Origin of the sequence: Synechococcus sp. RS9907, from assembly GCF_014279615.1 — a bacterium.
Taxonomy (GTDB): Bacteria; Cyanobacteriota; Cyanobacteriia; order PCC-6307; family Cyanobiaceae; genus Parasynechococcus.
This window is the reverse complement of the sequence record NZ_CP047944.1, coordinates 334,252-387,139: the sequence shown is the minus strand read 5'-3', so window position 1 is coordinate 387,139 and position 52,888 is coordinate 334,252. Positions and strand designations below refer to the sequence as shown.

Below are 52,888 nucleotides of genomic sequence, written 5' to 3'. Positions count from 1 at the left end.
CCTCGCCGGCTTTTGTGTGGCCGTCGTCGAAGAAGACGAGCTCATTGACGGCCAGCGCATCCAACCTGGCGACAGCGTGATCGGTGTGGCCAGCAGCGGCGTGCACAGCAACGGCTTCAGCCTGGTGCGCAAGGTGCTGGAGAAGGCCAACGCCAATGCGAACACCTTGTATGGCGACGACCAGCGCCCTCTCATCGACGACCTGCTGGCGCCGACAACCCTGTATGCCGACCTGGTGCAGCACCTGCTGCAGAGCGGATGCGAGCTCCACGGCATGGCCCATATCACCGGCGGAGGACTCCCGGAAAACCTGCCGCGCTGCCTGCCGGATGGCTGCTCTGCGCGCATCGATGCCTCCAGCATGACAAGACCACCCCTGTTCCGATGGCTGCAGGAGGCCGGAGACATTCCCGAAAGAGACCTTTGGCACACGTTCAACCTCGGCATCGGTTTCTGCCTGGTGGTGCCGGCTGGGAGCGAAACCGCTGTGATCGAGCATTGCCGCGGCAAGAACCATCGGGCTTGGGTGATTGGCAACGTGACGTCCAACACCCCAGGCAGCGCCGCTGTTCTGGAGGGTGTTCCCTCCTGATTGCGTCAGTTTCAGACAGGTTTAAAGCAGTCGACCACGCCCCAGAAGGGATCGAATAGGCTGCCCTGGAGCACATCGGAACCTTTTCCGATAGCGGCGTCAATACATCTTTTTTCAATGCCTTTTGATAAGCCCCAGCGCATTACGCGCCGTCGATCGTCTGCAGGCCCTGTTCCTCCGAGGCGTCCTTTGCCTTCAGGCCAGGACAGGCAAAAGGGCTACAGGCAGGGTCCACGACCCACTTTTCTCACGCTCCGGGATCACGGCAAGGTGTTCGTGGCCGACATGCCCCACCTTTCGGATGGGCAACTGGCTCACATCGGCAAGGAAGCCCAGGAGGTTTTGGAAAGCCTCGAACGGCGGATTCAAGACATGGAGCAGGAGCTCAGTCATGGTCCTCAGGAGCGCGACACCCTGATCAAGGCGTCCACCAAGCGCGATGTCACACGCAGGTTCATCCGAGCCATTCAGGACGAGCAGGAACATCGCCAGAACAACCCCGCTCTAAGGAGCGCTGCTGGCGAATCGCTTCCGCGCACCTTTCTGGAGGTCGCCCGGCATCGACTGCCTGGGGCAACCTTTGATTCCTTGCTGCAGGAAGCCCTCGCCGCCTGTGCCCAGCAACAGGACACTGCCCCAGCCCCCACTCGCCTGGAACCCTCGCAGGACAAAGTCGTTCCGATTCGCAATGACGGCGACAGCCTCCCGGTGGTGGTGAGTCCAGCCCCTGAATCCGCCTCGGAGGCCTGAGCACAACACTCAGCGGCTCTGAAAAGGATTGGCGGGCATCCGCTCGCTGCAATGGAGCCGGGCCGCATCCAACCGCTGAAACTCCTGCGGTGACAATGACCACTGCAGCGCAGCGGCGACATCCCTGGCCTGCTCTGGAGTTCGCAGCCCCGGGATCGGCGTTGTGCCAAGAGCTCTGCACCAGTTCAAAGCGACTTGAACCATCGATGCCCCGCGATCGATCGCGATGGCCTGCATCGCACTGCGCAACTCAAGACTTGCCGGAAGCAGACGCTGGAACAGGCGTTGTCTCAACCAGGTGACAGGACGCCTCTCCTCAGACCCGGGAGCACAACCCAGCACGCCGAAAGCCAGAGGGCTGTAGGCCAACACCTCCACGCCAAGCTCCCTGCTGACGGCAATCAACTCGCGCAGCTGATCATCCGCAGGTGCCAAGAGCGAGCACTGCACCTGAACGCTGCGCAGGGAAACGCCCCGCTCCAACAGACGGCGATGGATCAACAGCAGGCGCTGGGGGCCCAGGTTGGACAGGCCCAACTCCTCAACCCGGCCGGACAGAACAAGATCAGCCAAGCCATCAAGAAGGCCTGTCTCTTGCCAGGGCGCGTAGCGCGCTGTGCTCCAGTGCAGCTGCACCCGCCGAAGCTGCCCCTTAAGCCTCGTTCGACTGGCCTCAAAGGCGGCATCAAAGCCCCGACGCCCCCATCGCCAGGGGAATGGGGCCAACTTCGTGGCCACCGTCAACTGGGATCGACGCAGGGCTGGCAACTCGGCCATGAAGTCGCCAAGCAACGCTTCACTGCGTCCACTCAGGCTCCCCGTTCCATAGGAATCCGCCGTGTCGATCAAGTTGAGCCCAGAGCTGAGGGCCTGACGAAACGTGGCACGAAGTCGAGCGTCGTCCCGCCGGGCGTCGTATCCCCAAACCGCCTTGTTGCCCCAGGCCCAGGTGCCGAAACCGATGCCGTTCAACGGGGCGATGCTGCTGCCAGCCATGATCGCCACAGCCCGTCCCGTTGCGTCATGACCGCATCCCCCGCGCAGGAACCTGCGCGATCGACCAATCAAGCCGTGGAGGGATCGACTGCGGACGCGGAACGCATCCTCTGCAACCACTGCCGCAGAACCGCCCGCAATGGCATTCGCTGCCTGGGCATGTGCGTTGCCGACAGCGATTACTGATGATTCATCTCTGGATGGCGCCACTGCTGCTTGCCGTGCCAGCAACGGCCAATCCAACCTGGGCCTTTGGCCGTTTGGAGCACAGGCCTGAGCATTGCCGCATCTTTGTCGGTGGGCGTTCTTTGGCCTGCAAGCGCCTGCAGATCAGCTCGAACGGAAGCCGTGGCCTGCGACTTCGATTCATCGGAGATGATCAAGAAACGGGCGGCACTTATCAGCTGAGCTTCGTCAGCCTTGATGGAGACCAAGGCAGTCCGCTCAGCTGTGACAACTCAGGTTGCCGCGTGGATTCACGCCGCTGGAGCGCAACCCTGCTCAGCACATCATGGGTTCGCTTTGATGCCGGAGGCCTCCCCAAAGGCCTACCTGCAACCCGCATGACCAAGGGGCGTTGCTGGATTGATGCGGACACCGTGAGCTGCGAGAGCCACTCACGCAACGTTGCCAAAATGAGCGCGCAGGCTCAACTGTGATGAGGAGCCAAAGGCGGCACCCAGATTCGAACCAAGAGCGAATTCCTTTAAAGCAAGCTACTTAGGATTATTTTACTGATCGAGCACAATGAGCTTTATCTATTAAAAAACTTTCGATGCGGCCTCAACTACCCCAAAATTCGCGATTTAACGGAGCCTGTATAGCATAAAAACCCAAAGCCGGCTTGCAACTTGCATTAAAAAGGCCTCGTACAAAGGATGCAGTCCACAAAAAATGTAACCCTTACCTCGAACAAGGACACATTAAATACGAACAATTAACTCACTTCACGAATGCGAAAAGAATTCAAAACCTTGCCTTGGCGCTGCCCCCCTACTCGAGCTGCTTACGCTTAAAAGACCTCTAGGTCCACACATGATGGAAACGCAACAAGAATGTTTTTCAAAATCACAGGAGATCCTGACAAGACGAGCATTTTGCAAAGCTACAGATCAAAATTTTTCAGCACCCATTGACAATACTGTAAAATGGAGCAGCTCTGACTCTAGAGAGAACCGTGGAAACGCCAAAAATACCTAACATTACTCGTAAAACAGGCTTTATCGGCGCTGGCTCAATCTCATTAATCCTTTTACTTGCGTATGGCTCAGTACATTTTAAAATCACTAGTCGTCTAAGTAAATGTAATTTACATATTGAAGAGCTAATAAGTCTTTACGCTTCTCCGGACGTTGACTCCATTTTGGCCAAGGACGCATCTCGAGCTAAGGAGCTTTTTGATAGCTTAAACAAAAATAACTGCAAAGCAAATGAATTCGTGAAGCCCAAATATACAGAATTATACAATCTGTTATCGCTCTAGGCTTGATTAACTTTAACCGTCTAAACCATATCTTCGCTTTTCCAGGCCTCACCAAATCCTGCCAACAGGACTTGCAAAGGCTTGCAACAGTTTTCAATAGATATCTAGCTTTATTTACGTATGTTTCTGCTACAACTTTCACGAATCACACACCAGCCTTAGGCGCCTCAATATCCAGAGAACGCCTAATGCAATCTGCGAATGACTTACCTTTTTTTACACGCAAGCTCTTCACTGAAGCAACAGCCAGCGAATTTAACTCTGACCATGGCTATCTGCGCAATTATTATAATCACTTAAAAGATTATGCTCAAGCGCATAGCAGAAACGACGAGCTAAATCAACTATTAAAAGCGTTTCACTCACTTCACCACCCAGCGCACGACAAAGACCTTACAATAGCCCTCGAAGAGATCTACAAATACGACAAATTTCTTCGAGATTTTGACGAATACTTTGCTCAATTAAATCTCAGAAACAGCAAAATATTTAATATAAAAGCAAAGCCAATTCCTGAGCTTCCGGAAATACCAAAAACAGTATCAATAGATATTCCAGCAATCGTTGCAATCCAAAATCATCCCAAGCGGCTTTCACAGATTGAGGGGATTTCAAGCAACAATAATGCTGAAAAATCAATTAACCAGGCCCTGCAGCAGGAGCAGCAACGCCTCCTCGCCCTCAGCAACGAGCAGCGCCAAAACCAGGCCCTGCAGCAGGAGCAGCAACGCCTCCTCGCCCTCAGCAACGAGCAGCGCCAAAACCAGGCCCTGCAGCAGGAGCAGCAACGCCTCCTTGCCCTCAGCAACGAGCAGCGCCAAAACCAGGCCCTGCAGCAGGAGCAGCAACGCCTACCAGGCCCTGCAGCAGGAGCAGCAACGCCTCCTCGCCCTCAGCAACGAGCAGCGCCAGCACCAGGCCCTGCAGCAGGAGCAGCAACGCCTCCTCGCCCTCAGCAACGAGCAGCGCCAAAACCAGGCCCTGCAGCAGGAGCAGCAACGCCTCCTTGCCCTCAGCAACGAGCAGCGCCAAAACCAGGCCCTGCAGCAGGAGCAGCAACGCCTCCTCGCCCTCAGCAACGAGCAGCGCCAAAACCAGGCCCTGCAGCAGGAGCAGCAACGCCTCCTCGCCCTCAGCAACGAGCAGCGCCAAAACCAGGCCCTGCAGCAGGAGCAGCAACGCCTCCTTGCCCTCAGCAACGAGCAGCGTCAAAACCAGGCCCTGCAGCAGGAGCAGCAACGCCTCCTCGCCCTCAGCAACGAGCAGCGCCAAAACCAGGCCCTGCAGCAGGAGCAGCAACGCCTACCAGGCCCTGCAGCAGGAGCAGCAACGCCTCCTCGCCCTCAGCAACGAGCAGCGCCAGCACCAGGCCCTGCAGCAGGAGCAGCAACGCCTCCTCGCCCTCAGCAACGAGCAGCGCCAAAACCAGGCCCTGCAGCAGGAGCAGCAACGCCTCCTTGCCCTCAGCAACGAGCAGCGCCAAAACCAGGCCCTGCAGCAGGAGCAGCAACGCCTCCTCGCCCTCAGCAACGAGCAGCGCCAAAACCAGGCCCTGCAGCAGGAGCAGCAACGCCTCCTCGCCCTCAGCAACGAGCAGCGCCAAAACCAGGCCCTGCAGCAGGAGCAGCAACGCCTCCTTGCCCTCAGCAACGAGCAGCGTCAAAACCAGGCCCTGCAGCAGGAGCAGCAACGCCTCCTCGCCCTCAGCAACGAGCAGCGCCAAAACCAGGCCCTGCAGCAGGAGCAGCAACGCCTACCAGGCCCTGCAGCAGGAGCAGCAACGCCTCCTCGCCCTCAGCAACGAGCAGCGCCAGCACCAGGCCCTGCAGCAGGAGCAGCAACGCCTCCTCGCCCTCAGCAACGAGCAGCGCCAAAACCAGGCCCTGCAGCAGGAGCAGCAACGCCTCCTTGCCCTCAGCAACGAGCAGCGCCAAAACCAGGCCCTGCAGCAGGAGCAGCAACGCCTCCTCGCCCTCAGCAACGAGCAGCGCCAAAACCAGGCCCTGCAGCAGGAGCAGCAACGCCTCCTCGCCCTCAGCAACGAGCAGCGCCAAAACCAGGCCCTGCAGCAGGAGCAGCAACGCCTCCTTGCCCTCAGCAACGAGCAGCGTCAAAACCAGGCCCTGCAGCAGGAGCAGCAACGCCTCCTCGCCCTCAGCAACGAGCAGCGCCAAAACCAGGCCCTGCAGCAGGAGCAGCAACGCCTCCTTGCCCTCAGCAACGAGCAGCGCCAAAACCAGGCCCTGCAGCAGGAGCAGCAACGCCTCCTCGCCCTCAGCAACGAGCAGCGCCAGCACCAGGCCCTGCAGCAGGAGCAGCAACGCCTCCTTGCCCTCAGCAACGAGCAGCGTCACAACCAGGCCCTGCAGCAGGAGCAGCAACGCCTCCTCGCCCTCAGCAAGCAAAAGCAACAAAATGCTGCTCTGCGGAGAGAACAAGCCCAGCTACGCCAACTTACGACTGAAATGAATTTTCAAGAGTTACTCGACAACCCCACATATTTAATTTCAGGAAACAAAATCAACTCCAAGGAAAGAGAAAAGAATTACATGCTTGGCGACGACTTCCCTTCCTTATCACCAGGCGCCTCAATTGAAAGCAAAAGAGATCTTTTAAGGCAACTTGACCAGCTCAAAGAGAAGCAACAAAAACTGATTTCAGATAGGATCAAACTTCTAGAACAACGGATGCAAATAGAGGGCTACGAATTACCAAATGACACCATGAACACCGAAAAAGATTTACCAAACGAGCAGACCACCAGACAAATCCAGGGCATTAACAAGACAGCCTCGAAGAAACAAGTGATATCAACAAAGACAAGTGATACATCTCACAAGGCAGATCTAGATGACGCAAAATCCCTCATCAAACAAGGAAAAGCCTCATTAGCCCTATCAAGGCTCAAAAGCCTAGACGAAAGTGCCAAAAAAATATCTGAATACCACTTCTTAACTGGACGTGCATACCAAGAACTGAAATTAAATACAGAGTCACTTGAAAGCTACTCACTTGCAATTCATATCAACCCAGACAATGACAAATACTGGATCAACAGAGGACTAATCAAGGGAGCACTCAAGGATCCCCAGGGCTCCTTAAAAGACCTGACAAAGGCTTTAAGCATCAGAGAAAGCTCACAAGCCTATTTGAATCGAGGCGTAACCAACGCCTCACTCAATAATCTGTCCACGGCAATCGAAGATTTAAACAATGCAATCCAACTAGACCCTAATTACTCACAGGCCTACAGAAATAGAGGAATCATCCATAAGCACAGAGGAGACAAATATACAGCCTGTACGGACTGGAAGAAAGCACACCAACTGGGGGACTCAGAAGTTAAAACATGGATTGATGCATACTGCACGAAACAATCATCTTGATTTATAGTAAACAGTACCCTTATTTGTCTCTACACGAATACCCTTTGTCTTATCGCCGACGGAAACAGAACTGTAGAACTCATTTTGATCGAGTTTTTTATCATTAAAAGGAGTGCCAAAACCAGGCCTCAGAGGATCTACCGGCGGGCCATAGTGAGCATTTATACCAGAACCAACATCAACATTCTTTTTTTTAAAAAGAGATGAATGATGCTTAATACATAGCGTATCCTCATTTACACCAGAAGGATTATTCGGAGAACATTCTTCAGAACGAGAGGGGAAAGCAAAAGAAATTAGACCACATAACAATAGAAGAGGAAGAAAAAAATTTATCAACCTACAAAGCCCTATCTGTAACTGGCTTCAGGGCAGGCAGTGGAAGCGACTTCTTCTTGGACTGTGATGGCCGCTCTTTTGGAGATACCTGTGCAACCTTTTCCATCATTGCTCGATAGTCTTCACAAGGGGCAAGCAGAGGAAATTGCATAGGATCGACACGTATATTCTTCTTCAAAAGGTCATCGCAAGCTTTAATCATCGAAAGCTCGGAGGCAATTTTTCTATCTTTTGTTATCTCACCGGCAATTTCTTTACAGTATCTATTCAGCTTGGACATAAAGGGAATAACCACCCCAGCCGTAAACTGATAATTATTATTTTGGTTATGAACATCTTGAAGAGGGTCAATTTGGTATGCATCTACTTTTCCAACATTTCCAGTCATAAAAAGCTTTGGGGTCCTGCATGTAATGCCACCTCCAAAGCCCAAATCATTGGCATACGCATTATTAACTTGTGTATTAACATTAGTACCTCCAGTAGTCACCGACGAGGCAGAAGGCGCTGCACTATTCGAAACAGTGGATTGGTTGGTCGTTGATTGAGAAAATGCGTTTTGCGCTTCCAACACAAAACAGCTCAACAACAAAACAAGATGCTTTCTTAGATTTTTCTTAAACATCGTTGCTTCTAAAATGCATCGTCAAAAGATTCAGAAAACGTGAGTGCATTTTGCTGAGCTCGCAACTCCGTCTCCATAATTATAGTAGCACTGCTAGATGCCTTACTTATTGTGCCGTCAGGAACAGCATTTTCTTTAGTTTTTACCAAAGTTTTCAAGGAGCTGCCTTCTCCATACTCAACAAGCGAAAAATGGTTTATTCCTCCCAACTCCACTAATGACGAATTTGGCGAAACCTCAAAATCAGCAATTTTTCCCGACGCTAAGGGCGGAGCACTTGGACTTACAATATTAACATCGACTGAATTACCTGCCTCTAATTGATTACCTTGAACAGTATTTGAAGTCACTGCTCTAACTACTGTGGAAACCGAATAACCTCTTTCGACAGTAGTGGAAGGCCTACTATCATCTGTAAGCTGCTGAGCAGAAACAGCTGAATTCCTAAAGAATAAAAGAGCCAAAAAAGAAAGAATATAAACTAAACTCTTCATCACAAAAATTAAGAATGCGGAGTGCTAGAAGGCCTGCTGAAAAACAGACGTGAATGAAGTAGATTTAATATCAGCATTGGTTGATGTATCAATCGTTGAAGAGGCAGCCGCAGAAGAAACTCTGGTGTTTTCTTCAGAGTCAAGCGCGTCAAGTGTCTCCGTTTCAGCCACAAATTGACTTGAGGGATCAAGTACTAAATTGTTTGAACCTGAAATGCCGGTGAAGTCAACATCACCAGCCCCTAAGGTATTTGACGTACTCGAGATCTCGTTAGAATTATATTGAGTAGCATCAGAAGCCTTCAAATTCACAATATTACCGGTAAGAGTTGAATTTTCTCCGCCAACTGATGTCCGAAGACAACCACCAGTAGGACAAGATTCCTGCAAACCTTGAGTTCCATCGGCATCGGCTCCCAAAGCGTTAAGTTTCAAACTTGAAGAGGAACTCGATTTCGTACCTGGGGAAGCATTGAGATTAGCGCTGGCACCGAACGTCGTACTTGACCCGACAGTCAAGGACGAGCTTCCTCCGGTAGTGTTACTTCGATTGACAGTTGAACCCTTGATGGATTCAAGTTCTTGACCTGAGACAAGTGCAGGCAATTCAACAGTCTGTGCACAAGTACTCGAAGACGAGAAGAGTCCACAGATAGCCAATGAGACCAAAAACAAAATTCTGTGTTTCATGACATTTGTGCCTCAGAAAAAATAAGGCCTTTGCCTGCCGACAAAGGCCTTCAAGTAATAGGCCCAGCTCAATAAGCTTGAGCGAAGGAACTCACAAACTGACTGCTGCTTGCGTTAGCAGTAGCAGTAGTACCAACATTACCTGATGCGCCACCACTAGCCGTTCCTGCTGCTCCAGTATTTACACCTGAGCCTTTCTCAATAGTAGAGTCAAAGCTAGATGCATCAGATGCAGTTAGGTTTGCATTGGTGCCAATACCATTGACGGTAACATTGTTCGTATTACCGGCTGTATCAAACTCTTTAGAGAATGAACCGGAAATTGTGCCTGAATTCGAGCTTGAACTCGTTAGAGTTTCAGTGATATCAGACTTTAACTGCTTCGAATACTCAGCCTTAACGGATTCATATTCAGAAGAAGAGATTTTGGTCCTCGTCCTGTTACGACGATTCCACCACCAATAACCACCTGAGGTAGTATCTTGAGTGAAATCTTTTTGAACCTCAGTCTCTGTCAAGCCTGAGGCCACCTCATCAACATTAGAGATGAGGTTTGTCGTAGGAGCACTAGTTACACTCGATGTACCAATCACCTGATTGATAGTCGAAGCAGCAACACCAAATTTGGCGTTGGAGGTGACGTTGTAATCAGGCGTGGATGATGCATTGACACTTGCTCCAACAATAGTGCTGGCGCCAACGCTGAATGCATCATTGGTTCCGACAGAGTTGCTGTACTGAACGGTACCTTTCGATACTTCCCCTGTACCAACATCAATTGTTGGTGCTTTCATGCCCGGAGTTAGATCCGGAACTGCTGCTGTTGTTGATTGAGAGAGGGCCACAGAAGGCCCTCCCAGAATCAAACCGGCTGTAAAAGCAGCAGAAAATGAAAACTTAGATAAGCTTTTCATGTTTCCATAGAGTAAACAGCCAAGACAAATCGGCTAATCAGTAAGCCTGAGCGAAAGAGCTCACGAATTGAGAGCTATTGGCATTAGCCGTTGCAGTTGTGCCAACAGAACCTGATGCACCACCACTGGCTGTACCAGCCCCTGCGTTATCGACATCAGTGGCCTTGGTGATTCCGGAACTGAATGCGGAATCTCCAGCTGCAACCACATTGGCATCTGTTCCGATACCTTTCACTGTCACATCGTTAGTGTTACCAGTGTCAGAGAATGTTTTGGCGAAAGAACCAGTAATGGTTCCATCCATTCCGTTGGTGGATGTCAGAGTCTCCGTAATATCAGACTTGATCTGCTTTGAGTACTCTTCTTTAACGGTTTCGTAATCCGATTCGGAAACGTGTGTACGAGTGTTGTTGCGGCGGTTCCACCACCACCATCCACCACGATCAGTAGTTGTATTTCTAGTAAAGTCTTTCTCGACTTCAGTCTGTGTCAAGCTGTTAGATACCTCATCGATATCCGAAATCGTATTGGTGCTAGAGGAATTGGTAGCTGCAGAAGTACCAATTACCTGATTGATGGTTGAAGCAGAGACTCCAAAAGTAGCGTTGGACGTAACGCTGTAATCAGGGGTGGATGAAGCGTTAACACTCGCTCCGATATTGGTGTTCGCGCCAACACTGAAGGCGTCGTTAGAGCCAACAGAATTACTGTACTGAACCGTGCCTTTTGATACAGTGCTGGTACCAACATCGAGTGTTGGCGCAGTCATGCCAGGCGTAAGCGCAGGCACTGAAGCAGTAGTGGAGCCAGATGTCTCGGCAAATGCTGAAGGAACAGCGCCCAACGAAAGGGCACTGCCAGCAGCCAAAGCGAGAAGCTTGAACTGATTTTTCATTGTAGGAAAACCATAGAATGGTGAGAGCAATGGATATACCATCACTCCTCTACATCATTAAGAGTAGCCCTTAATCAAGCGAAAGGATGTGCGTCAAGGCACAAAAGGCAAAAACTCATGGAATCGCAACATTCAGCAACATTGGCCGCTTTTGCTTCTGCCTTGATCTTCAGAAGGCTTGCTGGAAAGTCGACAAGGTCTCAGCGTCCTGATACGTCACGTCCAAGGTTGACTCCTGAACCAAATCCGAAGACGCGTTTGCACTGCCTCCTTCGCTAGAGGATTCATCAAGTGTTTCTATCTCAGACGTCATGGATGTTGATTCGTCAAAAACAAAGTTCGTCTGCGATGCGATTCCTGTAGCAGACAACTGCCCAGAGTTTTCGTCACTCGTAAAATCTATTGTTGAAACACCATCACCTGATCCAATCTGTGAGCTTATGGTGCTACCCGGCGCAAGGTTCACATTGGCCTCAGTATTTAGTTTTGTATTGCCTGAACTGGTTGCGGAGGACTGAGCGCTGAGGGAATGACGTATTTTGAGAACGAGACTTTTGTTATTGTTGATAGACGCATTCCTCCTAACAGACTGAGCAGAAACTAACTCTCCTGAGAACACCAGCAGGAAATATGCACAGACCCAAAAACCGACCTTGAATTTCATGGCAATTCAATAGCCAATTTCCACTATAGCCTGAAACAGCACAATGTCAAGCATATATTGCGATTGCGTTATTTCTTGGATGCCGAAAAGACAATTAAACTATCCGCTGAACATCAAAACCTTAAAGCGTTTAAGCGATAGCCAATACTACTACTCCAAGCTTCATGCGCCTCTCATTTCCAAAAAGGAATTTGACCCACATTCCAAAAATTCCAAGCGCTACAACACATTAAACACCAAGACTGCCCTTAGGCATTGCAAAGATTGACGTCAAAATCTCGCTTCTGCAGCACGAAAGACAATAACAGCCTTTCTCGTCCCCAAGCCGACAAGCCAAAAAGAACGAAGACAAGATAAAAAGAAATTGTCCAAATAATGAATTTTGAGCAATGCCAAGAATGTGAACTGTGTCCGCCTGCCGACCATCGTTCGACCGCAGAAGGGTTGCAATTACTGATATTTGCAGCAATTCTGATGATGACTTAAGCAACGGATAGAACTTATTTGGGCAATTTAAAGGATCATGCGTGATCTTTTAATGCTTTGCATGACACCATTCATAGGCCTTTTTCGCACAAGTTGCAGCCGAACCATAGCTAGTACTACATGCCCATTAACAATTTTCAATACCTCACGAGCTTTAACCCAGAGACCCAGAGGGTCACAAATAAGAGGCGATGGGAAAGCAATTGCAAGCTTCTAAATTTAAATTCCAGCGCTTGCGTCGAATATCTTTAAAGGTTAATCGCAACAGCCATCAATATTCATCCACGACGTCCAAAAGGCATAGAGGGATTGTAGGTTAAATTGTCACGGAAAATAAAACGCAGTCGATTACGTAAGTGGAAGTACAAAATGTACCTACAATAAGACCACAAATTAATACAACTAAGGCGGCACCCAGATTCGAACTGGGGATAAAGGATTTGCAATCCTCTGCCTTACCACTTGGCCATGCCGCCGACCGGGAGAAACCACTCCCATCAGATGATCGTATCAGCCATACCCCTGCCCCTCTGCTATTTCTCTGCAACGGCCACGGCGAAGACCTGATCACCCTGCGGATCATGCAGGCCGTCCGTCGGCGCGCACCGCGATGCCCCCTGTCCGTGCTTCCTCTGGTGGGCGCCGGCCGGATGTTTGATGCTGCCCTTCAGCAGGGATGGCTAACACGTTTGGGGCCTGAAGCGGCCCTGCCCAGCGGTGGCTTCAGCAACCAAAGTCTGAGAGGTCTTCTGGCAGACGTCAGGGCTGGACTCCCCGGCCTGAGTTGGAGTCAATGGCGGCTGGTGCGCCGCCTTGGCCATGAGCACCAAGCCATCGTTGCCGTGGGTGATTTGCTGCCACTGCTGATGGCCTGGAGCAGTGGCGCCCCCTTCGGCTTCATCGGCACTCCCAAAAGCGACTACACCTGGCTGAGCGGTCCCGGACGGGCCAAAAGCGACTACTACCACCGGCTCAAAGGCAGTGAGTGGGATCCCTGGGAATGGCGCCTGATGCGCTCGCGCCGTTGTCAACTGGTGGCCATGCGTGATCGGCTCACGGCACGAGGCTTGCAACGCAAGGGCGTGAGCGCCCTTGCGCCGGGCAATCCGATGATGGATGGCCTGCAAGTCCAACCGCTGCCATCGGCCCTGGAACGCTGCCGCCGAGTGCTCCTGCTCTGCGGAAGTCGCATGCCGGAGGCCCAGCGCAACCTGCAGCGGTTGGTTCGCAGTGCCATGGCGCTGCCCGGCCGTGTGCCGATGGCACTGCTCGTGGCCGTGGGCGCCCAACCCGATGCAGAGGCACTGAGCGACAGCCTGGAAAAACTGGGGTTTCGACGCAGCCTTCCGCCTTCAGACCAACTGGGTGCCGAAGCCTGCTGGGTGAAGGGAGCCTGCCTGGTGCTGATCGGGCGAGGTTGCTTTGACCAATGGGCCGGCTGGGCAGAAGCCGGCATCGCCACCGCCGGAACGGCGACGGAACAATTGGTGGGGCTGGGCATTCCGGCCCTGTCCCTACCGGGACCAGGACCGCAGTTCAAGCTGGGCTTCGCCCGCCGTCAGAGCCGCCTGCTAGGGGGAGCGGTTCGTCCCTGCTCTGATGAATCCGAGCTCACCAGACGGCTCGAATTCCTCCTGGCCGACCCGGCACTCCGCTCCCACCTGGGACGAATCGGCACGCAGCGGATGGGGCCGGCAGGGGGAAGCGATCAGCTGGCACGCCTGATCCTGGATCGCTTCAACGGATACTGAAGATCTTCGGTTGGTTGCGATGGCCGCGATTCAAGACCCCACCCTCGTCAAACTTTGCGCCCAGTTGGCGAGTCGACTGAGCATCAGCCTCGCCAGTGCCCGGCGCCAGGTGGAACAAGCCGCGGCCCGAGAAGGACATCGCGATTTGGAGGGACGGCGAGCCATGGCTGAATCCATGCTGGCCGCCCTCGACAAGGACAACGGTGACCGCGCCCGTCAGCTGGACGCGTTGCTCGAGAACAGCGAAGGCGACGGCAATTTCATGCTGGAAGACTGAGCACCAACCTCAGTGCTCAAAGATCTGGTGAAAGCGCAGCCGATCCAGCTCGGCTACCACCGGAACGCACTGGAAGCAGCGTTGCGCCAGATCCCAGCGCCCTTCCCGCCGCAACATCTGCTCCAAGCGCTCACGGGCTGGCAGCAGGTAGCGCACATCGTTGGCGGCGTAGGCCAGCTGGGCATCCGTGAGTTCGTCCACCCGGCCCCAGTCACTGCTCTGGGCGCCCTTGTCCAGCTCAACGCCCACCAATTCCATCACCAGATCCTTGAGGCCATGGCGGGGGGTGTACGTGCGGCCGAGCCGACTGCCGACCTTGGTGCAGAACACGGGATTCACGTCGATCCCCAAACCGGCGGCAAGCGCAGCCACATCAAAACGGGCGAAGTGAAACACCTTCTCCACCGTGGGCGCCTCAAACAGGCGCTTGAGATTCGGCGCCTCGGTCTGGCCCAGGCCAATGCGGACGCAGGCCACACGGTCTTCGGCGTCGGCGATCTGAACCAGGCAAAGCCGATCACGCCCATGGATCAGCCCCATCGCTTCGGTATCAACCGCAAGGCGCGGGGACTGCAGATAGCGCTCCGTCCAAGCTGCATCGAGGTCACGATCAAAGACGGCGAATTCCGCTGGGGATGACGACTTCTCAGCCATGACTTCAGGAAGGGATAGGGCCAGTGTGGCCAATCACCTCCACAACAAGTCTCAAGACTCTCCTCTTGAATCTCGAAATGAGATCGCTTTTGATTGGTGAAGTCGTCCCGCGCCTGTGTTCTCTCGCAGAAAGCCTTCGCGCACCTGTCTGGCAGACATCGAGCAGTACTTCCATCAGCCGCCGCCGCAGTTCCTCGATCTCGAGCTGGCTGTCTGCTGGATCCTCGAGTGCTTGCTCAAAGACGACAACTACCCCTCCGGACTCCTGCAAAAACTGATCCGAGAGGAGCCCCAACTGCGGCTTTCTGAAACCGTGCTGCAACAGGCCCTCGAGTTCCTTGAACAACAGGGCTCGATCAGCAGTTACACCCAACGCTGCCCGAGCCGCGGACGGCCGCGGCGCATGCTGCACCTTGAATCCGATGCACGCGGCGAAGCCGAGCGACTGATGCAGCCCTGGCGCAGCTGGCTGGACTCCCACCGGTTCGCCTTGAACTAAGCGATTCAGCCGGCGCAAGGCTTAAAAAGGTTGAACACCACCGGGATGCCATGCCTGCAGGATTTCAATCCACCCTCCTGCTGACTGTTCTGCTGGCGATTGGTCTGGTCTTCTTTCTGCGTGCAGCCAGCAAAGACCGAACCACAGTGGTGGACGTGATGTCCCCCCAACCCCCCATCACCGTGCTTAACGGGCTCAGCACTTGGCTGGAAGAGCGCGGCTGGAGCCGGGATGGCGGCGATGCTGAGCGGCAGGTGCTCCGCTTCAAGGGGAAAGTGGCCTCCAGCCAACCCCTTGCGGTGTTGCTGTCAGTGCTGGCGGCCATTGGCTCCGCTTGCTTCGGCCTGGTCCTGCGTCAGCTGGCACCCCAACTGCACTGGTGGCCTCTGCTGCTGATCGGCCTCGGCCCTCTGGCGGGAGCTGTTTACACACGGCGGGCCGCTCGCACAGAAGCCCTTGAACTGCAACTCCTTCCTGCTCCCGAGGGAGACGGCAGCGCCATTCGTCTGCGGGCTCATCGGGACGAATTGATCGCCATCGAACTGGAACTGGCTGAGACCCTGCAACTCGCCAGTGACGGATCCCTGCTCTCCTCCCCCATCTGAACCATGGGTCTGCCGGCCTGGATGCGACGGCGTCGCTTTGCCTCAGGGCTTGCCATCGCAGGCCTGTCACTGGCAACCCTGGCGATGACCAAGGCTGCGGAACAGCACAACTGGCTTGGCACAGCCGAGCCCAGCAAAAAAACAGCACCGAAACAGCCAGCCCCCTGTCCTGAGCCCGCCACGCCAGATCCCCTGCTCGGCCCACGCACAAAGAAACCCGGGAGCTGGGTTGGCAGAAGCCCTGTGCAGAGCAACCTGCCAATCGTCGTCATGGCAGGACACGCCGACTCCCAGGGCACTGCCAGTCCAGGGACCCCTGGATATGCCGTGGATCAGCAGAAGCGAGCGCCGATGCAACCGGGCATTCGCGATGAGCTGTTCTGGAACCGCGAAGTTCAGGCCGCTGTGGTGAGCCAAGGCCAGGCCCGTGGCTTAAACATCCGCGCCTACACCCCACCGTCCATCAGCATCGCGAACGATGACGACCCCAGCACCAATTGGTCGAAGGCCAAGGTCTTTTCGGAGCGTGGTGAATACGTTCTGGAGATCCATTTCGATGCCTACCGGCCCCATGGCTTCGGCTCCGGCCTGATTCCGGTGCTCCCAAATGTGCGCGAACTGAATGTCGTCGATGAAAGCCTGGCCCAGGCATTTGGGCGCTACCCACGCCTGTTCCGCGGAGGCCTTGGCGGTCCGCGGCGCGGGATCGGAATTCTTGAAATCGCCATGCTGGAGCCCCCTCTCGAGACGAAACTGAGGGATCCACGCTCCAGAAAGCACACGGTGAATTGCCTGGCCGAGCGCGTGGTGAACGCGCTCGTTCAAGGCGTCAGTTAGTTGATCGCTCCGTGGGGGCGGCAGCGCTCATCCAGCGAGGCATCACCGAGCCAGTCCTGCGGCTTGGTGAACAGTTCGGTCAGCAGGGCTTCCCTTGACCCGGCCTCGGCGGTGTAGCCGTACTCCCAACGCACCAAGGGGGGCAGAGACATCAGGATCGACTCCGTGCGTCCATTGGTCTGCAGGCCGAAGATCGTGCCGCGATCCCACACCAGGTTGAACTCCACATAACGTCCCCGGCGATAGAGCTGAAAGTCCCTTTCGCGATCGCCATAGGCCATCGGGTGGCGCTTCTCCACGATGGGGGCATAGGCGGGAAGAAAGGCTCTGCCATTGGCTTGACCCAAGGAGAACAGCTGCTCCCAGCTCAACGGCCGAGCCCCCAAACGGGCTGACACCTGAGCCGCAGGTCCGGAGGGATCCTGGCCCTTGTAGAGGGTGCCGTTGGCGTCTTGGTAGTCGTAAAAGATGCCGCCAACGCCGCGGGTTTCACCACGGTGCTTCAAATAAAAGTATTCATCGCACCAGGGCTTGAACACCTTGTGCAGATCCGGGTGAACTGAATCACAGGCCGCCTGGTGGGTGCGATGGAAATGACGGGCGTCGTCGAGGAACGGGTAGTAGGGCGTGAGGTCGGCACCGCCGCCGAACCACCACACCGGGCCAGCCTCGAAGTAGCGGTAATTGAGGTGAACGGTCGGGATGTAGGGGTTGCGCGGATGCAGAACCATCGAGGTTCCGGTGGCGAACCAGGGATGCCCCTTGGCCTCAGGACGCTGCTTGAGGATCGACGGGGGCAGTTCTTCGCCTTGAACCTCGGAGAAATTCACGCCGCCCTGTTCAAAGACGCGCCCCTCACGCATCACCCGGGAGCGCCCACCACCCCCTTCAGGCCTGACCCAACTCTCCTCAACGAAGCGACCTTCACCGTCGAGGGCTTCCAGGCCCGCACAGATTTCGTCCTGCAGCCCCATCACCATCGCCCGGGCCCGCTCTCTGGAATCGCTGGGGGGCAGCTCAAGGGGAGCCTTGCTGACACCCACGTCCTGGCGTCCAAGGACGCGGCGAATCAGGGAGCGGACCATGTGTCAGAGACTGAAGACATCGAAACCTAACCAGGTCACCCCAGGCCTGGACAAGCATCCGTCAGGGACTGTCACGGGCGGCGCCCCTAGGATCCGGCTTGCCTTGATGAAATGGATGACCCCGGTCGAGCAGGCCAACCAAGCCCTCCAGCAAGTCAAAGATGCCGGCAGTGGCAAAACGGCCCTGGAGCTCGGCTGGATCGAACAGATCCGCATCACCCCGCCGCGGGCTGTGTTTCGCCTCAGCCTTCCAGGCTTCGCCCAAAGCCAGCGAGACCGCATCGTGGCCGAAGCACGGGGCGCTCTGATGGCACTCGATGGCATTGACAACGTGCAGATCGAGATCGGCCAACCGCCAAGCCAAGGGGGCATTGGCCAGGCCGGCCATGGTCAGCCGGCGGAACGCCAGTCGATCCCCGGCGTCCGCCAGGTGATTGCTGTGAGCAGCGGCAAGGGCGGCGTCGGCAAGAGCACCGTCGCGGTCAATCTGGCCTGCGCCCTCGCCCAGAACGGCCTGCGGGTCGGACTTCTGGACGCCGATATCTACGGGCCGAACGCACCCACCATGCTGGGCGTCGCTGATCAAACACCTGAGGTGCAAGGCAGCGGCGATCAGCAGCGGATTGTCCCGATCGAGACCTGCGGCATCGCCATGGTGTCGATGGGTCTGTTGATCGACGATCACCAGCCTGTGATCTGGCGCGGCCCAATGCTCAACGGCATCATTCGGCAGTTCCTGTATCAGGCCGAATGGGGTGAGCGGGACGTTCTCATCGTTGATCTGCCGCCGGGCACCGGTGATGCACAGCTCTCCCTGGCCCAGGCAGTGCCGATGGCGGGCGTAGTGATCGTGACCACCCCGCAGCAGGTGTCGCTGCAGGATGCGCGACGGGGGCTCGCCATGTTCCGGCAGATGGGCATTCCCGTTCTGGGCGTGGTGGAGAACATGAGCGCCTTCATTCCTCCGGACCGTCCCGACTGCCGCTACGCCCTCTTTGGCAGCGGCGGCGGCGCCCAACTCGCTGCGGATTACGACGTACCCCTGCTGGCTCAGATCCCCATGGAAATGCCCGTGCAGGAAGGCGGTGACACAGGACGACCGATCGTGATCAACCGCAGCGACTCCGCCAGCGCCGCTGAGTTCAAAGGCCTTGCTGAAGCGGTGCTCAAGGCCGTCACCCAGCCCGTCTGACGATGTTCAGCCGACGTGACCGCCGCAGATCGCACCGGGAGTGGGTGCTCTGGGGTGTTCCGCTCGGAATGATCACCATCGCCGGGGTGCTGATCGCCAGCACCCAACGCCAGGCGGACTATGCCGACTGGTATCACCACTGGATCACCGCGGCCTTCGGAGTGCTGCTGGCGCTGGGACTGGAACGGCTGCCGTTGCAGCGTCTCCGGCCTCTTTTGGTTCCCGTCTACGCCCTCACCGTGATCAGCCTGGTGGCGGTGCGCGTGATTGGGACCACAGCGCTAGGTGCCCAACGCTGGATCAGCATTGGCGGGGTTCATGTTCAGCCATCGGAGTTCGCCAAGATCGCGGCGATCCTGCTCGTGGCAGCAGTCCTGTCGCGACACCCGGTGGAACGACCGGTTGATCTGATGCGCCCGCTCGGGGTGATTGCAGTGCCGTGGCTGTTGGTGTTCATCCAGCCTGATCTCGGCACATCGCTTGTGTTCGGCGCCCTGATGCTCACGATGCTCTATTGGTCGGGGATGCCGATCGAGTGGGTGATTCTGTTGTTGTCACCGCTGGTGACAGCCCTGCTCTCAGGCCTTCTCCCCTGGGCCATGGCCCTCTGGATCCCGCTGATGGGAGTTCTGGCGTACCGCTCCCTGCCCTGGAAACGTCTGGCAGCCACAGCAACCCTGGCCATCCACGGCGCCATGGCTGCTGTGACGCCATGGCTCTGGATGCATGGTTTGAAGGACTATCAACGGGACCGTTTGGTGCTGTTCCTCGACCCAAGTCAGGATCCATTGGGCGGGGGCTATCACCTGCTCCAGAGCACCGTTGGCATCGGTTCAGGCGGCGTCTTGGGCACAGGTCTTCTTCAAGGACAACTGACCAAGCTTCGTTTCATCCCTGAACAACACACCGATTTCATCTTCAGCGCCCTGGGTGAGGAAACCGGCTTTATTGGCTGCCTTCTGGTGGTTCTTGGCTTTGCCGCGTTGATGGCACGGCTGCTCCAGATCGCACGCAATGCCCGCACCGACTTCGAATCACTCGTGGTGATCGGGATCGGCACCATGCTGATGTTCCAGGTGGTGGTCAACATCTTCATGACCATCGGCTTGGGCCCCGTCACAGGAATCCCCCTGCCCTTCCTCAGTTATGGGCGCTCAGCCATGGTGGTGAACTTCATCGCGCTCGGCCTCTGCCTGTCGGTGGTCCGGCAAAGCCGTCGCTCCTTGGCGCACCTCCGTTGACCGGCCCCTCCTTCACCGACCTGCGGCAACGGCTGGCACAGGACGTGCCCCAGGGCCGCTGCGATGAAATTGGTGTGCGGCGGCTTTGGTGGGCGGCCCTGGAAACCCTGCAACAGGACCTGCTTGAGCGAGGCCTGGAACGCGGCATCTGGCTGGCTGCCCCCCTGCCAGCCCTCTACGAACCGGAATTACTGCAACATCTGCAGGGATGGGTGTGGGCTCCAGATCAACTGGATCAAATGAGTCCGCATCCAACGGCACTGCCGGGACGGTCCAGCAGCGATGAGTCCGGTTCCCTGCGGGGATTTCAACGCTTGTCCCTAGGCCCCGACGACGGAGATGACCCACTGCTGCTGGTGATCACACCCGAGGTCCAGGTGGCCCTTGCCCTGCATGGGCCGCCCCAGAAGCGGCAGCTGCTGATGCGATGCGACCCGGCCACGCTCAGTGATGTGCTGGTGCAGCTGGGAGGACGGCTGGAGCACCAGTCACCAGCGCAGGCCGAGCAGCTGCGCAAAGCGCTCGAATCGATCGGCTCCCTGCAGAGCAATGCATCCTGGTCAGAACAGTTCTGGCCCCGTCTGACGGAGCGGCTCACCGGCACAGCCCCCGGGCTGATGCTGCAACCCATCCAGGCTGAGCGCCCACCGGAAGCGCCCAGCCATGGAGATCTGAATTTGCTGGAAGCGATCACCCATGAGGTGCGCACCCCGCTGGCCACGATCCGAACACTGATCCGCTCTCTGCTGCGGCGAAAGGATCTGGCTGATGTCGTTGTGAATCGCTTGCGGCAGATCGATGTGGAATGCAGCGAGCAGATCGATCGATTTGGCCTGATCTTCCATGCCGCTGAACTGCAACGGGAGCCCAACGAGGCCAATCTGGCCCGCACGGATTTGCAGGCCATGCTGAGCGCCCTTGCACCCAGCTGGACGGAGCAACTGAACCGTCGCGGGATCGCCCTTGAGCTGGATCTCAGCGCCGACCTACCGGCGATCCTCAGTGACTCCCGTCGACTGGAACCGATGCTGGGGGGTCTGATCGACCGCAGCACCAGGGGGCTCCCCTCCGGCAGTCAGCTCACGCTTCACCTCCAGGCAGCCGGTCCACGGGTGAAGCTTCAGCTGCATGTGGAGCATCCCGGCAGGAGCCAGGCCGCGGAGGCCGGCCCGTCTCCCCAACGCGAGGACGTGGGCACCGTCCTGAGCTGGGATCCCAGCACTGGGAGCCTGCAGTTAAGCCAGGATGCGACCCGTCAGATGATGGCCAGCCTGGGAGGCCGCTATCAGCCCAGGCGCGACCGCGACATCACCGTTTTTTTCCCGGTGCATACGCCCGCAGAGTGATGGGTTTGTTGACGGGTGTGAAGCTTGCTGTCGGAGCTCAAAACAGGCCCCAATGACGGTGCTACTTTCCAGCCATAACGGCTCTTGTGGATTCTTTCAGCCATGGCAGCAACGGCGTTGAACGGTCAACTTCCCCAGCACATCGCCAGCACTGGCGGCCTTCTGAATTCAGCGGAGACTGAAGAGAAATACGCAATCACCTGGACCAGCAAGACAGAGCAGGCTTTTGAGCTGCCCACCGGTGGCGCCGCTCTGATGAACTCAGGCGAAAACCTGATGTATTTCGCTCGCAAGGAACAGTGCCTCGCCCTCGGCACCCAGCTGCGCACGAAATTCAAGCCCCGGATCGAGGACTACAAGATCTACCGGATCTACCCCGGTGGTGACACCGAGTTCCTGCATCCCAAGGATGGTGTGTTCTCCGAAAAGGTGAACGAGGGTCGGCCCATGGTGGGCCACAACCCTCGTCGCATTGGCCAAAACGTCAACCCGGCCAACATCAAGTTCAGCGGCCGCAACACCTTCGACGCCTGATCCCTCAAAACCGACGCCCGGAGGCCATGATCTCCGGGTCCCGGCTGCGATGATCAGGTCATGTTCAGTCCCGATCGCGACGCCTTTCATCAGGCTGTTTGCAGTGGTGCCAACCTGATTCCTCTGGCTCAGAGTTGGCCCGCAGATCTTGAAACACCCCTCACCACCTGGATCAAGGTGGGTGACGGAAGGCCTCCTGGCGTGCTGCTGGAGTCCGTCGAGGGTGGTGAAACCTTGGGGCGTTGGAGTGTGATCGCCTGCGATCCGCTCTGGACGGCGTCAGCGCGCAACGATCGTCTGACGCGCACCTGGCGAGACGGTCGTAAAGAGACCTTCAACGGCAATCCATTCGAATCCCTGCGCCACTGCCTGGCGCCGTACTCCTGCGTCAACCTGCCGGGCCTCCCTCCGCTTGGGCAGCTCTATGGCGTTTGGGGTTACGAACTCATCCAGTGGATTGAACCCACCGTCGCCGTTCATCCCCGCGCCGCTGCCGATCCCCCGGATGGGATCTGGATGTTGATGGACGCAATCCTGATCTTTGATCAGGTGAAACGACAGATCACCGCTGTCGCCTTTGGCGACCTCTCCAACGGAGCGGATGAGGAGCAGGCCTGGCAAACCGCAATCGGACGGATTGAGGCCCTGCGCCAGCGGATGGACGCACCTCTGCCGGCCGTCAAACCACTCACCTGGGACGCGAGAAGCAAAGAGCTTCCCGCGGTGCGCTCCAACCGCAGCCGCGATGAATTCGAAGCCGCCGTCGACACCGCCAAGGAACACATCGCAGCCGGCGATGTGTTCCAACTGGTGATAAGTCAGCGCCTGGAAACTGAGGTGCCTCAATCGCCCCTGGAGCTGTACCGCAGTTTGCGGATGGTGAATCCTTCCCCGTATATGGCGTTCTTCGACTTTGGGGACTGGCAACTGATTGGCTCCAGTCCGGAAGTGATGGTTCAAGCCGAACCCGCTGCTGATGGCATCCACGCCAGCCTTCGCCCCATCGCCGGCACTCGGCCCCGCGGCGCCACGCCCCTGGAAGACCGCGAACTGGAAGCGGACCTGCTGGCCGACCCCAAGGAAAGGGCTGAGCACGTGATGCTGGTGGATCTGGGCCGCAATGACCTCGGCAGGGTCTGTCAGCCCGGAAGCGTGGCCGTGCAGGACCTGATGGTGATCGAGCGCTACTCCCACGTGATGCACATTGTCAGCCAAGTCGAAGGACGCCTCGGCCCGGCCCACGACGTGTGGGATCTGCTGATGGCGGCATTCCCCGCCGGCACCGTCAGCGGCGCACCGAAAATCCGGGCGATGCAACTCATCCACGAGCTGGAGCCCGATGCCCGTGGCCCCTATTCCGGGGTGTACGGATCCGTTGATCTGGCCGGGGCCCTCAACACGGCGATCACGATCCGCACCATGGTGGTGCAACCCCGTGATGGCGGGGGATGCCGGGTGAAAGTGCAGGCCGGGGCGGGCGTTGTGGCCGACTCACAGCCGACGGCGGAGTTTGAGGAGACCCTCAACAAAGCCCGGGGAATGCTCACAGCACTGGCGTGCCTGAATCCGCCGGGATGACAGCGCACCCCCTTCTGCTGAAAGGCTTCGAGGTTGAACTGTTCACCGGTCGAAGCAACGGAGCCAACGTGGGCGTCGCCCCCGACGTGGCCAAGGACCTGCCTGGCTTCGTGACGGAACCGGACCGTCGCAACCTCGAATACGTGACCGACCCGATCCGGGATTACGCCGAACTGCCCGAGGCGCTGCTCGCTCCCCGGCGGACGCTGCGGCAGTGGCTGCAGAAGCGAGAGCTGACACTTCTCCCCGGCAGCACCATGAGCCTGGGTAACAGCAGCCGATTCGAACGCTCAGACCCTGAAAACGCCTATCACGCGCTGATTGAACAGCTGTACGGCACCAGAGTCGTGACAGCCAGCATCCATATCAACCTTGGGATCACCGATCTCAACTGGTTGTTTGCAGCAGTGCGGCTCGTGCGCTGCGAAGCGGCTCTGCTGCTTGCTCTGAGTGCCAGTTCTCCCTTCCTGGATGGGCAGAGCACCAGCAACCACTCCCAGCGATGGCATCAATTCCCGCTCACGCCCGCTGCAGTTCCTCTCTTTAGGGATCACCAGCACTACATCGAGTGGGTGGAGGAGCAGCTGTCCACGGGTGCCATGCGCAACGAGCGTCACCTGTGGACGTCGGTTCGGCCCAATGGTCCGCGGCGCCCCTACGACCTCAACCGATTGGAATTAAGGATCTGTGATCTGGTCACCAATCCCGATCAGCTGCTGGCGATCACCTGTCTGCTGGAGCTGCGGCTGCTGGCCCTCAAAAACAACATCGAAAGCCTCGATCCACTCCGCAGCAGTTCGCTGAGCGCCGCTGAACTGGTCCAGCTCGCCGACAGCAACGACGCTGCCGTGGCCCGATCCAGCCTGAATGCTGAACTCAGGCATTGGCAAGACGGCCGTGTCATCAACTGCAAAGACTGGCTGCTGGAGCTGATTGATCAGCTCACTCCCCTGGCCGAATCGCTCCAGCTCAGCGCCTGCTTGAAGCCCTTGGATTCCCTACTTGTTGATGGCAACCAGGCCATGCGCTGGGAAGCGGCCCATGGCCAGGGGCAATCCATCGAAAACCTGCTTCAGGAAGCTATCCAGCGGATGGAGGAGGAGGAACGGATCTCCACCGGGGAAGCCTGTTTGGGATGATCATGTCGAGTTCGTCGCAGCGTGGAGACTTCATGCCCGAGTCCACCACCCCTGTCTCCGAGCAAGAGACTGCACGCTTGAGCGGTGGCGGATCCGGCGCAGGACAGCTTCTTCAGCACCGGCTGGACCTGATTGAAGACCTCTGGAAGTCGGTGCTGCGCAGCGAGTGCCCACCGGAGCAGAGCGAACGCCTGCTGAGGCTCAAACAACTCAGCGACCCCGTCTCGATGGGAGGGCGAGATGGCGACAGCACGAGCGAGGCGATCGTCGAGCTGATCAAGGCCATGGACCTTTCGGAGGCCATCTCGGCCGCCCGTGCCTTTTCGCTGTATTTCCAGCTCATCAACATCCTTGAGCAACGGATCGAGGAAGACAGCTATCTCGACAGCCTGAGACCCAATTCCAGTGCTGACGCGGCCCAACGGGACGCCTTTGATCCCTTCGCCCCGCCCCTCGCCAACCAGACCGATCCAGCCACCTTTGGAGAGGTGTTCGAGCGGCTGCGGCGGATGAACGTTCCCCCCGCGCAGGTGGAACAACTGCTGCGGGAACTGGACATCCGGCTGGTCTTCACCGCGCACCCCACGGAGATCGTGCGGCACACGGTGCGGCACAAACAGAGGCGGGTGGCCAACCTGCTCCAGCAACTTCAATCCGACGCCCCTCTGGCGCATCAGCTGCGGGAGGACTGCCGCGACCAACTGGAGGAGGAAATCCGCCTGTGGTGGCGCACCGATGAACTCCACCAGTTCAAGCCCACCGTCATCGACGAGGTGGATTCAACCCTGCACTACTTCCAGCAGGTGTTGTTTGACGCGATGCCGCAACTGCGCCGAAGGCTGATCTCCGCCCTGCATCGCCACTACCCCGATGTCCAGGTGCCCCAGGCGTCGTTCTGCACCTTCGGCTCTTGGGTGGGGTCCGATCGGGACGGCAATCCTTCGGTCACACCCGAGATCACCTGGCGAACTGCCTGTTACCAGCGACAGCTGATGCTGGAGCTCTACATCAGTTCTGTGCAGTCGCTCCGGCAGCAGCTGAGCATCTCCATGCAGTGGAGTCAGGTAGCTCCATCACTGCTGGAGTCGCTCGAGATGGATCGGCTCCGCTTCCCTGAGATCTACGAGCGCAGAGCAGCGCGATACCGATTAGAGCCCTACCGGCTGAAGCTCTGCTACGTGCTCGAAAAACTGGAGCGCACCCTCGCCCGCAACAACCAACTGTCGGAAGCGGGCTGGCAGATGCCCTGTGAGGCTCTGGCCGATCCCCAGGCCGGGCTGAGCGGCGCTGAAGTTCTCCACTACACCTCGGTGGACCAGTTCCGCAGTGATCTGGAGTTGGTGCGCAACAGCCTCGTCAGCACCGAACTGAGCTGCGAACAGCTCGACACCCTGCTGCACCAGGTGCACATCTTCGGGTTCTCACTGGCCAGCCTGGACATCCGTCAGGAGAGCACCCGCCACAGCGATGCCATCGACGAACTCACCCGCAGCCTTGAACTGCCCCAGGCCTATGGGGACATGGACGAGACGGAGCGGATGGCATGGCTCCTGCAGGAACTGCAGACCCGTCGGCCCCTGATCCCGCCTGCCGCCAACTGGTCGGCAGCGACGGCCGAGACGCTGGCGGTGTTCCGAATGCTGCAGCGCCTCCAGGAGGAGTTCGGTCCGCGGATCTGCAACTCCTACGTGATCTCCATGAGCCACACGGCATCGGATCTCTTGGAGGTCCTGCTGCTGGCCAAGGAGGCGGGTCTCGTAGACCCGCCCAACAAACGGGCCTCCCTGTTGGTGGTGCCGCTGTTCGAAACCGTGGAAGATCTCCAACGGGCCCCTGAGGTGATGGAGGGTCTGTTCAAGACGCCCCTCTACCGCGAACTCCTCCCCGTTGCGGGGCAACAAAAGCAGCCGCTGCAGGAGCTGATGCTGGGCTACTCCGACAGCAACAAGGATTCCGGCTTCCTCTCCAGCAACTGGGAGATTCATCAGGCCCAGATCGCCCTTCAGGAACTCGCCAGCCGTCAGGACGTGGCGCTTCGCCTCTTCCACGGCCGCGGTGGATCCGTCAGTCGTGGTGGTGGGCCTGCCTATCAGGCGATCCTGGCCCAACCCAGCGGCACACTGCAGGGGCGAATCAAAATCACCGAACAGGGCGAAGTGCTGGCCTCGAAGTACAGCCTGCCCGAGTTGGCGCTCTACAACCTGGAGACCGTCACCACGGCCGTGGTGCAGAACAGCCTGGTGACCAACCAGCTTGATGCGACACCCAGCTGGAACCAGCTGATGAGTCGCCTAGCCACCCGCTCACGGGACCATTACCGGGCTCTGGTTCACGACAATCCTGATCTGGTGGCGTTTTTCCAGCAGGTCACACCGATCGAGGAAATCAGCAAGCTGCAGATCTCCAGTCGACCAGCCCGACGCAAAACCGGTGCCAAGGACCTCTCCAGCCTGCGAGCCATTCCATGGGTCTTCGGCTGGACCCAGAGTCGGTTCCTTTTGCCGAGCTGGTTTGGCTTCGGCACGGCGCTCTCGGAAGAAGTGGGCGGCGACTCCGAACAGCTCGACCTGCTGCGGCGTCTCCATCAACGTTGGCCGTTCTTCCGGATGCTCATTTCCAAAGTGGAAATGACCCTCTCCAAGGTGGATCTCGACCTGGCCCATCACTACGTGAACAGCCTGGGGCACCCGGAACAGCGGGAGGCCTTTGAAGCGATCTTCGAGGTGATCGCCAAGGAATACGAACTCACCCGAAAACTGGTTCTTGAAATCACGGGCCAAAACAGACTGCTGGGCGCTGATCAAGGGCTGCAGCTGTCTGTTGATCTGCGCAACCGCACCATCGTTCCCCTGGGCTTCCTGCAGGTTGCTCTGCTGAAGCGACTGCGGGATCAGAACCGGCAACCGCCCATGAGTGAAACGCCAGGCGCCCCTGAAGACACCCGCACCTACAGCCGCAGTGAACTGTTGCGGGGAGCCTTGCTCACCCTCAACGGCATTGCAGCCGGAATGCGCAACACCGGCTGATCCACAGTGCTGTCGTTCCTTCAACAACCCTCGATTCCACCCTTGCCCGAGGGAACGCGACTCGAAACATCAACACCTCCCACCTCCCAGCAGCTCAACACGTTGCTGATGTCCTGCGGGGAATCAACCCACCCCGAGGAACGCTGGGAGCTTGCCCTTCAGCGCAGCCTGTGGCAGATCAGCATCCTGGAGGAATCAACAGGGGAACTGGTCGGATTTGTGCGGGCCACCAGTGATCTGGCCCTCAACGCCAATCTTTGGAACCTCGCCGCTAAGCCAGGGCCGAACCAAGGGGCCCTTTTCGCCGTTCTGGTGCACCGTGCCCTGCAGATTCTGCGCCGGGATCTGCCGGGCTGCAGCCTTTCAATCTCGGCCCCTGCGGATGCGCTGGAAGCTCTCAAACAGCAGGGTTTCCTGATTGATCCCAATGGCATTCGCGCCATGGGCCTCAGCCTGAGCTGAAACATTGAGTTCAAACACGAGCATGGAGGGACTCGAACCCCCGACCCTCAGAACCGGAATCTGATGCTCTATCCAACTGAGCTACATGCCCACTGATCGGCTTTAAGCCGCAGTGATATCGAGCGGCAACCGTCCCGATACAGGTACCTTACTCACTGGTCGCCCCAGCACCCATCCGGCTCCACAGGCTCCAACTGCAGGGCTTCCGGAACCACACCGTTCTGCAGCTGGAACTGACGCAGCCACGCCTTTTGGTGATCGGGCCCAATGGCATTGGCAAGTCCAACCTGCTGGAAGCGGTTGAGCTGCTGGGCAGCCTGCGCTCCCATCGCTGCAGCAATGATCGCGATCTGATCCAGTGGGACGCTCCACAGGCCCTGATCCGGGCCAACGTGGGGGATGGGGATCGTCTGGAACTGGAACTGCGCCGCCAGGGTGGCCGTCAGGCCAAACGGAACGGCAAGCTGCTGGATCGGCAGCTGGACCTGATTGGTCCGCTGCGTTGCATCGGCTTCAGCGCCCTGGATCTTGATCTGGTGCGGGGCGAACCTGCCCTACGCCGCCAGTGGCTGGACCGCGTCGTGTTGCAGCTCGAACCGGTGTATGCCGATCTGATGGCGCGGCTGAACCGGCTATTGCGGCAGCGCAGCCAGCTCTGGCGCCAGAGGCAGGTCTCCAGTGGCGAACGCCATGCACTGCTCGACGCGTTTGACGTTCAGATGGCGCTGGTGAGCACCCGAATTCACCGGCGACGGCAACGGGCCCTGCATCGGCTGGAACCGATCGCCCAACGCTGGCAGGCCCACCTGAGCGGGGGCACAGAAGCCCTGGAACTGCACTACAAGCCCGGCAGCAAACTCGACGGGGAGGATGCCGAAGAGCCCTGGCGACTCGCCATCGAGGAGCAACTGCGCCAGCAGCGGGGAGAGGAGGAACGGCTCGGCAGCTGCCGCGTGGGCCCGCACCGCGATGAGATCGCCCTGCTGCTGGGGGGTAGCCCGGCACGACGGTTTGGCTCAGCTGGCCAGCAGCGGTCGCTGGTGCTGGGCCTGAAGCTCGCCGAACTGGAGCTGGTCACCCAGCTCTGTGGGGAGCCACCCCTGCTGCTTCTTGATGATGTGCTCGCCGAACTGGATCCAACCCGCCAGCAGCTTCTGCTTGAGGCCGTGGGCGAATCGCATCAATGCCTGGTGAGCGCCACCCACCTCGAGGGCTTTGGCGGCGGATGGCAACAGCAGGCCCAAATTCTCGGAGCAAGAGACCTGAGACCCGACCTGAAGATCGGATAGGGTGGCGGGCCTGTTTTTCTCTCATCGCCTGATGGAGCAGACCCTCTCTGAACTGCATCCCAACCCGGGATGGGGGGCACCTGAGATTCATGCCACCGACATGGTCGGCAAACACTGCATTCTCGAGCTCTACGACTGCGATCCGAGCCGGCTCGACGACGAAGCATTCATCCGCACAACGATCACCTCAGCAGCCAAAGGCGCTGGTGCGACGCTGCTGAACCTGATCACCCATCAATTTCAACCCCAGGGCGTCACAGGCCTTGCCCTGCTAGCGGAATCCCACATTTCCATCCACACCTGGCCGGAATCCGGCTACGCCGCGGTTGATGTGTTCACCTGTGGTGACCACACCATGCCGGAACAGGCCTGCGCGATTCTCTGCAGTGAGCTTCAAGCGAAACGCCATGCGCTGAAGAGCTTTCTGCGTGAAACACCGGCGGCCATTGCCACTGGGGTGAGAGAGCCTGTGGAAACGCCGAGCCAGCTCCCCAGCTGATCCGGCCCAGGCGACATCAGCGGCGGTTCAACTTGCCGCTGACCAGACCTTCCAGATCCAGGTTCACGGAGGTGAAGCCAAGGGAGCGAAAAGCCTCCACCAGAGGCTCGCTTTCCGCCAGCGCGAGCACAGCGCGGATCTGCTCGCTGGGCACCTCAATCCGTGCCGCCAATCCGTGGGAGCGCACACGAACGGAGCTGAATCCCCTGGCAATCAACCAGGCTTCCGCCTGACCCACCCGCTTCAACCGCTCAGCGCTGATGTTTTCGCCATAGGGGAAACGGGAGGCCAGACAGGGCTGCGCCGGCTTATCCCACCAGGGAAAACCAAGGGCCCGTGACAGCGAACGAATCGTGGATTTGTCGATCGACAATTCCGCAAGGGGGGAGCGAACCCCCGCCTGTCGGGCCGCTTCAATGCCGGGCCGATGATCACCGAGGTCATCGAGATTGACCCCATCAATCACCAACGCGTCTCCAGCCGCCGCGGCAATGGGCTGAAGGTGCTGGTGCAGTTCACGCTTGCAGGCAAAGCAACGATCCACGGGGTTGCTGCTGTAGTCCGGGTCGTTCAACTCGGTCGTCGCACACTCCCGGTGCGGGATGCCGATCCAGGAGGCTTGATCCCGGGCTTCCCGCAACAGATGCGGCGCCAGAGCCGGGGAGACACCCGTTACCGCCAGAGCGGCATCGCCCTGGGCTTCGTAGGCCATCGCCGCCACCAGGGTGCTGTCGACTCCACCGGAATAGGCCACACAAAGGGCAGATTGATCTGCCATCCACTGCCGCAGGTTCGCCAGCAGCTGCTGCTCTCGATCCGCCAAAGGCTCCTGCAACCGAAACATCAGCGGGGAAAACCAGTTGAGCTAGGTAGGCTCCAACGGTAAGAGCTGTCCCCATGCCTCGAAGCATCGGCATTGTCACCGCAGCGGACAGCCGCGAGCGCAGCCATGGACAGCTGCACATCTATGACGGCGAAGGCAAGGGCAAAAGCCAAGCAGCCCTAGGGGTTGTGCTGCGCACCATCGGCCTCGGCATCTGCGAGCAGCGCCAGACCCGGGTGCTGCTGTTGCGCTTTCTCAAAGGCCCAGGACGGGCCTACGACGAGGATGCGGCCATCGAAGCTTTGCAGCAGGGCTTCCCCCATTTGATCGACCATCTGCGCACCGGACGGGCCGATCACTTCACCGCTGATGAAGCCACCCGGTTCGACCGCGACGAAGCCCAGCGGGGCTGGGTGATCGCCAAGGGCGCGATCGCCAGTGCCCTCTACTCGGTGGTGGTTCTGGACGAGCTCAATCCCGTGCTGGATCTCGGCCTGCTGGATCTGGAGGACGTGGTGCGCACCCTCAGCAACCGGCCGGAGGGGATGGAGATCATCGTCACCGGTCGCGCCGCACCGGCCCCATTGGTGCGTGAGGCCGACCTCCACTCAGAGATGCGGGCCCATCGCCGTCCGGGCATGAACGACAACCGGGTGGTGCCCCTCAATGTGAGCAGCGGCATCGAGATCTACACCGGAGAAGGCAAAGGCAAATCAACCAGTGCACTTGGGAAAGCCCTGCAGGCCATCGGGCGGGGCATCAGCCAAGACAAGAGCCATCGGGTCTTGATCCTGCAGTGGCTCAAAGGCGGCAGCGGTTACACCGAAGATGCGGCCATCGCGGCCCTGCGCGAGAGCTATCCCCATCTGGTGGACCACCTTCGATCCGGCCGCGATGCCATCGTCTGGCGGGGCCAGCAGGAACCGATCGATTACGTGGAGGCCGAGCGGGCCTGGGAGATCGCACGGGCCGCCATCTCCAGCGGCCTCTACAAGACCGTGATCCTCGATGAGTTAAACCCCACAGTCGACCTGGAGCTGCTGCCCGTTGAACCGATCCTGCAGACCCTGCTGCGCAAACCGGCGGAAACCGAGGTGATCATCACAGGGCGGTGCAAAAACCCTCCCGCCTACTTCGATCTGGCCAGCATCCATTCCGAAATGGTGTGCCACAAGCACTACGCCGAACAGGGCGTCGACCTGAAGCGAGGAGTGGATTACTAAACCCTGGGTTCAGTAACGAGGGATTTCAGGATTCACCTGCTGAGACCAGGCATCAATTCCACCGGTCACATTCGTGGCCACGATGCCCTGCTGAGCCAACAGCTCAACGGCCCTGGCAGAACGCCCCCCGAGCTTGCAGTGCACCAAGAGGCGCCGTCCCTCTGCCAATGCACGAACGCGATCGATCGCCTCTCCACTCTCCAGCGAAGCCAAAGGAACCAGGCGGCTTCCTTCAATCGCAGCCACCTCTGCTTCAGCAGGATTGCGCACATCAACCAGCGCAATCTCGTCTGGAGCGGAGTCGAGCAGGGCCTTCAGCTCCATGACAGTGATGGCTTCCATCTCCGATGACGCCGGACGGCAGAACTGGCGGTAGTCAATCAGGCTCTCGACCTTCGGTCGGTCGGGATCAACGCGGAGGGTGAGTTCGCGAAATCGCATCGCTAGGGCATCAACCACCAACAGCCGACCGTCCAGGCACTCACCAATACCGGTGATCAGTTTGATCGCCTCGGTGGCCTGAAGCAGACCGATCAACCCCGGCATCACACCCATCACCCCAGCCTCCGAGCAAGACGGAACAGCGTCCGGGGGAGGGGGTTCCGGCAGCAGATCGCGGTAATTGGGGCTCGTCGGCGTGCGGTTGAACACGCTGACCTGACCGTCAAAGCGCTGCACGGAGCCGTAGACGAGGGGCTTGCCGAGCAACACACAGGCGTCGTTGATCAGATACCGGCTGGGGAAGTTGTCGGTGCCGTCACAGACCAGGTCATAGGCACCGATGAGATCCAGAGCATTGCCCACATCCAGCATGTGTTCATGCACCTCCACCTTGCAGTGGGGATTGAGGTCGTGGATCCGCGCTGCGGCTGAGCGGGCCTTGGAGCCGCCAACCCCGCTGGAGCTGTGGATCACCTGCCGCTGGAGATTGGACAGCTCCACCACATCTCCATCCACGATTCCAATACGACCAACCCCTGCCGCGGCCAAATACAGCAACAGAGGGGATCCCAGCCCACCGCTGCCAACACAAAGCACCGACGCAGACTTCAACTGGAGCTGACCGGCAGCACCAACCTCGGGAAGGATCAGATGGCGGGCGTAGCGCCCCCGCTCATCAGCACTCAGCATCGGTTGATCTTGCATCGTTTTGAGTGTCCCAGAGCTGAATCGGGATTTCATCCACACTGCGGTCCCCATGCAGCCACCAGGCCCGCAGGCCAAGCGAGGCAGAGAGGATCAACATCAGACTCTCCGTTTGTCCCAAGCGCCGATCCTGGGGCGAGGGAACGGGGGCCGACGCCGGATGGGAATGGGCCACCCCAAGACAACGTTGATGGCGATCCCGCGCCCATCGCTGGGCTGCCAACTGCTCCCTTGGATCCACCAGAAACCTGCTGCGACGGTCGTGGACAGGCTCTTGACCGGATGCCCCCCGTCCCCAGACATTGCAACAGGGCCAGGTCGTGGTCAGCCTCAAACAGCCTGAATTCGTCTGTTGTCCCAGCAGCAAGGCGCAGCCTTCTTCGGGGTGGGGCGCCAGCAAAATCCGGGCCAGATCCGTGTGGCATCGGTGATCAATTTCCAGCACGGATGGCGTAGACCCCGTCGCACCGATACTCTCAGCTGAAATTGTGAAGGATTTAGTCGTTCTCATGAGTGACGCCACCACTGAAGTTAAGGATGCCGCCACAACCGTGACGACACCCCTCGAAACCCCTGAGCAGGAGGACACCACCTCCTTCGCTGAGCGCTACAGCGACGTGCTGGGCAAGGTGAACGACACGCTCGATCAGGTCGACTGGAGTCAGATGGGACGCATCGGCAAGATCGTCGGCATCTTTGCCGCCGTGATCATTGCCCAGATCCTGATCAAGGGAATCCTCGACACGATCAATCTGCTGCCGATCGTTCCTGGTCTGCTGGAACTGCTCGGCGTGGTCGTGGTGGGGCAATGGAGCTGGAAGAACCTCACCACCAGCGACAAACGCAATGCCCTGGTTCAGCGTGTTCAAACCCTCCGGAAGGAGTACCTGGGCTGATCCTCAAAGCCGCCGAGCCAGATCCTTGAGACTGGCTCGGCATTGGCTCAGATAACTCCCCCCAAACAAATTGGCGTGGTTGAGCAGGTGGTACAGGTTGTAGATCTCCACCCGACCGTCAGCGTTTGAAGCATCGGGGATCACCTCCCGATAAGCCGAGCGGAAGGCTTCACCGAAGCCGCCGAACATCCGGGTCATAGCCAGATCAACTTCCCGATCAGCCCACCAGCTGGCGGGATCAAAAATGCTCCCCCGTCCATCGCTGAGGCTGGCAGCATTCCCACCCCAGAGATCGCCGTGCACCAAAGCAGGACACGGTTGATGCTCGTTCAGATGCTGTGCGAGGCGCAGCAACAACGGATTGAGGTCCGTCAAATCCTGCTGCAACCCATCAAGGATCTCGAGTTGCGGGCGCAGCCTGAGCTCCACGAAGGCCGATCCCCAGTCATCACGCCACCCACCGGGTTGAGACCCAGCGCCGATGAAACCGTCCCGGTGCCAGCCGAAACGAGCTGGGCTGGAGGCCATCGACGACTGGTGCAGCAAGGCCAAACCCCGGCCAAGAGCTGTTTGGTCGCTGCCACCAAAATCCAGCCAAGGCAACAGCAGCACCGCACCGTGGGGAAGTGCTGCCAGAGCGATGGGCTGCGGCACAACCAGGAACGAGGCATCAGCTTGGGCATGCAGGGCCTCGAGGGCCTCCGCCTCCACCTCAAACAGGGGTAGAGCGCTGGCGCCACCACTTTTGGCAAATAACACCTGGCCATCACGGAGGCGAAGTTTCCAGGCCTGATGGATGCAGCCCCCACCAACGGGGGAGACGTCTGTGATGACAGCCCCCGCCAATGGCCCATCCTTCGCGGTGAGATCCCGACGCAGTTCGCTTTTCATCCTCAGCAGGCCCCCTGTCTTGCCAGCATGGCCCGATTCTTCAGGGCGTCGTGAGCGATTCCAGCGTGATCGTGGTGGGCGGTGGGATCGCTGGCTTGACGGCAGCGGCACTCCTGGCCCGCGATGGCATCAAGGTCACGCTGCTGGAAGCGCATCAACAACCGGGGGGATGTGCCGGAACGTTCCGGCGTGGTCCATGGGTGTTCGATGTTGGGGCGACCCAGGTGGCTGGATTGGAGCCCGGAGGCAGTCATGCGCGACTGCTGAAGCATCTGGACATGCCTCTGCCCAGCGCAGAGCTTCTGGACCCAGGTTGTGTGGTCGACCTGGGCGATGGTTCCCCTCCCATTTCGCTCTGGCATGACCCGGACGCCTGGGCCGCCGAGCGTGAACGTCAATTCCCAGGCAGCCAGCGCTTCTGGAGCCTTTGCCATCAGTTGCATTCCAGCAACTGGCAGTTCGCCAGCCAGGACCCTGTGGTGACGCCGCGCTCCCTCTGGGATCTCGGCACATTGCTGCGGGCCCTTCGGCCCGCAACCCTGGCATCGGGACTGTTCACAGGTCTGACCATCGCTGATCTGTTGCAGCTGTGCGGGTGCGGTGACGATCAACGGCTGCGGCGCTTTCTCGACCTCCAGCTGAAGCTGTACTCCCAGGAACCAGCCGATCGCACAGCGGCGCTGTACGGCGCAACCGTCCTGCATATGGCCCAAGCACCGCTCGGGCTCTGGCATCTGAAGGGATCGATGCAGGTGTTGAGCAATCAGCTGGTGGCGGCCATTGAGCGCGATGGCGGAACGGTGCTGATGAAGCATCGGGTCACCAAGCTGCAGCCCCGCTCATCCGGTTGGCAGGTGACGATCAGCACCGGCAAGGGCACGGAACACCAACGCAACAGCCGCGATGTGGTCTGCAGCCTGCCGCCCCAGTGCCTGCAGGAGCTGATCGAACCGGATCAACTGCCCCAGGGGTACCGCAAGCGACTGGACAACCTGCATGAACCGAGTGGTGCGCTGGTGCTTTACGGAGCGGTGCGGCGTGATGCACTGCCAGATTCCTGCCCAGGCCATCTCCAGCGGGGCTGCGCATCCCCAGGGCCTCTGTTCGTCTCCATCAGCCGCGAGGGCGATGGGCGTGCGCCCCAGGGGCAGGCCACCTTGATTGCCAGCGTGTTCACCCCAACAGGTGACTGGTGCCGCTTGCCAGAGCTGGAGTACCAGCAGCGCAAAACAGAGATGCTGAACTTGATCCAAGCCGAATTGAACCGCTGGCTCTCGCTCGAAGACGACGCCTGGTTGCACGCTGAACTGGCAACACCACGGGGCTTCGCCGGCTGGACGGGCCGTCCCAACGGCATGGTCGGGGGCCTTGGACAGCATCCAAGCCGGTTCGGCCCCTTCGGCCTGGCAGGACGAACGCCCATGCCGGGGCTTTGGCTCTGCGGCGACAGCCTCCATCCGGGCGAAGGCACAGCGGGGGTGAGCCTGTCAGCCCTCAATGCCTGCCGGCAGCTCAGGGCCGAACGGGGTCAACCGCTCAGTTTTCGGAGCTGACCTCCCCAGGCGCCTTCAAAAAATCCGGGCGCAGGGTCTGCGTTCGGCTCAGTTCCAACGTGAGCTGAGACCAGTTTTGCTGGAGCACGGCATCTTCGAGCTGCTCAAGGCTCCAGCGGTAGGCCGCCAAGCCACGCAACACCGCATCCCGATTGGTGGAAGCCATCGCCACCCCCAGCTCGGGATTCCCGCCACCCACACGACTGGTGTCGGCAAAGCCACTGGACGCCAGCACCATGGCCAACTGACGGATCTCCGGATCCCGTTCATCGCCCACTGCCCGTAGCAGTGCGGCACTCACCAGCACCGGCATGTGGGAAATCAGAGCCACAGCCTGGTCGTGCTGGGACGCGGTGGCCGTCAGCCAATGGCCGCCCACGCTGACGGCCAGATCACGAACCTGGGCCAGGGCAGCAGGGTCTGTTGTTTGATCCGGAGTCGCGATCCAAGGGCGACCACGGAACAGATCCACCACCCCGGCCTCAACGCCCGCCTGAGCGGTGCCTGCCATGGGGTGACTGGCCACAAAGCGGGGATGCCGCTGGCGCCAAGCCTCCAACACAGGCTGTTTGACCGAACCAACATCAGTGATCACCGCTGCTTCAGGCAGGGCCGCAATGAGCTCATCCGGTGGGTTCAGCAGCAAGGGAATGGGCAACGCCAGGATCACCAGGTGGCAACCCGAGAGGCAGCTGGGATCGGTCGACACCGAACCAACCAGCCCTCGGGCCATGGCGCGATCCGCCGTGGCCTGACGATGCACAAGGCCTTGCACCGACCAGCCCCGCGCCTGCAGATCCAGACCAAGGGATCCCCCGATCAATCCAAGGCCAACGATCCCCACACGTCCCGGTTGCAACGCCATCTCTCCCGCATGGTCGTGAAGCCATGTTGATGGATGGATTGCCATGAACCAATCGCCAGGGGAACCCTGCTTAGGGTTTGACGATGTTGGAAGCCCAGGCCCACCACCAGATCAAAACCCTGCTCCGTCAGGAGGAATCGGACTGGCCCCACCACCTGACCCTGAGCCGGCTGGTGGCACGAAGCCTGAGGCGTCGCGACACAACACTCGTTCAGCTCCCCCCCAGCAGCAGCGAACGCTGGTGGCTCGGTCTGCTGGTGCCGCTCTGCCTGGCTCCCGAAGCGGGGGCGCTGGTGCTGACGGCCCCCCAGCGCCGGCGTCTGCTCCAGCTGGAATTGCCCCGTCTCCGCAACCAGGGCCTGAGGCTCCCCTGCTGGCAGGGACCGACCCCTCCTGAGGGTCCACAGCTCTGGCTGATGGATGTTGGCGAGCTGATTCAGGCCCATCGCGACGGGCACTTGGGCCAACGGCAACTGCTGATCCCGGAGATGGATCAGTTGAGCCGGCGCATGCGCAACGCTCTCACCTTGGAGATCGTGCATCAGCACTGGGATGAGCTGCGCCAGGCCTGTCCCCAGGCGGAATCCGGATTGCTGGAACTGCATGACCGCATGAGCCGGCAGCTGTTCGCTGATGCCACGAGGCCCGATGGCGCCGTGCGACTCGAAGGCTCAGCCGGGCAGGCCCTGCGTGACCTGCTGCAGCTGATGCCAGCCAGCCCTGAACCGTGGAACAGCCTCCGCAGCATCAACCCGACGGAGTGGAGTCAATGGGCTGAACTGGATCACCGGCTGCTCCAGTGGCGCTGGAAGCTGGCCCCCCTCGAACCCCTCCAACTGCTGCGGGGGGTTCTGCTGGATCACCCCTGCCTGATGTTCAGCAGCAATGGAGACAACGCCAGGCTTGATCTGGAATTTGAACAGGCCGGCGTTGTCCCCGACGTGCGGGCAACACTGCGGGAACGGGAGCTGAATGAACCGCTCCCCGTCTATGCCCCGCGTCGCCAGCCGCTGCCGAACACCCGGATCTACGCCCAACATCTCCTGGAGGAGAGCAGAAGGCTCATCCTTGGCCAGGCGGGGCTCACCCTTGTTCTGATCAATGACGACCAGCTGCGTCGGCAGCTGACCAGTTCCCTGGCTGCGGAATTCGGACGCCGTGTGGTGCATGAGTCGACAGCACCCGAAAGCAATGGCGTGGTGACCTGCAACTGGGACTGGTGGCTGGAGCATCAGGAGCAACTGCCGGCCCCAGCACAGCTGATTGTCGGCATGCTCCCCATCGCCAGCCTGGACAATCCGCTCACCTCGGCTCGAGTGAAGCGATTGAAACAGCAGGGAGAGGACTGGTTCCGCACCCTGCTGCTACCAGAAGCTCTGAGCCTGATCCCTGCCGCCATTGCGCCACTGCGCCGCAGTGGTGGTCGCCTGGCCATTCTCGATGGCCGCCTGCGAGGGCGCAGCTGGGGTGATCAGGTGCTGCACCGACTGGAACCTTGGATTCCATTGCAGCGACTGCTGCCGGAGTGAACAACACTTAGCCTCCTTGCAACGCTCAGAAGTGCATGGGAGAAGCACGCCGCCGGGCTGCCCAAGGCTTACCCCCTCGTCAAACCAAAGCCAGCACCAAAGCTGTGGACACCTCCCCACGGGTGGTGTCCTGGCTTCCGCTCACCCGCAATCAGACGCAGCAGTTCATGGCGGTGACCACCCGTGGCGCCTGGATTGGAATAGGGGGGATGGTGGTGCTCTGGGTGACGGTGCGCTTCATCGGCCCAGCGGCCGGTTGGTGGACGCTTGCGGATACCCCCTGAGCAACCGGCTCAACCAATAAACGAAAACAAAAGAAAACCTTTAGACTGGGTCTCAATGGAGACTCAGTTATGTTTCCGCGCCTCGCCGAACACTACCGATCCGTTGTTGAAGACCTGGTGATGAGCCTGCAGGCCCTCGCCAGCAGCCTTCAAAGCGCGGGCTTCACAGCCACTTGCTATTCCTGTGGCGACGGCCGCGATGGCCATGGGGCTTCGTTTGTGGCTGACATCGGCGATGGCCACATGGTCCGCTTTCTTGTCTCCGACTTCGGCATCAGCTGGGTGGAATCCCGCAACGGCCGAGAACTGGTGAAGCTGGAGGGAGCAGAAGCCATCCAGGAATTGCAGCGGATGGCTGATTTGGCCCAGGAAGGCCAGGTCCGCGCCATGCAGTCCCTGGCCCAGGCCGCCTGAGATCAGGCGGCGGCTTCCGGAGCCTTTGCCACAACGGGCTTGTCAGCAGCCGCCTTCGCAGCGGCGGCCAAAGGCCGCATGGAATTCGACTTCACCTCAGAGCCCTCCGTCAGCTTTTGACGCACCAGCGTTTCGATGGTGGCTGTTGCATCAGGGTTTTCCTCCATCCAGGTGATGGTGTTGTCGCGACCCTGACCGATGTTGTCTCCCTCGTAGCTGTACCAGGCGCCCTTACGGACAACAACGCCTGTCTCTTCGGCGAGATCCAGCAGACAGCCCAGGGTGCTGATGCCGCGGCCGAAGAGAATGTCGAATTCGGCAATGCGGAAGGGTGGCGCCACCTTGTTTTTCGCCACTTTCACCTTGGCCCTGATGCCGAATTCTTCGGTTCCCTTCTTGAGGGTCTGAATCCGACGGATGTCGAGGCGAACCGAGGCATAGAACTTGAGCGCGTTGCCTCCAGTGGTGGTCTCTGGATTGCCGTAGGTCACACCAATCTTGAGACGCAACTGGTTGAGGAAGATGACGGTGCAACCCGACTTGCCGATGTTGCCGGTGATCTTCCGCATCGCCTGACTCATCAGACGCGCCTGGGCGCCAACCGCCAGATCTCCCATCTCACCTTCGATCTCAGCGCGGGGGGTGAGGGCAGCCACTGAGTCGACAACGACCAGATCCACCGCCGCCGATCGCACCAGTTGATCAACGATCTCCAGCGCCATCTCGCCGGTGTCGGGCTGAGAGACCAGCAGGTTCTCCACATCAACGCCCAGCGAAGCGGCATAAACGGGATCCAGGGCATGCTCCGCATCCACGAAGGCCGCCACACCACCACGCTTCTGCACTTCTGCAATCGCGTGCAGGGTGAGCGTGGTTTTACCGGAACTTTCCGGGCCGTAGATCTCCACCACGCGACCCTTCGGGTAACCACCGCCCAAGGCGAGGTCAAGGGTCAGCGCACCGGTGGAAATCGTCTCCACCCGCATGCGGGAGGCATCGCCCAACCGCATGATCGATCCCTTGCCGAAGTTGCGCTCGATCTGACCCAGCACCAGATTCAGCGCCTTGTCCCTCTCGCCGGAGGAACGGGGATCGGAAGCGCCGGATTTCATATCTGCAGGCATGAGAAGGACCTGAAACTAAGGAACGAGAGATCCAATGCCACAGAAGCGCCGAATCGTCTCAGGTAGTACAAGCGTACCGTAACGAATCAGGGCCACTGCGCCAGGGGGGCCCGAAAACGATCTGGATGGAGCAGGGCAACCCCTGAGGGAAGACCGCTCTGATCCTGGGGGCGAAGATAGCCCCAACTCACCAGAAAACAGGGCAACTTTTCTAACCCTGGGGTTGAGCGCACCGCCTCCAGCGTCGCGCGGCGGTCTTCCACGAAGCCACACAGCCTTCGCTGCTGCTGAAGCTGAAGCAGCACCTGAGGCTTGGCGCCAGCCTCACGGCCATCCAGGCGCCAAGGATTCAGGCCAAGGCTGTTCAGCAGTTCAGCCGTGAAGGCCTGGGTTTTGGTGGTCAGAACAGACCAGTCCACCCCCTCAGCCTCCAACTGCTGCAGCCGCTCCACCAGGCCGGGGAAAGGTCGATGCAGCGCCAACCAAGCCGAACGGTTCTGCTGAACGGCTTGATCTCTGGCGTCATCAAGAGCCGCCTGCAGCTGCTCCGGCCGCCATCCACGCCGTTGCAGTGCCGAGGCCTGCGCTTCCCCATAGGACTGCAGCCAATCCTGAAGGTTCAGCACCGGCAGCTCCGCGGCCAGCAGAACCATCTCCCAACCGTGATGCACCCACGGCCGCAGCTGTCGGAAGGCGTCTGGCACCTGATCAGGCGTCAAGCCCTCTGGAGCAGCCTCAAGACCACGACAGGCATGCCAGGCACTCCACCAGTACTCCGCCATGCCATCAACGATGACCCCGTCGAAATCAAAGACCAGGAGGGGGCGGTCATTCATGGACAAAGACTGGGCCGCTAGGATTCGAACCTAGGAATGGCGGGACCAAAACCCGCTGCCTTACCACTTGGCGACGGCCCATTGATCCGTTTGAACCGCGACCTGCGGATCACCGGAGTACACATAGTTACCCACAGCAGCCAACCCTTCGTCAATCCACCGGGCGAACCAACCGACGGCCGATCAGCGGGGGAAAACCCTCAGGCGTGACATTTCAGCCTCACCGAAGACATCACTGCGCAGTCGGTAACGGCGCACAAGGTCGGCCTGCATACGGAGAACACGCTCACTGCGGGGCAGCAACTCCACCGGCCTGCCTTGCGGCATCACCACCTGTTCCACCGCAAGCCGGCATTCCTCGAGAGCAGCCAATTCATCATCTTGAGACGCCTGATCCGGCGGGGTGACCTCTGCGGCTGTTTCGGTGGCCTGACGGCGCAGAAGACGGGCCATCGCACGAGTCACCTGGGGCAGGGTGTCGGACTTGATCACCAGGATCGGGATCCCCAGATCCCTGGCCTGACGACGCAGTGATGGTTGACGACTGAGGCCCAACCGAACGCTCAACACCACATCAGCCTCACTCAAGTCCTCCACCACCCGCGCCTTCCAACCGTGGGAACGGATGGCCTCCTCCACAACACGAGGTGGAACCCCGCAACAGAGAACCTGCAGATGCTCGGCGCTGGTCTCCTGCGGAGGTGGTTCCTCTGCCGCACTGGCCCCTTGGGCACTGGCTGCAGGCATGGGCACGGGAGCGGAGCCCGGCTGATCAGCAAACGACCGTTGGGACGGAGGCCGCAGCAAACCGGAAGCCTGAGGCGGGTCCACTAGCTGAACGCCCCCTTCAGGCGTCAGCTCGCGCTCCTGAACCCTTGGCTTCAGGCCCCGGAGCAGTTGATCCACGGTGGCGGCAACGTCGGTGTGAACGGCCCAGCGCTGCCTGCTATGCATTTCAACCGCCACCGGAAACGTTGGTTCGGCGGCGCGCTCCAACACCGTTTTCTGACTGCGCCGCCGCCGGGCCTCCTCATCCCCGAGGGTGACCGCCTGAATGCCCCCCACCAGATCGCTGAGGGTGGGGTTCTTGATCAGGTTGGCCAAAGCATTGCCATGGGCTGTGGCGACGAGCACAACACCACGTTCAGCGATGGTGCGCGCGGCCTGCGCCTCCAGCTCCGTGCCGATCTCATCGATCACGATGACTTCGGGCATGTGGTTTTCCACCGCCTCGATCATGGTTTGGTGCTGCAGCTCAGGCCTAGCCACCTGCATGCGGCGGGCCCGACCGATCGCGGGGTGCGGGATGTCGCCATCACCGGCGATCTCATTGCTCGTGTCGATCACAACAACGCGCCGCTCCAGCTCATCGGCAAGCACCCTGGCGATCTCGCGCAACGCCGTTGTCTTGCCCACACCCGGGCGCCCCATCAACAACAGGGACTGCCCTCCATCCAGGAGGTCCCGCACCATGGCAACGGTGCCGAACACGGCTCGGCCCACCCGGCAGGTCAAACCGACCACCTCACCCTGACGGTTGCGAATCGCGCTGATCCGGTGAAGCGTTCGTTCAATTCCCGCCCGGTTGTCGCCACCGAACTGACCGAGCCTGGCCACCACAGCCGTTAGATCCTCGCGGGACAAAGGCGTGGAACCCAACGCCAGGGCACGGCCTGGATAACGGGCTTCTGGAACCCGACCCAGATCGAGCACCACCTCGAGCAACTGCTCTCGCGCTTCTTCCGGCCGCAACTGCTCCTGCACGGCATCCGGCAGGAGCTCGAGAAGGCGATCCAGATCGTCGGTGACCCGTTGCGTGCCCATGGGATCTGCGCGTTTCAGCCTTCTAGCAAGAGCACTGCAGCCATGGCGCAACCAATGGACGCGCGAGGGATAGGGCAAGCTTCCAACCCTCGGGCCATTGCCACAGGGCAAGACCACGGGTTTGCGCCTCATCCAGCACAGGCATCAGCAAGCGACGGGCCACACCACCAAAGGCGATGCCAGCCGGTCGCTCCGCCGGACGCAGGAACTCCAGCGTTGCGGCGTTGGTACCACCGGCCAGCTGCAGCGGGCCCGGCGGAGCCAGACTCCGCATGGCACGCCAGAGCTGAACTGCAGCCCGCGCGGTGCCAGCCCCCACATCGCCGCTCATCGGACGCCCATCCAGCTGCCAGAGGGGTCTGTAACCGGCTTGCCGCAGGCGGGAGTAGCGACGCCAAAGCAAATCAGCCAACTGATCGGCCTTCACGCCGTGGCCCTCCAAGCCGGAGCTCACAGCCAAGCGCCGCAAGGGAACCTTGTGCTGCTGAAGGCTTTGGATCAGCGTTGCGAAGCCCTCGTCATGCCCAGATGCGGTGTGAATCTCCACAGCATCGGGCTGAATCGATTGGAGCAGGGAGATCACCTCTTCGGGCGCCAAGCGGTGGTCGCGCTCCTCAATCAGCCCATGGGGGCAAGCCGGCAGGCAGCGGCCGCAGCCATAACAACGCTGCTGGTCGATGCCAGCACCAGGCGGAATCGCTGACGCCGGACAAATCCTTTCGCAGGGCCGCGGACAGTCCACAGGGCAGCGGCCAGGATCGAACCAGGCCTTGCGGAAGTGAGCATCGGTGCCATCGCTGAGGCTCACCATCAGCCAGGGGCGACGCCCTGTTTGCGCCTCAGCCCAGTCCAGGCCGCGACGCGCTGCCAGGGCAACCGCTGGATCGGCCGCCACATCAACGCAATGAACACCAACAGCCGCAAAAACTGCGGTCAGGTCGGCAATGGCCGGCAGATCCTGGTTGCTTGCTCCACAGATCAGCTTGACCCAGCAGCCCTGAACGAGGGCGTCGTCCGGCGTCAGGCCTTCAGATATGTGGTCATCGGTTCCCACTTCAGGCTGCGAGCACCACCCATCTCCACGATGATGCGTAAACGCGGTTCGCGCTTGCAGAGATCGCAGAGCGAAAGAAGTTCGGAGCGCGAAAGCACCTGGCCTTCCAGCAGCCAGAGAGCCACGGGAGCATCACCTTCAAACAGGTCGCCGAGCTGGGGAGCCACCTCCTGCACTTCTCCCACAGCAGCTCCACGACCAACACTTTGATGACCGAGATGGGGCGGACGAATGCCGTGCTTCTGGGTGAGAAACACCTCCGGATCACCAAGACCACGGGCCGATGTCATGCGGGTGCTGTAACCGGCGCCGCGCAGACGTCTTAATAGACGGGTTTCTGCACCGCCTTCAAGCGGAGCCTGCACCGCCAGGCAGCCATTGGCTTCGAGATCACGGCGAAATGCCTGACCGGTGAGAAGCAGAGGCATGGCAGCTACAGGGATTGGAGGAGATTCTGGCAGCAGGCAGAGGGATCAGGGGAGAGGGAAGGTCGGTGTTGTAAGTTCGTTGTTTGTTCTGTGTTTCTGTGCCCGTCCGCTAGCCGGGCCTCCAGTCGGCAGAACAGATTCGACGATTGCGTCGAATCCCCAGGCCAGTACGGAAGCTTTCTTCGGAGATCTCCGTCGGGAAACTGCAACAGCACATCGTGCAGATGCAAGTCCCAGCCTCGCTGAATCGTTCGCTAGCCCATTCGAATCCACTCCTTCGGGAGTTCCGCTTCGAACCACGTCTGCGTCCAATCGATCAGCACCTGACCCCATGCGGTTCTCCGCCTGGTGGTTGTCCACGCTGGCGCTTCCTCCCCATCCATGTCCATCGGCATCCTCGGGAAGAAGCTGGGTATGTCCCAGTTCTTCGACGAGCAGGGCAGAGCTGTTCCGGTCACCTTGATCGAAGCCGGCCCCTGCCGCATCACCCAACTCAAAAACGACGACACTGACGGTTATTCCGCAGTGCAGATCGGCTTTGGCGAAACCCGCGAGAAGCTGATCAACAAGCCCGACCAGGGTCACCTCAACAAATCCGGTGAGGGCCTTCTGCGTCATCTGCGCGAATACCGCGTCGACAGCGTTGAAGGTCTTGAACTCGGTGGCGCCATCACCGTCGGCGATTTCGAAGCCGGCCAGAAGGTGGACGTCAGCGGTGACACCGTCGGCCGCGGCTTCGCTGGCTACCAGAAGCGCCACGGCTTCAGCCGGGGTCCGATGACCCACGGTTCGAAGAACCACCGCGAGCCCGGTTCGACCGGTGCCGGTACGACCCCGGGCCGCATCTATCCCGGAAAGCGGATGGCCGGTCGCTACGGCGGCAAGAAAATCACCACCCGCGGCCTGACCATCCTCAAGGTGGACAGCGAGCACAACCTGCTGGTGGTGAAGGGATCCGTGCCCGGCAAGCCTGGTGCGCTGCTCAACATCCGCCCGGCCTTGCGCGTGGGCGCCAAGCCCGCCAAAGGAGGTAAGTGATGGCCAGTTGTGTCGTTCGTGATTGGCAGGGCAAGGAAGCCGGCAAGGCAACCCTGGACCTGAAGGTGGCCAAAGAGACCACCGCCGTTGACCTGATGCATCGGGCCGTTCTGCGTCAGCAGGCCCATGCACGCCAAGGAACCGCCAGCACCCTCACCCGCTCAGAAGTGCGCGGTGGTGGTCGCAAGCCCTACAAGCAGAAAGGAACTGGTCGAGCCCGTCAGGGATCGATCCGCACTCCTCTGAAACCCGGCGGCGGCATCATCTTTGGACCCAAGCCCCGCACGTACAACCTTGCGATGAACCGCAAGGAGCGTCGTCTGGCCCTGCGCACCGCGCTGATGGCCCGCATTGACGATGTGACCGTCGTGAAGGACTTCGGTGCTTCGCTGGAGGCCCCCAAGACCCGTGAGATCACAGATGCTCTGGGTCGCCTCGGTGTTGCTGCCGGCTCCAAGGTGCTCATCGTTCTGACGAACCCCTCCGATGTTGTGCGCCGTTCCGTGCGCAACCTGGAGAAAGTCAAGTTGATCTCCGCAGATCAGCTGAACGTCTTCGACCTGCTCCACGCCAATGCTCTGGTGCTGGGCGAGGAAGCTCTCGCAACCATCCAGGAGGTCTACGGCGATGACTGAACGTTTCCAAGGACGCCTGGCGGATGTGATCCGCCGTCCCCTGATCACCGAGAAGGCCACCCGCGCCCTCGAAATCAACCAGTACACCTTCGAGGTGGACCACCGCGCCGCAAAGCCCGACATCAAGGCCGCCATTGAGCAGCTCTTCGATGTGAAGGTCACCGGCATCAGCACCATGAATCCCCCGCGACGCTCCCGTCGCATGGGTCGCTTCGCCGGCAAACGTGCCCAGGTGAAGAAAGCCGTGGTGCGCCTGGCGGAGGGCAACTCGATCCAACTCTTCCCTGAGTCCTGAGGGGTCTGAATCGTCATGGCAATCCGTAATTTCCGCCCCTACACCCCCGGTACCCGCACCCGGGTGGTCACTGATTTCAGTGAGATCACCAGCCGCAAGCCGGAGAGGACCCTGGTGGTGGCCAAACACCGCCGCAAGGGCCGCAACAACCGCGGTGTGATCACCTGCCGCCACCGCGGTGGTGGCCACAAGCGCCTCTATCGCGTGGTGGATTTCCGTCGCAACAAGCACGGTGTCCCCGCCAAGGTGGCCGCGATTCACTACGACCCGCACCGCAATGCGCGTCTGGCACTGCTCTTCTACGCCGATGGCGAGAAGCGCTACATCCTTGCTCCTGCAGGAGTTCAGGTGGGCCAGACCGTGGTCTCCGGCCCTGATGCCCCGATCGAGAACGGCAATGCCATGCCGTTGTCCTCGGTGCCCCTCGGTTCAGCGGTTCACTGCGTTGAGCTCTACGCCGGTCGTGGTGGCCAGATGGTCCGTACCGCCGGTGCCAGTGCCCAGGTGATGGCGAAAGAAGGCGACTACGTCGCTCTGAAGCTGCCCTCCACCGAGGTTCGCCTGGTTCGCCGCGAGTGCTACGCCACCCTCGGCGAGGTCGGCAACTCCGAGATGCGCAACACCAGCCTGGGTAAGGCCGGTCGTCGCCGCTGGCTCGGACGCCGTCCTCAGGTTCGAGGCAGTGTGATGAACCCCTGCGATCACCCCCACGGTGGTGGTGAGGGTCGTGCACCGATCGGCCGTTCCGGCCCGGTGACCCCCTGGGGCAAACCCGCCCTCGGTCTCAAGACCCGCAAGCGGAACAAACCCAGCAACCAATACGTGCTCCGGAAGCGTCGCAAGACCTCCAAGCGGAGCCGTGGCGGACGCGATTCCTGATGCAAACCATCACTTATCCGCTTGCTTAAACCGTTATGGGACGTTCACTCAAAAAAGGTCCGTTTATTGCCGACAGCCTGCTTCGCAAGGTTGAAAAGCAGAACGACAACGACGACAAGTCTGTGATCAAGACCTGGTCACGGGCCTCCACGATCCTGCCGATGATGATCGGCCACACGATCGCGGTTCACAACGGCCGCACCCATGTGCCGGTGTTCATCACCGAGCAGATGGTGGGCCACAAGCTGGGAGAGTTCGCTCCCACCCGCACCTTCAAGGGCCACATCAGAGACAAGAAAGGAGGCCGCTAAACCATGACATCGTCAACCCAAACGGCACCCACCGCCCAGGCTCACGGTCGCTTCATCCGAGGCTCCGTGTCGAAGGTGCGCCGTGTGCTCGACCAAATCCGTGGCCGCACCTATCGCGACGCGCTGATCATGCTCGAGTTCATGCCCTACCGCTCCACCGGCCCGATCACCAAGGTGCTCCGGTCTGCGGTGGCCAACGCTGAGCACAACCTCGGTCTCGACCCCTCATCTCTGGTGATCTCGAGCGCGACCGCTGACATGGGCCCCTCCATGAAGCGCTATCGCCCCCGCGCCCAGGGCCGGGCTTACCAGATCAAGAAACAGACCTGCCACATCAGCATTGCTGTGGCGGCTCAGACCGATTCCTGACCCCCGAGGACTCTGACCCAATGGGACACAAAATCAACCCAACCGGTCTGCGCCTGGGGATCACCCAGGAACACCGGTCACGCTGGTACGCCTCCAGCAAGAACTATCCGGCCCTCCTCCAGGAGGACGACCGGATTCGCAAGTTCATCCACAAGAAGTACGGCTCCGCCGGCATCAGCGATGTGCTGATCGCCCGTAAGGCCGATCAACTGGAAGTTGAACTCAAGACCGCACGCCCCGGCGTGCTGGTCGGCCGTCAAGGCAGCGGCATCGAAGAGCTTCGCTCCGGCATTCAGAAGACCATCGGCGACTCCAGTCGTCAGGTGCGGATCAATGTTGTCGAGGTTGAACGCGTCGACGGTGATGCCTTCCTCCTTGCCGAGTACATCGCCCAACAACTGGAGAAGCGTGTGGCCTTCCGCCGCACCATCCGCATGGCTGTGCAGCGCGCTCAGCGTGCCGGCGTTCTGGGTCTGAAGATCCAGGTCTCCGGTCGCCTGAACGGTGCTGAGATCGCCCGGACGGAATGGACCCGCGAGGGTCGGGTGCCCCTGCACACCCTGCGTGCCGACATCGACTACGCCACCAAGGTGGCCAGCACGACCTACGGCGTGCTCGGCATCAAGGTTTGGGTGTTCAAGGGCGAAGTGCTGAGCGAACAGGCTCAGCCCATGCCGGTGGGTGCCGCCCCCCGGCGCCGGGCCAGCCGTCGGCCCCAACAGTTCGAAGACCGCTCAAACGAGGGTTGAACAGGAGGCCTGAACCATGCTGAGTCCAAAACGCGTCAAATTCCGTAAGCAGCAGCGAGGCCGCATGCGCGGCGTCGCCACCCGGGGCAACACCATCGCCTTCGGACAATTCGCGCTGCAGGCACAGGAATGTGGCTGGATCACCTCGCGCCAGATCGAGGCCAGCCGTCGTGCCATGACCCGCTACGTCAAGCGTGGCGGGAAAATCTGGATCCGGATCTTCCCCGACAAGCCGGTCACCATGCGCGCTGCCGAAACCCGGATGGGTTCCGGTAAGGGCAACCCAGAATTCTGGGTGGCGGTGATCAAGCCCGGCCGGATCCTGTTCGAGATGGGCGGTGATGAAATCACCCCCGAAATCGCCAGGGAAGCCATGCGCCTCGCGCAGTACAAGCTTCCCGTGAAGACCAAGTTCATCCAACTGGATGAGCAGGAGAAGTCAGCTGGTGCCAAGGCTCCGGCAGCTTCTGAAGCCGTCACCGTGGAGTCCTGACCATGGCCCGTCCCAACGCCGCCGATGTGCGCAGCCTGTCCGATTCGGACATCAACGAACAGATCGACGGCCTGCGCCGCGAGCTGTTCCAACTCCGTTTCCAGCAGGCCACCCGCCAGCTCGCTAACACGCACCGTTTCAAAGAGGTCCGCATCAAGCTGGCCCAGCTGCTGACGGTGCAGTCGGAGCGCCAGCGCTCCACCGCCTCCTGATCCCCCACTCCGTAACCATGGCAGTCAAGGAAAGGATCGGCACCGTCGTCAGCGACAAGATGGAAAAAACGGTGGTGGTCGCGGTGGAAAGCCGCTTCCCACACCCCATCTATCAAAAGACGGTCAGCCGTACCACCCGTTACAAGGCTCACGACGAAGACAACACCTGTCGCGTCGGTGACCGCGTTCGCATCACTGAAACCCGTCCGATGAGCCGCCAAAAGCGGTGGGCCATCGCCGAGGTTCTCAGCCACAGCCCGAAAGCTGCAGCTGAGGAAGCCAACAAGGCTGAAGCTCAGGAGGTGAAGCAGTGATCCAGCAGGAGTCCTATCTCACCGTTGCCGACAACAGCGGCGCCAAGCGCATTCAGTGCATTCGCGTCCTCGGCACCAACCGTCGCTATGCCCACGTGGGCGACGTGATCGTTGCCGCCGTGAAGGATGCCGCCCCCAACATGGGCGTCAAAAAGTCCGACGTGGTGAAGGCCGTTGTGGTGCGCACCAAAGCCACCATGCGTCGTGAAACCGGAAACTCGATCCGTTTCGACGACAACGCCGCCGTCATCATCAACGACGATAAAAACCCGAAAGGCACCCGCGTCTTCGGACCGGTGGCCCGTGAGCTGCGTGACCGCAGCTTCACCAAAATCGTGTCCCTCGCTCCGGAGGTGATCTGACCATGGCGACTGCAACCACCAAGGCCAAGGCCACCGAGCGCATCAAGATGCGCATCCGCAAGGGCGACACCGTTCAGGTGATCGCCGGCAAGGACAAGGGCAAGACCGGCGCCGTTCTGCGCACCCTGCCCAACGAAAACCGTGTCGTCGTGGAGGGCGTGAACATGCGCACCCGCCACGAAAAGCCCACCCAGGAGGGCGAGACGGGCCGCATCGTGACGGAGGAAGCCTCCCTGCATGCCTCCAACGTGATGCTGTATTCCACCGCCAAAAAGGTGGCAAGCCGCGTTGAAATCGTCGTCGAGAAGGACGGCACCAAGAAGCGCCGGCTGAAGAAAACCGGTGAAGTCCTCGACTGATCCCGACTTCTGACCACGCCCAGAAGCACCCCAACCCGTTATGTCACTCAAGAAGCGCTACCGGGAGACCATCCAGCCCAAGCTGCAGAAGGATCTCTCCCTCACCAACATCCATGAAGTCCCCAAGGTGGTGAAAGTCACCGTCAACCGGGGTCTCGGCGAAGCCGCCGCCAATGCCAAGTCCCTCGAGGCTTCGGTGAATGAGCTGGCGCAGATCACCGGCCAGAAGGTCGTTGTGACCCGTGCCAAAAAAGCCATCGCCGGCTTCAAGATTCGGCAGGGCATGCCAATCGGCTGTGCCGTCACCCTCCGTGGTGATCGGATGTATGCCTTCCTCGAGCGCCTGATCAACCTTGCGCTGCCCCGCATCCGCGACTTCCGCGGGGTCAGCCCCAAGAGTTTCGATGGCCGCGGCAACTACACCCTTGGGGTGCGCGAACAGATCATTTTCCCTGAGATCTCCTTCGACAAGATCGATGCGATCCGGGGCATGGACATCACCATCGTGACCACTGCCCGTTCGGACGAAGAGGGCCGGGCCCTCCTCCGCGAGATGGGAATGCCGTTCCAGAGCAACTGAGCCCTCCCCGTCGACACCTATGGCCAACCACGACCCCATTTCCGACATGCTCACCCGCATTCGCAATGCGAGTGAGAAACGTCACGAATCCACCAAGATCCCCGCTTCGCGGATGACCCGCAGCATCGCCAAGGTGCTGCAGCAGGAAGGCTTCATCTCCGAAATCAGCGAGCAGGGTGAAGGCGTTCGCACCGAACTGGTGCTCGCCCTCAAGTACAGCGGCAAGCACAGGCTGCCCACCATCCGCTCCATGCAGCGGGTCAGCAAGCCCGGTCTCCGCATCTACAAGAACACTCGCGCACTGCCCAAGGTCCTCGGCGGACTGGGCGTGGCGATCATCTCCACCTCCAAGGGTGTGATGAGCGACCGCGATGCCCGTCGTGAGGGCGTCGGTGGCGAAGTGCTCTGTTACGTCTACTGATCCGGAGCTGAACCATGTCACGAATCGGCAAAAACCCCGTTCCCGTCCCTGAAAAGGTCACGGTTTCCCTCGACGGTCTCACCGTCAAGGTGAAAGGCCCCAAAGGCGAACTGGAGCGCACCCTCCCTGAAGGCGTCAGCGTCAGCCAGGACAACAACACCATTGTGGTTTCCCCCACGAGCACCAAGCGCATCTCCCGTGAGCGCCACGGCCTGAGCCGCACCCTCGTCGCCAACATGATCGAGGGTGTCAACAACGGCTACAGCAAGGCCCTGGAGATTGTTGGTGTGGGCTCCCGTGCCCAGGTCAAAGGCAAAACTCTCGTGGTGAGTGCTGGCTACAGCCACCCCGTCGAGATGGAAGCCCCTGAAGGCATCACCTTCAAGGTGGAGAACAACACCAAGGTGATCGTCTCCGGCATCGACAAGGAGCTGGTGGGCAACGAAGCCGCCAAGGTCCGCGCCATCCGTCCCCCCGAGCCCTACAAGGGCAAAGGCATCAAGTACGAGGGCGAGCGCATCCTGCGCAAGGCAGGCAAGTCCGGCAAGAAATAAGCCTTGTCCTGACGTTCCTTCCCTTCACCCACCATGTCCCAACTGTCCCGCAAACAGCAGACGCAAAAACGCCACCGGCGTCTGCGTCGTCACATCACC

Annotated in this window: 66 protein-coding genes and 3 tRNA genes (2 of these 69 running past the window's edge); 42 read left to right on the top strand and 27 right to left on the bottom strand. The window is 59.7% G+C overall.

Translation table 11 applies throughout. The annotated features are described in order from the left end of the window. Both purM and SynRS9907_RS02055 read left to right on the top strand, forming a co-directional pair. Positions 1-592, top strand: partial view of a phosphoribosylformylglycinamidine cyclo-ligase gene (purM, locus tag SynRS9907_RS02060; protein ID WP_188021661.1) — the 3' portion only. The gene continues 446 nt to the left of window position 1, outside the view; the window shows 592 of its 1,038 coding nt (coding positions 447-1,038); its start codon lies off the left edge, out of view; its stop codon occupies positions 590-592. Between the two features lie 117 nt (positions 593-709). Continuing rightward, positions 710-1,342: a histidine phosphotransferase gene (locus SynRS9907_RS02055; RefSeq protein ID WP_188021660.1), complete on the top strand. Its 633-nt coding sequence runs from the start codon at positions 710-712 to the stop codon at positions 1,340-1,342. A gap of 9 nt (positions 1,343-1,351) precedes the next feature. Here SynRS9907_RS02055 and SynRS9907_RS02050 read toward each other — a convergent pair whose 3' ends face one another. Continuing rightward, entirely contained in the window at positions 1,352-2,338 is a 987-nt protein-coding gene (locus SynRS9907_RS02050) for an aldo/keto reductase (RefSeq protein WP_188021659.1), read from the bottom strand. Positions 2,339-2,365: 27 nt separating this feature from the next. On the opposite strand from SynRS9907_RS02050, the gene SynRS9907_RS02045 reads away from it, so the two are divergent. Next, on the top strand, positions 2,366-2,524 hold the full coding sequence (locus SynRS9907_RS02045) for a hypothetical protein (protein ID WP_188021658.1): 159 nt from the start codon (positions 2,366-2,368) through the stop codon (positions 2,522-2,524). Then, positions 2,524-2,997 (top strand): hypothetical protein, encoded by a 474-nt coding sequence (locus SynRS9907_RS02040; RefSeq protein WP_255445954.1) that lies wholly within the window; start codon positions 2,524-2,526, stop codon positions 2,995-2,997. The genes SynRS9907_RS02045 and SynRS9907_RS02040 overlap by 1 nt, the downstream gene beginning before the upstream one ends. A gap of 1,459 nt (positions 2,998-4,456) precedes the next feature. On the opposite strand, the gene SynRS9907_RS02035 is transcribed toward SynRS9907_RS02040, so the two are convergent. Genes SynRS9907_RS02035 through SynRS9907_RS02020 form a run of 4 tightly spaced genes read right to left on the bottom strand, consistent with a single transcriptional unit; the run spans position 4,457 to position 6,232 of the window. Further along, positions 4,457-4,642: a hypothetical protein gene (locus tag SynRS9907_RS02035; RefSeq protein WP_223157668.1), complete on the bottom strand. Its 186-nt coding sequence runs from the start codon at positions 4,640-4,642 to the stop codon at positions 4,457-4,459. Continuing rightward, positions 4,623-5,120: a hypothetical protein gene (locus tag SynRS9907_RS02030; RefSeq protein ID WP_188021655.1), complete on the bottom strand. Its 498-nt coding sequence runs from the start codon at positions 5,118-5,120 to the stop codon at positions 4,623-4,625. The genes SynRS9907_RS02035 and SynRS9907_RS02030 overlap by 20 nt, the downstream gene beginning before the upstream one ends. Next, positions 5,074-5,571 carry a hypothetical protein gene (locus SynRS9907_RS02025; RefSeq protein ID WP_188021655.1) on the bottom strand — a complete coding sequence of 166 codons (498 nt, stop codon included), beginning with the start codon at positions 5,569-5,571 and terminating at the stop codon, positions 5,074-5,076. The genes SynRS9907_RS02030 and SynRS9907_RS02025 overlap by 47 nt, the downstream gene beginning before the upstream one ends. After that, a complete protein-coding gene (locus SynRS9907_RS02020; RefSeq protein ID WP_188021654.1) occupies positions 5,525-6,232 on the bottom strand; it encodes a hypothetical protein in 708 nt (235 codons plus the stop codon). The genes SynRS9907_RS02025 and SynRS9907_RS02020 overlap by 47 nt, the downstream gene beginning before the upstream one ends. Before the next feature lie 54 nt (positions 6,233-6,286). On the opposite strand from SynRS9907_RS02020, the gene SynRS9907_RS02015 reads away from it, so the two are divergent. Beyond that, positions 6,287-7,207 carry a tetratricopeptide repeat protein gene (locus tag SynRS9907_RS02015; protein ID WP_188021653.1) on the top strand — a complete coding sequence of 307 codons (921 nt, stop codon included), beginning with the start codon at positions 6,287-6,289 and terminating at the stop codon, positions 7,205-7,207. Here the strand turns inward: SynRS9907_RS02015 and SynRS9907_RS02010 are convergent. From SynRS9907_RS02010 to SynRS9907_RS01975, 8 genes are all read right to left on the bottom strand, one after another. Beyond that, complete coding sequence (locus SynRS9907_RS02010; protein ID WP_188021652.1) at positions 7,199-7,546, bottom strand: hypothetical protein; 348 nt, start codon at positions 7,544-7,546, stop codon at positions 7,199-7,201. The two genes, SynRS9907_RS02015 and SynRS9907_RS02010, sit on opposite strands and share 9 nt — an antisense overlap. 1 nt (position 7,547) lies before the next feature. Beyond that, entirely contained in the window at positions 7,548-8,117 is a 570-nt protein-coding gene (locus SynRS9907_RS02005; RefSeq protein WP_223157667.1) for a hypothetical protein, read from the bottom strand. A 62-nt stretch (positions 8,118-8,179) separates the two neighbouring features. Continuing rightward, positions 8,180-8,665 (bottom strand): hypothetical protein, encoded by a 486-nt coding sequence (locus SynRS9907_RS02000; protein ID WP_188021650.1) that lies wholly within the window; start codon positions 8,663-8,665, stop codon positions 8,180-8,182. 24 nt (positions 8,666-8,689) lie between these two features. Next, positions 8,690-9,271: a hypothetical protein gene (locus SynRS9907_RS01995; RefSeq protein ID WP_188021649.1), complete on the bottom strand. Its 582-nt coding sequence runs from the start codon at positions 9,269-9,271 to the stop codon at positions 8,690-8,692. A 152-nt stretch (positions 9,272-9,423) separates the two neighbouring features. After that, the gene (locus SynRS9907_RS01990) at positions 9,424-10,269 is read right to left on the bottom strand and encodes a hypothetical protein (protein WP_188021648.1); all 846 of its coding nucleotides are present in this window, start codon (positions 10,267-10,269) and stop codon (positions 9,424-9,426) included. Between the two features lie 37 nt (positions 10,270-10,306). Next, complete coding sequence (locus SynRS9907_RS01985) at positions 10,307-11,206, bottom strand: hypothetical protein (protein WP_188021647.1); 900 nt, start codon at positions 11,204-11,206, stop codon at positions 10,307-10,309. Between the two features lie 127 nt (positions 11,207-11,333). Next, the gene (locus SynRS9907_RS01980; RefSeq protein WP_188021646.1) at positions 11,334-11,828 is read right to left on the bottom strand and encodes a hypothetical protein; all 495 of its coding nucleotides are present in this window, start codon (positions 11,826-11,828) and stop codon (positions 11,334-11,336) included. 891 nt (positions 11,829-12,719) lie between these two features. After that, positions 12,720-12,790: transfer RNA gene (locus SynRS9907_RS01975), tRNA-Cys, on the bottom strand. Between the two features lie 54 nt (positions 12,791-12,844). On the opposite strand from SynRS9907_RS01975, the gene SynRS9907_RS01970 reads away from it, so the two are divergent. Next, the gene (locus tag SynRS9907_RS01970) at positions 12,845-14,065 is read left to right on the top strand and encodes a lipid-A-disaccharide synthase-related protein (RefSeq protein ID WP_188022313.1); all 1,221 of its coding nucleotides are present in this window, start codon (positions 12,845-12,847) and stop codon (positions 14,063-14,065) included. A gap of 19 nt (positions 14,066-14,084) precedes the next feature. Beyond that, entirely contained in the window at positions 14,085-14,342 is a 258-nt protein-coding gene (locus SynRS9907_RS01965) for a hypothetical protein (RefSeq protein ID WP_188021645.1), read from the top strand. 9 nt (positions 14,343-14,351) lie between these two features. Here SynRS9907_RS01965 and SynRS9907_RS01960 read toward each other — a convergent pair whose 3' ends face one another. Next, the gene (locus SynRS9907_RS01960) at positions 14,352-14,996 is read right to left on the bottom strand and encodes a ribonuclease D (protein WP_115160574.1); all 645 of its coding nucleotides are present in this window, start codon (positions 14,994-14,996) and stop codon (positions 14,352-14,354) included. A 115-nt stretch (positions 14,997-15,111) separates the two neighbouring features. Here SynRS9907_RS01960 and SynRS9907_RS01955 point away from each other — a divergent pair, with 115 nt between their 5' ends. Genes SynRS9907_RS01955 through SynRS9907_RS01945 form a run of 3 tightly spaced genes read left to right on the top strand, consistent with a single transcriptional unit; the run spans position 15,112 to position 16,937 of the window. After that, positions 15,112-15,495, top strand: a complete 384-nt coding sequence (locus SynRS9907_RS01955; protein WP_115010493.1) for a helix-turn-helix transcriptional regulator — start codon at positions 15,112-15,114, stop codon at positions 15,493-15,495. Positions 15,496-15,545: 50 nt separating this feature from the next. Beyond that, a complete protein-coding gene (locus SynRS9907_RS01950) occupies positions 15,546-16,100 on the top strand; it encodes a cofactor assembly of complex C subunit B (protein WP_188021644.1) in 555 nt (184 codons plus the stop codon). Positions 16,101-16,103: 3 nt separating this feature from the next. Further along, positions 16,104-16,937 (top strand): N-acetylmuramoyl-L-alanine amidase, encoded by an 834-nt coding sequence (locus tag SynRS9907_RS01945; protein WP_188021643.1) that lies wholly within the window; start codon positions 16,104-16,106, stop codon positions 16,935-16,937. Here the strand turns inward: SynRS9907_RS01945 and hemF are convergent. Then, a complete protein-coding gene (hemF, locus tag SynRS9907_RS01940) occupies positions 16,934-18,022 on the bottom strand; it encodes an oxygen-dependent coproporphyrinogen oxidase (protein ID WP_188021642.1) in 1,089 nt (362 codons plus the stop codon). The genes SynRS9907_RS01945 and hemF overlap by 4 nt on opposite strands. A gap of 115 nt (positions 18,023-18,137) precedes the next feature. Between hemF and SynRS9907_RS01935 the strand changes: the two genes are divergently transcribed. The 8 genes from SynRS9907_RS01935 (at position 18,138) to SynRS9907_RS01900 (ending at position 28,540) form a co-directional block, all read left to right on the top strand. Then, positions 18,138-19,214, top strand: coding sequence for an Mrp/NBP35 family ATP-binding protein (locus SynRS9907_RS01935; protein WP_188021641.1), 1,077 nt, complete (start codon positions 18,138-18,140; stop codon positions 19,212-19,214). A gap of 2 nt (positions 19,215-19,216) precedes the next feature. Then, the gene (gene rodA, locus SynRS9907_RS01930; RefSeq protein ID WP_115010488.1) at positions 19,217-20,455 is read left to right on the top strand and encodes a rod shape-determining protein RodA; all 1,239 of its coding nucleotides are present in this window, start codon (positions 19,217-19,219) and stop codon (positions 20,453-20,455) included. After that, positions 20,452-21,801 carry a sensor histidine kinase KdpD gene (locus tag SynRS9907_RS01925; protein WP_188021640.1) on the top strand — a complete coding sequence of 450 codons (1,350 nt, stop codon included), beginning with the start codon at positions 20,452-20,454 and terminating at the stop codon, positions 21,799-21,801. The genes rodA and SynRS9907_RS01925 overlap by 4 nt, the downstream gene beginning before the upstream one ends. Positions 21,802-21,903: 102 nt before the next feature. Then, positions 21,904-22,335, top strand: coding sequence for a photosystem I reaction center subunit II PsaD (locus SynRS9907_RS01920; protein WP_011363412.1), 432 nt, complete (start codon positions 21,904-21,906; stop codon positions 22,333-22,335). Positions 22,336-22,395: 60 nt separating this feature from the next. Continuing rightward, positions 22,396-23,913, top strand: a complete 1,518-nt coding sequence (locus SynRS9907_RS01915) for an anthranilate synthase component I family protein (protein WP_188021639.1) — start codon at positions 22,396-22,398, stop codon at positions 23,911-23,913. Continuing rightward, positions 23,910-25,052: a glutamate--cysteine ligase gene (gene gshA, locus SynRS9907_RS01910; protein WP_188021638.1), complete on the top strand. Its 1,143-nt coding sequence runs from the start codon at positions 23,910-23,912 to the stop codon at positions 25,050-25,052. The genes SynRS9907_RS01915 and gshA overlap by 4 nt, the downstream gene beginning before the upstream one ends. Beyond that, entirely contained in the window at positions 25,049-28,078 is a 3,030-nt protein-coding gene (gene ppc, locus SynRS9907_RS01905; protein WP_370586618.1) for a phosphoenolpyruvate carboxylase, read from the top strand. The genes gshA and ppc overlap by 4 nt, the downstream gene beginning before the upstream one ends. Before the next feature lie 6 nt (positions 28,079-28,084). Further along, the gene (locus SynRS9907_RS01900) at positions 28,085-28,540 is read left to right on the top strand and encodes an N-acetyltransferase (protein WP_115160563.1); all 456 of its coding nucleotides are present in this window, start codon (positions 28,085-28,087) and stop codon (positions 28,538-28,540) included. 17 nt (positions 28,541-28,557) lie between these two features. Here SynRS9907_RS01900 and SynRS9907_RS01895 read toward each other — a convergent pair. Continuing rightward, positions 28,558-28,631, bottom strand: a tRNA-Arg gene (locus SynRS9907_RS01895). A 103-nt stretch (positions 28,632-28,734) separates the two neighbouring features. Between SynRS9907_RS01895 and recF the strand changes: the two genes are divergently transcribed. Further along, positions 28,735-29,829, top strand: coding sequence for a DNA replication/repair protein RecF (gene recF, locus SynRS9907_RS01890; RefSeq protein WP_255446022.1), 1,095 nt, complete (start codon positions 28,735-28,737; stop codon positions 29,827-29,829). A gap of 31 nt (positions 29,830-29,860) precedes the next feature. Then, positions 29,861-30,328, top strand: a complete 468-nt coding sequence (speD, locus tag SynRS9907_RS01885; protein ID WP_115010551.1) for an adenosylmethionine decarboxylase — start codon at positions 29,861-29,863, stop codon at positions 30,326-30,328. A 16-nt stretch (positions 30,329-30,344) separates the two neighbouring features. Here speD and larE read toward each other — a convergent pair whose 3' ends face one another. Continuing rightward, the gene (gene larE / locus SynRS9907_RS01880) at positions 30,345-31,172 is read right to left on the bottom strand and encodes an ATP-dependent sacrificial sulfur transferase LarE (RefSeq protein ID WP_188021637.1); all 828 of its coding nucleotides are present in this window, start codon (positions 31,170-31,172) and stop codon (positions 30,345-30,347) included. A gap of 53 nt (positions 31,173-31,225) precedes the next feature. Between larE and SynRS9907_RS01875 the strand changes: the two genes are divergently transcribed. Beyond that, positions 31,226-32,374 (top strand): cob(I)yrinic acid a,c-diamide adenosyltransferase, encoded by a 1,149-nt coding sequence (locus tag SynRS9907_RS01875; RefSeq protein WP_115160560.1) that lies wholly within the window; start codon positions 31,226-31,228, stop codon positions 32,372-32,374. 9 nt (positions 32,375-32,383) lie between these two features. Here the strand turns inward: SynRS9907_RS01875 and moeB are convergent, their stop codons facing one another. Both moeB and SynRS9907_RS01865 read right to left on the bottom strand, forming a co-directional pair. Beyond that, positions 32,384-33,520 carry a molybdopterin-synthase adenylyltransferase MoeB gene (gene moeB / locus SynRS9907_RS01870; RefSeq protein WP_188021636.1) on the bottom strand — a complete coding sequence of 379 codons (1,137 nt, stop codon included), beginning with the start codon at positions 33,518-33,520 and terminating at the stop codon, positions 32,384-32,386. Further along, positions 33,492-33,965 carry a M67 family metallopeptidase gene (locus SynRS9907_RS01865; RefSeq protein ID WP_255445953.1) on the bottom strand — a complete coding sequence of 158 codons (474 nt, stop codon included), beginning with the start codon at positions 33,963-33,965 and terminating at the stop codon, positions 33,492-33,494. Before SynRS9907_RS01865 ends, moeB begins: the two co-directional genes overlap by 29 nt. A gap of 64 nt (positions 33,966-34,029) precedes the next feature. On the opposite strand from SynRS9907_RS01865, the gene SynRS9907_RS01860 reads away from it, so the two are divergent. Further along, the gene (locus SynRS9907_RS01860) at positions 34,030-34,416 is read left to right on the top strand and encodes a CAAD domain-containing protein (RefSeq protein ID WP_114987298.1); all 387 of its coding nucleotides are present in this window, start codon (positions 34,030-34,032) and stop codon (positions 34,414-34,416) included. Positions 34,417-34,419: 3 nt separating this feature from the next. On the opposite strand, the gene SynRS9907_RS01855 is transcribed toward SynRS9907_RS01860, so the two are convergent. Beyond that, entirely contained in the window at positions 34,420-35,307 is an 888-nt protein-coding gene (locus SynRS9907_RS01855; protein WP_188021634.1) for a fructosamine kinase family protein, read from the bottom strand. A gap of 50 nt (positions 35,308-35,357) precedes the next feature. Here SynRS9907_RS01855 and crtD point away from each other — a divergent pair, with 50 nt between their 5' ends. Beyond that, positions 35,358-36,860, top strand: a complete 1,503-nt coding sequence (gene crtD / locus SynRS9907_RS01850) for a C-3',4' desaturase CrtD (protein WP_188021633.1) — start codon at positions 35,358-35,360, stop codon at positions 36,858-36,860. Here the strand turns inward: crtD and SynRS9907_RS01845 are convergent. Further along, positions 36,844-37,725: a prephenate/arogenate dehydrogenase gene (locus SynRS9907_RS01845; protein ID WP_188021632.1), complete on the bottom strand. Its 882-nt coding sequence runs from the start codon at positions 37,723-37,725 to the stop codon at positions 36,844-36,846. The two genes, crtD and SynRS9907_RS01845, sit on opposite strands and share 17 nt — an antisense overlap. An 83-nt stretch (positions 37,726-37,808) precedes the next feature. Between SynRS9907_RS01845 and SynRS9907_RS01840 the strand changes: the two genes are divergently transcribed. From SynRS9907_RS01840 to SynRS9907_RS01830, 3 genes are all read left to right on the top strand, one after another. Continuing rightward, on the top strand, positions 37,809-39,254 hold the full coding sequence (locus tag SynRS9907_RS01840) for a helicase (protein ID WP_188021631.1): 1,446 nt from the start codon (positions 37,809-37,811) through the stop codon (positions 39,252-39,254). A 35-nt stretch (positions 39,255-39,289) separates the two neighbouring features. Then, positions 39,290-39,538 carry a DUF2839 domain-containing protein gene (locus tag SynRS9907_RS01835; RefSeq protein ID WP_115080391.1) on the top strand — a complete coding sequence of 83 codons (249 nt, stop codon included), beginning with the start codon at positions 39,290-39,292 and terminating at the stop codon, positions 39,536-39,538. A 69-nt stretch (positions 39,539-39,607) separates the two neighbouring features. Further along, positions 39,608-39,952, top strand: coding sequence for a DUF1815 family protein (locus tag SynRS9907_RS01830; protein ID WP_114987287.1), 345 nt, complete (start codon positions 39,608-39,610; stop codon positions 39,950-39,952). Positions 39,953-39,954: 2 nt separating this feature from the next. Here the strand turns inward: SynRS9907_RS01830 and recA are convergent, their stop codons facing one another. The 6 genes from recA to SynRS9907_RS01800 all read right to left on the bottom strand — a co-directional run bounded on the left by recA (position 39,955) and on the right by SynRS9907_RS01800 (position 45,218). After that, a complete protein-coding gene (recA, locus tag SynRS9907_RS01825) occupies positions 39,955-41,076 on the bottom strand; it encodes a recombinase RecA (protein WP_115132346.1) in 1,122 nt (373 codons plus the stop codon). An 86-nt stretch (positions 41,077-41,162) separates the two neighbouring features. Next, positions 41,163-41,912: an HAD family hydrolase gene (locus SynRS9907_RS01820; protein ID WP_188021630.1), complete on the bottom strand. Its 750-nt coding sequence runs from the start codon at positions 41,910-41,912 to the stop codon at positions 41,163-41,165. 9 nt (positions 41,913-41,921) lie between these two features. Continuing rightward, positions 41,922-41,993: transfer RNA gene (locus tag SynRS9907_RS01815), tRNA-Gln, on the bottom strand. A 102-nt stretch (positions 41,994-42,095) separates the two neighbouring features. Continuing rightward, the gene (locus SynRS9907_RS01810) at positions 42,096-43,736 is read right to left on the bottom strand and encodes an AAA family ATPase (protein WP_188021629.1); all 1,641 of its coding nucleotides are present in this window, start codon (positions 43,734-43,736) and stop codon (positions 42,096-42,098) included. 22 nt (positions 43,737-43,758) lie between these two features. Next, positions 43,759-44,790 (bottom strand): LdpA C-terminal domain-containing domain, encoded by a 1,032-nt coding sequence (locus SynRS9907_RS01805; RefSeq protein ID WP_188021628.1) that lies wholly within the window; start codon positions 44,788-44,790, stop codon positions 43,759-43,761. Then, entirely contained in the window at positions 44,757-45,218 is a 462-nt protein-coding gene (locus tag SynRS9907_RS01800) for an NAD(P)H-quinone oxidoreductase subunit N (RefSeq protein ID WP_006850745.1), read from the bottom strand. Before SynRS9907_RS01800 ends, SynRS9907_RS01805 begins: the two co-directional genes overlap by 34 nt. 381 nt (positions 45,219-45,599) lie before the next feature. Between SynRS9907_RS01800 and rplC the strand changes: the two genes are divergently transcribed. The 16 genes in view from rplC to rplR are tightly spaced (at most 40 nt apart) and all read left to right on the top strand, a layout consistent with a single transcriptional unit that may run on beyond the window. Beyond that, positions 45,600-46,256: a 50S ribosomal protein L3 gene (gene rplC, locus SynRS9907_RS01795; RefSeq protein WP_188021627.1), complete on the top strand. Its 657-nt coding sequence runs from the start codon at positions 45,600-45,602 to the stop codon at positions 46,254-46,256. Then, positions 46,256-46,891: a 50S ribosomal protein L4 gene (rplD, locus tag SynRS9907_RS01790; protein ID WP_114987276.1), complete on the top strand. Its 636-nt coding sequence runs from the start codon at positions 46,256-46,258 to the stop codon at positions 46,889-46,891. The genes rplC and rplD overlap by 1 nt, the downstream gene beginning before the upstream one ends. After that, positions 46,884-47,186 (top strand): 50S ribosomal protein L23, encoded by a 303-nt coding sequence (locus tag SynRS9907_RS01785; RefSeq protein WP_006850625.1) that lies wholly within the window; start codon positions 46,884-46,886, stop codon positions 47,184-47,186. The genes rplD and SynRS9907_RS01785 overlap by 8 nt, the downstream gene beginning before the upstream one ends. Positions 47,187-47,201: 15 nt before the next feature. Continuing rightward, entirely contained in the window at positions 47,202-48,065 is an 864-nt protein-coding gene (gene rplB / locus SynRS9907_RS01780) for a 50S ribosomal protein L2 (protein ID WP_006851794.1), read from the top strand. Positions 48,066-48,100: 35 nt separating this feature from the next. Next, positions 48,101-48,376 carry a 30S ribosomal protein S19 gene (gene rpsS / locus SynRS9907_RS01775; RefSeq protein WP_006849645.1) on the top strand — a complete coding sequence of 92 codons (276 nt, stop codon included), beginning with the start codon at positions 48,101-48,103 and terminating at the stop codon, positions 48,374-48,376. A gap of 3 nt (positions 48,377-48,379) precedes the next feature. Then, positions 48,380-48,745 (top strand): 50S ribosomal protein L22, encoded by a 366-nt coding sequence (gene rplV / locus SynRS9907_RS01770; RefSeq protein WP_114987273.1) that lies wholly within the window; start codon positions 48,380-48,382, stop codon positions 48,743-48,745. Between the two features lie 20 nt (positions 48,746-48,765). Further along, positions 48,766-49,494 (top strand): 30S ribosomal protein S3, encoded by a 729-nt coding sequence (gene rpsC, locus SynRS9907_RS01765; protein ID WP_011363386.1) that lies wholly within the window; start codon positions 48,766-48,768, stop codon positions 49,492-49,494. A 16-nt stretch (positions 49,495-49,510) separates the two neighbouring features. Beyond that, a complete protein-coding gene (gene rplP / locus SynRS9907_RS01760) occupies positions 49,511-49,987 on the top strand; it encodes a 50S ribosomal protein L16 (protein ID WP_038551198.1) in 477 nt (158 codons plus the stop codon). 2 nt (positions 49,988-49,989) lie between these two features. Further along, positions 49,990-50,199 (top strand): 50S ribosomal protein L29, encoded by a 210-nt coding sequence (gene rpmC / locus SynRS9907_RS01755; protein ID WP_115010469.1) that lies wholly within the window; start codon positions 49,990-49,992, stop codon positions 50,197-50,199. Between the two features lie 17 nt (positions 50,200-50,216). After that, positions 50,217-50,513, top strand: a complete 297-nt coding sequence (rpsQ, locus tag SynRS9907_RS01750) for a 30S ribosomal protein S17 (RefSeq protein WP_006850241.1) — start codon at positions 50,217-50,219, stop codon at positions 50,511-50,513. Continuing rightward, positions 50,510-50,875, top strand: coding sequence for a 50S ribosomal protein L14 (gene rplN / locus SynRS9907_RS01745; protein ID WP_114987269.1), 366 nt, complete (start codon positions 50,510-50,512; stop codon positions 50,873-50,875). Before rpsQ ends, rplN begins: the two co-directional genes overlap by 4 nt. A 2-nt stretch (positions 50,876-50,877) precedes the next feature. Next, positions 50,878-51,234 carry a 50S ribosomal protein L24 gene (gene rplX, locus SynRS9907_RS01740; protein WP_115022793.1) on the top strand — a complete coding sequence of 119 codons (357 nt, stop codon included), beginning with the start codon at positions 50,878-50,880 and terminating at the stop codon, positions 51,232-51,234. Positions 51,235-51,274: 40 nt separating this feature from the next. Beyond that, positions 51,275-51,814: a 50S ribosomal protein L5 gene (gene rplE, locus SynRS9907_RS01735; RefSeq protein ID WP_006851706.1), complete on the top strand. Its 540-nt coding sequence runs from the start codon at positions 51,275-51,277 to the stop codon at positions 51,812-51,814. Between the two features lie 19 nt (positions 51,815-51,833). Then, entirely contained in the window at positions 51,834-52,235 is a 402-nt protein-coding gene (rpsH, locus tag SynRS9907_RS01730) for a 30S ribosomal protein S8 (RefSeq protein WP_188021626.1), read from the top strand. A 14-nt stretch (positions 52,236-52,249) separates the two neighbouring features. Further along, positions 52,250-52,789: a 50S ribosomal protein L6 gene (gene rplF / locus SynRS9907_RS01725; RefSeq protein ID WP_188021625.1), complete on the top strand. Its 540-nt coding sequence runs from the start codon at positions 52,250-52,252 to the stop codon at positions 52,787-52,789. A gap of 33 nt (positions 52,790-52,822) precedes the next feature. Continuing rightward, on the top strand, positions 52,823-52,888 hold the beginning of the coding sequence (rplR, locus tag SynRS9907_RS01720) for a 50S ribosomal protein L18 (RefSeq protein ID WP_114987264.1). The gene runs 303 nt beyond the window's last position; only the first 66 of its 369 coding nucleotides appear in the window; its start codon is at positions 52,823-52,825; its stop codon lies beyond the right edge, outside the window.

What these genes read in the sequence shown, in the direction of transcription:
- SynRS9907_RS01835 (WP_115080391.1), top strand. Translation starts at nt 39,290, where the DNA reads ATGGGAGAAGCACGCCGCCGGGCTGCCCAAGGCTTACCCCCTCGTCAA.
- SynRS9907_RS01935 (WP_188021641.1), top strand. Translation starts at nt 18,138, where the DNA reads ATGACCCCGGTCGAGCAGGCCAACCAAGCCCTCCAGCAAGTCAAAGAT.
- SynRS9907_RS01945 (WP_188021643.1), top strand. Translation starts at nt 16,104, where the DNA reads ATGGGTCTGCCGGCCTGGATGCGACGGCGTCGCTTTGCCTCAGGGCTT.
- rplB (WP_006851794.1), top strand. Translation starts at nt 47,202, where the DNA reads ATGGCAATCCGTAATTTCCGCCCCTACACCCCCGGTACCCGCACCCGG.
- recA (WP_115132346.1), bottom strand. Translation starts at nt 41,076, where the DNA reads ATGCCTGCAGATATGAAATCCGGCGCTTCCGATCCCCGTTCCTCCGGC.
- rplE (WP_006851706.1), top strand. Translation starts at nt 51,275, where the DNA reads ATGTCACTCAAGAAGCGCTACCGGGAGACCATCCAGCCCAAGCTGCAG.
- speD (WP_115010551.1), top strand. Translation starts at nt 29,861, where the DNA reads ATGGAGCAGACCCTCTCTGAACTGCATCCCAACCCGGGATGGGGGGCA.
- SynRS9907_RS01840 (WP_188021631.1), top strand. Translation starts at nt 37,809, where the DNA reads ATGTTGGAAGCCCAGGCCCACCACCAGATCAAAACCCTGCTCCGTCAG.
- SynRS9907_RS02055 (WP_188021660.1), top strand. Translation starts at nt 710, where the DNA reads ATGCCTTTTGATAAGCCCCAGCGCATTACGCGCCGTCGATCGTCTGCA.
- rplD (WP_114987276.1), top strand. Translation starts at nt 46,256, where the DNA reads ATGGCCAGTTGTGTCGTTCGTGATTGGCAGGGCAAGGAAGCCGGCAAG.
- SynRS9907_RS01960 (WP_115160574.1), bottom strand. Translation starts at nt 14,996, where the DNA reads ATGGCTGAGAAGTCGTCATCCCCAGCGGAATTCGCCGTCTTTGATCGT.
- ppc (WP_370586618.1), top strand. Translation starts at nt 25,049, where the DNA reads ATGATCATGTCGAGTTCGTCGCAGCGTGGAGACTTCATGCCCGAGTCC.
- SynRS9907_RS01985 (WP_188021647.1), bottom strand. Translation starts at nt 11,206, where the DNA reads ATGGTATATCCATTGCTCTCACCATTCTATGGTTTTCCTACAATGAAA.
- gshA (WP_188021638.1), top strand. Translation starts at nt 23,910, where the DNA reads ATGACAGCGCACCCCCTTCTGCTGAAAGGCTTCGAGGTTGAACTGTTC.
- SynRS9907_RS01785 (WP_006850625.1), top strand. Translation starts at nt 46,884, where the DNA reads ATGACTGAACGTTTCCAAGGACGCCTGGCGGATGTGATCCGCCGTCCC.
- rpsS (WP_006849645.1), top strand. Translation starts at nt 48,101, where the DNA reads ATGGGACGTTCACTCAAAAAAGGTCCGTTTATTGCCGACAGCCTGCTT.
- rplC (WP_188021627.1), top strand. Translation starts at nt 45,600, where the DNA reads ATGTCCATCGGCATCCTCGGGAAGAAGCTGGGTATGTCCCAGTTCTTC.
- rplF (WP_188021625.1), top strand. Translation starts at nt 52,250, where the DNA reads ATGTCACGAATCGGCAAAAACCCCGTTCCCGTCCCTGAAAAGGTCACG.
- SynRS9907_RS01950 (WP_188021644.1), top strand. Translation starts at nt 15,546, where the DNA reads ATGCCTGCAGGATTTCAATCCACCCTCCTGCTGACTGTTCTGCTGGCG.
- rpsC (WP_011363386.1), top strand. Translation starts at nt 48,766, where the DNA reads ATGGGACACAAAATCAACCCAACCGGTCTGCGCCTGGGGATCACCCAG.
- larE (WP_188021637.1), bottom strand. Translation starts at nt 31,172, where the DNA reads ATGTTTCGGTTGCAGGAGCCTTTGGCGGATCGAGAGCAGCAGCTGCTG.
- SynRS9907_RS01810 (WP_188021629.1), bottom strand. Translation starts at nt 43,736, where the DNA reads ATGGGCACGCAACGGGTCACCGACGATCTGGATCGCCTTCTCGAGCTC.
- SynRS9907_RS01965 (WP_188021645.1), top strand. Translation starts at nt 14,085, where the DNA reads ATGGCCGCGATTCAAGACCCCACCCTCGTCAAACTTTGCGCCCAGTTG.
- rplP (WP_038551198.1), top strand. Translation starts at nt 49,511, where the DNA reads ATGCTGAGTCCAAAACGCGTCAAATTCCGTAAGCAGCAGCGAGGCCGC.
- SynRS9907_RS02015 (WP_188021653.1), top strand. Translation starts at nt 6,287, where the DNA reads ATGAATTTTCAAGAGTTACTCGACAACCCCACATATTTAATTTCAGGA.
- SynRS9907_RS01800 (WP_006850745.1), bottom strand. Translation starts at nt 45,218, where the DNA reads ATGCCTCTGCTTCTCACCGGTCAGGCATTTCGCCGTGATCTCGAAGCC.
- SynRS9907_RS01820 (WP_188021630.1), bottom strand. Translation starts at nt 41,912, where the DNA reads ATGAATGACCGCCCCCTCCTGGTCTTTGATTTCGACGGGGTCATCGTT.
- SynRS9907_RS01915 (WP_188021639.1), top strand. Translation starts at nt 22,396, where the DNA reads ATGTTCAGTCCCGATCGCGACGCCTTTCATCAGGCTGTTTGCAGTGGT.
- SynRS9907_RS01920 (WP_011363412.1), top strand. Translation starts at nt 21,904, where the DNA reads ATGGCAGCAACGGCGTTGAACGGTCAACTTCCCCAGCACATCGCCAGC.
- rpsQ (WP_006850241.1), top strand. Translation starts at nt 50,217, where the DNA reads ATGGCAGTCAAGGAAAGGATCGGCACCGTCGTCAGCGACAAGATGGAA.
- SynRS9907_RS01875 (WP_115160560.1), top strand. Translation starts at nt 31,226, where the DNA reads ATGCCTCGAAGCATCGGCATTGTCACCGCAGCGGACAGCCGCGAGCGC.
- SynRS9907_RS01845 (WP_188021632.1), bottom strand. Translation starts at nt 37,725, where the DNA reads ATGGCGTTGCAACCGGGACGTGTGGGGATCGTTGGCCTTGGATTGATC.
- rpsH (WP_188021626.1), top strand. Translation starts at nt 51,834, where the DNA reads ATGGCCAACCACGACCCCATTTCCGACATGCTCACCCGCATTCGCAAT.
- rpmC (WP_115010469.1), top strand. Translation starts at nt 49,990, where the DNA reads ATGGCCCGTCCCAACGCCGCCGATGTGCGCAGCCTGTCCGATTCGGAC.
- SynRS9907_RS02050 (WP_188021659.1), bottom strand. Translation starts at nt 2,338, where the DNA reads ATGGCTGGCAGCAGCATCGCCCCGTTGAACGGCATCGGTTTCGGCACC.
- SynRS9907_RS02000 (WP_188021650.1), bottom strand. Translation starts at nt 8,665, where the DNA reads ATGAAGAGTTTAGTTTATATTCTTTCTTTTTTGGCTCTTTTATTCTTT.
- moeB (WP_188021636.1), bottom strand. Translation starts at nt 33,520, where the DNA reads ATGCAAGATCAACCGATGCTGAGTGCTGATGAGCGGGGGCGCTACGCC.
- rodA (WP_115010488.1), top strand. Translation starts at nt 19,217, where the DNA reads ATGTTCAGCCGACGTGACCGCCGCAGATCGCACCGGGAGTGGGTGCTC.
- SynRS9907_RS01990 (WP_188021648.1), bottom strand. Translation starts at nt 10,269, where the DNA reads ATGAAAAGCTTATCTAAGTTTTCATTTTCTGCTGCTTTTACAGCCGGT.
- SynRS9907_RS01860 (WP_114987298.1), top strand. Translation starts at nt 34,030, where the DNA reads ATGAGTGACGCCACCACTGAAGTTAAGGATGCCGCCACAACCGTGACG.
- SynRS9907_RS01855 (WP_188021634.1), bottom strand. Translation starts at nt 35,307, where the DNA reads ATGAAAAGCGAACTGCGTCGGGATCTCACCGCGAAGGATGGGCCATTG.
- SynRS9907_RS01830 (WP_114987287.1), top strand. Translation starts at nt 39,608, where the DNA reads ATGTTTCCGCGCCTCGCCGAACACTACCGATCCGTTGTTGAAGACCTG.
- SynRS9907_RS01980 (WP_188021646.1), bottom strand. Translation starts at nt 11,828, where the DNA reads ATGAAATTCAAGGTCGGTTTTTGGGTCTGTGCATATTTCCTGCTGGTG.
- SynRS9907_RS02045 (WP_188021658.1), top strand. Translation starts at nt 2,366, where the DNA reads ATGACCGCATCCCCCGCGCAGGAACCTGCGCGATCGACCAATCAAGCC.
- SynRS9907_RS02040 (WP_255445954.1), top strand. Translation starts at nt 2,524, where the DNA reads ATGATTCATCTCTGGATGGCGCCACTGCTGCTTGCCGTGCCAGCAACG.
- hemF (WP_188021642.1), bottom strand. Translation starts at nt 18,022, where the DNA reads ATGGTCCGCTCCCTGATTCGCCGCGTCCTTGGACGCCAGGACGTGGGT.
- rplX (WP_115022793.1), top strand. Translation starts at nt 50,878, where the DNA reads ATGGCGACTGCAACCACCAAGGCCAAGGCCACCGAGCGCATCAAGATG.
- rplV (WP_114987273.1), top strand. Translation starts at nt 48,380, where the DNA reads ATGACATCGTCAACCCAAACGGCACCCACCGCCCAGGCTCACGGTCGC.